Genomic DNA, 54,926 nt, shown 5'->3' with positions numbered 1-54,926 from the left:
GACAAAATAAACCATCGTATAATCCGGCTCGATTGATATGAAGGTGTCACCCATGTGACCGGTCAATGTTGTTACCCATGTGACCGGTTCATACACGGTGAATTCCCTTAGCACGTTCACCGCAGCGGGGATAATAGAGTAGCAGTGGACTCATAGTGAACGGAACGATTCCACTGCTGTTTTATATACATTCGTTTCTGGGGATGACTCAATCCCGAGATAGTAGATCACTCTTTAATATCAACTTCTTCAATTTTACTTTCACGACGCAGGGTGAGCGTAGAGCCCATTGACGCGGCGATGATCGCCAGCAGCGCCAGGGTCTGGGTGCCCGTTAACGTCTCGCCAAGAAAGATCATCCCGGACACGGCGGCAAGCGCAGGTTCGAGGCTCATTAACGTGCCGAAGGTGCGGGTCGGCATGCGGGTCAGGGCAATCATTTCCAGAGAGTAAGGCAGCGCGGTCGAGAGAATCGCAATCCCCAGTCCCAGAGGCAGAATCGACCATTGCCACAGCACGTCACCGGCTTGCAAAGCACCAATCGGCACGAAAACTACCGCCGCAATCAATGAGCCCATCGCCACCGTCGCCGGGCCATGTTCTTCACCTGCGCGTTGCCCGGTGAGGATATAAACCGCCCAACAAGCCCCCGCGCCCAACGCCAGCGCCGCGCCGGTTAAATCGACGTGGGCAATATTTTGCCCCAGCGGCAGCAGGAACCAGAGGCCGAGCACGGCCAGTGCGACCCATAAAAAATCGACAGGGCGGCGGGAACCGAACAGCGCGACGGCCAAAGGCCCGGTGAACTCCAGGGCGACCGCCACACCAAGTGGGATGCGCTGAATAGAGAGATAAAAGAGGTAGTTCATTGCGCCAAGCGACAGGCCGTACAACAGCAACGGCACACGCTGTTCCGCAGTGAACCGTAAACGCCAGGGCTTAAAGACGCAGACCAAAATCAGCGTGCCCAGCGCCAGACGCAGCGCGGTGACACCGGGTGCACCAACTAAAGGAAAAAGGGATTTCGCCAGCGCCGCACCGCTTTGTATCGAACACATGGCAATGAGGATTACAACGATCGGCAGCCAGACCGGCATCTTACGGGATGACCCAGGCATCCTTTCTCCTGTCAATTTTTGTCAAAGGAAGTAAAACAGGCAGTGTAAATGAATTACCCCTTTGCGGTTTAGGTATTGTTGAAAAAAAGCAACAAAAAGGGCCGTACAATAAAGTTCAGTTGATGGCGAAAAATACTGTCAATTTAAGAATAATCTGGATGAATGCGCCATCCAATGAGCGCAATAATGACCAAATCTGCGAGGAAACTGCTGATTTTCAAAAGGGAATATCTACGATGGAAACGTTTAGTTACATGAAGACCCCCTTAGACAACGTGAATCGCAAAGAGTTTCTTAACAAGTTTTGGTATATTTAAAACTTACGGATTTACTTGAAGCACATTTGAGGTGGTTATGAAAAAAATTGCATGTCTTTCAGCACTGGCCCTGGTTCTGGCCGCATCCGCAGGTACTGCAGTCGCTGCAACCTCTACCGTTACTGGCGGTTACGCTCAGAGCGATATGCAGGGCGAAGCGAACAAAGCGGGCGGTTTCAACCTGAAATACCGTTACGAGCAAGATAACAACCCACTGGGTGTTATCGGTTCCTTCACTTACACCGAGAAAAACCGTAGTGAAGACGGCGTGTATAACAAAGGTCAGTACTACGGTATCACCGCAGGTCCTGCTTACCGCATCAACGACTGGGCAAGCATCTACGGTGTCGTCGGTGTTGGCTACGGTAAATTCCAGGCTAACGACCTGCCAGGCAGCAAATCCGACATGAGCGACTACGGTTTCTCTTACGGTGCAGGTATGCAGTTCAACCCAATCGAAAACGTAGCGCTGGACTTCTCCTACGAGCAGTCTCGCATTCGTAACGTTGACGTTGGCACCTGGATCGCCGGTGTTGGTTACCGTTTCTAATCACTTCGGTGATAATAAAAAATCCGCCCCAGGGCGGATTTTTTTTGTCTGTAGATTGGCGTGGGCAACGATTTTGTAGGCCGGGTAAGCGCAGCGTCACCCGGCAAATCTCTTGAATTAATGCGTTCCTGTTGAGAACACATCCGTCCCGAGATGATCGTATTCCACTTTTTGTAACTGGAAGTTAGTAACGTACACCGGGCCCGCTTTCTGATTGGAAACAAAGCGGTACGGCGTAGCAATTTCCTGCGCCTGGATCCCTGTCCACTGCGAGAAGAAGCTGAGGAAATCGTTGGCTGAACGCCGCGCCTTAATAATGCGATGCGCTTTGTCGTCACTCGATAACACTAAGAACGGTACCTGGAAGTTCTGCTGGAACTTATCGTCGTGCGCCAGATACTGCACCGCTTTGCCTCGTTCTTTGAAGGCCAGACCATGGTCGGAGAAATAAACCAGCGAGAAGCTATCTCCGGCATTGCGTAACTGATCGTAGAGCTTGCTCAGCAACTGATCGGTTTGCGTCATGGTATAGAGGTAACAGGACGTCTCTTTTGACTGTACAAAATCCGTGTATTTACCCTGAGTTCTGTCGCAGGCCTGCGGATGCGATCCCATCAGATGCAGTACAATCAACTGCGGCTGAGTACGTTCGGTCGCCAGCACCTGGGCTGTCATTTTTAACAGTTCTTCATCGCGGGTATTTTTATCCGCTTCAAAATCGCCGTTTTTCAGGAAATGCACTTCGTCGGCACGTTTGGCGATACTGGCGATAGCCGTATCGTATTCACCAATTTGCCCCTGATTAGAGAACCACCAGGTCTGGAAGCCCGCGCGGTTCGCCAGCGTCACAAAGTTGTTTTGATATTGTGGCTTGCCATCCACCACGTGGTTGAGGGTCAGGCCGAGTGATTTTTGCGTCGAGCCGCTCGCGGAGACATAGTTGGTGAACAGGTAACCATTGACCTGGCTTTCAAACGGGGTGTTATCCCAATGACCGCCGAAGGCACCCATCGCGTCCCGGCGTGCGCTTTCGCCAATCACCACCACGTAAGTGTGATATTTCGGTTTGACCGCCACCACATTCCAGGTGTCTTTTTGGTTTGAGAATTCGGCCAGCCGCGCTTGTTCTTCCAGTACCTGCTGGTTGCTTATCACCACATCATGCACAAAGCGCGCGACGGGATAGCCCACTTTAGTGATGCGGAACACGCCATCCCAGGCAATCTCCTGAACCGGGCGGACGAAAATCATGCCGACGGCAAACAGCAGACACAGAATATCGATTTTGCCCCAGGCGCGTTTTTCTTCCTTTTTACGGCGAATGGCGATGACGCCGAGCGCGAAAATAAACAGCGAAATAAAGTAGCTGTACCATGGGAAAATGGTCAGGATTTCCGTCGATTCCTCGGCATTGGTGGAGTGCAGCGCCAGCAAGGTATTAAAGTTCGGCGCGCCGTAAGCCTGGCCAAACGGATAATAGAAAGCGGAAATAAGCGAAATAATCCCAAGCAGCACTTTCTGCGTGCGAGGTGCGGCACGCCATACCACATGCAGTACGCAGGTGAAGGCGATGGCATACAGCAGGCTGAAAGGGTATCCCAGCGCCAGATTAATTAGCAGTGATTGTAAAAAGTAAAATCCGGTCCATGGGTTAAGCGCCAGACCACGCGCGGCCAGCGATTCTTTCAGCGTTACATTCATAGGTCACAATCAAAAAGCCGCCATGTGCGTCCCCTGGCGTCAAAGGGTAAAACCTGCTGTGCAGTGCGTGAAGAAAGGGTTCAACGAGGCGCAAGATCCGCAGGGATGCCAGAAGATAAATTTGATGAATGAGTACGTCAACTACTCATAACAAATTGTTTTGCGAAGACGATTACAAATCCGGAAAAAAGAAGGGGGTTTTTAGGCCAATCGGCCAGTCTGACAGGGTTTGATGACAGTAAAATGAAGCGGCGTACCGCGACGCCGCATTCAGTGAGTGGGTTTGTCCTGCTGCGGTTTGCCGTTGAAAATGTCACACAGCATGTTAATCAGCATCAGACGGACTTTAAAAGGAGAATGGGTAAACACGTTTAAACACCTCTTGAGTTCGTTCATCTTGACCTCCTGAACTTTCCGCACCTTCGTTCCGTGAAGGATGTTCGTATTACATACAGATATAGCACAGGCTATATTGTATAGCTATTGCTAAAACGTTAATTTTTTGTGCCGGGCTCACGATCCTATACAATGGACGCATCTTTATCTGATGCTGTGACGCGTCACCTCGAAGAGGAAGCCCCATGAGTCGTCGCCCGGGAAAACCAGGAATAAAAAAAGTGACGCAGTTAGTGAATGTCGAAGAACACGTTGAAGGATTTCGTCAGGTGCGGGAAGCGCATCGCCGGGAGCTTATTGATGATTATGTGGAGCTTATCTCCGATCTGATCCGCGAAGTCGGGGAAGCCCGTCAGGTGGATATGGCTGCGCGGCTGGGCGTATCTCAGCCAACGGTGGCCAAAATGCTCAAACGACTTGTGGGCGTTGGGCTGATCCAGCAGATCCCCTGGCGCGGAGTATTTTTGACACCGGAAGGGGAAAAGCTGGCACAGGAAACCCGCGAGCGGCATCAAATCGTGGAAAACTTCCTGCTGGCTATTGGCGTAAGCCAGGACATTGCCCGCCGTGATGCTGAAGGGATGGAACACCATGTCAGCGAAGAAACGCTGGAACGCTTCCGACAGTTTACTCTTGAGGCGGGATTTCACGCTGAATGAACCTCCCTTTTCTGCGGTCGCTGCTGAGTGACCGCTTCTTACATCTGCTGATTGTTATCGGCGCTATCCTCTGTTTTTTTGTTCCCTTTCAGCCCAGGGCCTGGCCTGCGGCGATTGACTGGCACACAATCATTACCCTGAGTGGCTTAATGCTGCTGACCAAAGGCGTGGAGCAGAGCGGTTATTTTGATGTGCTGGGCCGCAAAATGGCGCGGCGCTTTGTGACTGAACGGCAATTAGCCCTCTTTATGGTATTAGCCGCGGCGCTGCTCTCAACTTTCCTGACCAACGATGTGGCGCTGTTTATCGTCGTGCCGCTGACGCTGACCCTCAAGAAGTGGTGCGCCATTCCGGTGAACCGGCTGATTATTTTTGAGGCGCTGGCGGTCAATGCCGGGTCGTTATTAACCCCGATTGGTAACCCGCAGAATATTTTGCTGTGGGGGCGTTCCGGGCTCTCTTTCCTTGATTTTAGCTGGCAGATGGCGCCGCTGGCTCTGGCGATGATGCTGACGCTTCTGGCGCTGTGCTGGTTCTGTTTCCCTGCGAACACGTTGCATTACCAAAGTGGCGACCGTACACCTGGCTGGAAACCTAAACTGGTCTGGAGCTGCCTGGCGTTTTATCTGGTGTTCCTGCTGAGCCTGGAATTTCATCAGGAGTTATGGGGGCTTGCCATTCTCGCGGCGGGCTTCCTGCTGCTGGAACGGCGGGTGGTGATAAACGTCGACTGGACGCTGCTGCTGGTGTTTATGGCGATGTTTATCGACGTCCATCTGATGACGCAGTTGCCGGTCTTGCATCACGCGTTGAACGGCGTGGCCGGGTTGTCAGACGGTGGGCTGTGGCTGACAGCGATCGGCTTATCGCAGGTGATCAGTAACGTGCCGTCGACTATCTTGCTTATCAACTATGTCCCGCCTTCCATACTGCTCGCCTGGGCGGTTAACGTTGGCGGATTCGGCCTGTTGCCCGGGTCGCTCGCCAACCTGATTGCGCTGCGAATGGCGAATGACAAGCGAATCTGGTGGCGTTTCCATCTCTATTCCCTCCCTATGTTGCTGTGGGCGGCGCTGGTCGGTTACGGGCTGTTGATAGTTGTCAGATAATGCTCATTTGTCAGGATTTCCTGGTAATTTCCTGGCAAATGGTAAGCAACGACCTAAGTTTAGTTAACGGCGAAACTGTTACGCCGTTAACCAACAGGACCGTTGCGACACTATGGCTGACACCCACGACATCCCTGAAAACGAACAAAACACCGACCCCAACGCTTCCCGCAAGCGACCCGGCAAAAAGCCCTTAATCATCCTTGGCGTAGTGGTCGTGGTGATGGTGGTGGTGGCCCTGATCTGGTGGTTCTTAACCCGCAATCAAGAAACCACTGACGATGCTTTCACCGATGGCAATGCGGTCACTGTCGCGCCCAAAGCGGCGGGTTACGTCACGGATTTAAAGGTGACCGATAACCAGCGAGTGAAGAAAGGCGATCTGCTGGTGGTTATCGATCCGCGAGACAACACTGCCCAACGCGATCAGGCGAAAGCCCAGTTAGGCTTGGCGGTTGCTCAGCTTCATCAGGCTCAGGCACAGCTGGATTTGTCGAAAGTGCAATACCCCGCGCAGCGCGATGAAGCCAGAGCTAATGTGTTGAAAGCGCAGGCTGACCTGGCCAATGCGGAAGCTGCCTATCGTCGCCAACGTGGGGTCGATCCTCGCGCCACCACTCAACAAAATATCGATTCGGCGAATGCTCAATTGCGCAGTGCACAGGCGGGATTAGCCAGCGCCAAAGCCCAACTTGAAGTGGCCGATCAGGTTCAGCTGCAAATTCGCCAACAGCAAACCAACGTCGAAGCACGCGAGCGTCAGGTTGATCAGGCCAGAGCTCAGCTTGAAACCGCAGAACTGAATCTTTCTTATACCGAAGTGCGAGCCCCATTTGATGGCTTTGTCACGAAGCGTAATGTGCAAAATGGCACGCTGGTACAGGCAGGCACTGCACTGTTTTCGCTGGTTTCAACGGATGTCTGGGTGACCGCCAACTTTAAAGAGTCTCAACTGGAACGCATGAAGCCCGGCAACAAAGTGACGGTATCGGTCGATGCGTGGCCGGATATGGCGCTGGAAGGGCATGTCGACAGCATCCAGCAGGGCAGTGGGTCGAAGTTCTCGGCGTTCCCGGCGGAAAACGCGACCGGCAACTTTGTGAAAATCGTCCAGCGCGTGCCGGTGAAAATCGTCATCGATAAAGGGCTGGATGCGAATCATCCGCTACCACTCGGCTTGTCCGTTGTCCCGAAGGTCACAGTGGAATGACCGAGTCCAGCCATGAAAACTGGCAGCCTGCCAGTAATCCGTGGGCGGTGGCGATTGTCGTCACCCTGGCGGTGTTTATGGAAATTCTCGACACCACCATCGTCAACGTGGCGCTGCCGCATGTCGCGGGGTCGCTCTCGGCAAGCTATGACGAATCCACCTGGGTGCTGACCAGTTACCTGGTCGCCAACGGCATCGTGCTGCCCATTTCTGCCTTTCTGAGCCGCCTGCTAGGGCGTAAGCAGTTCTTCATCATTTGCATCGTGATGTTCACCATTTGCTCGTTTCTGTGTGGGATAGCCACCGAGCTGTGGCAGATCATTCTGTTTCGCGTCATGCAGGGCTTTTTCGGTGGCGGCTTACAGCCCACTCAGCAGTCAGTTTTACTCGATTATTTTAAGCCGGAAGACCGTGGCAAAGCGTTTGGCCTGTCGTCGATTGCGATCATCGTCGCGCCCGTGATGGGGCCGACGCTTGGCGGCTGGATAACCGACAGTTACTCCTGGCGCTGGGTGTTCTTTATCAACATTCCGGTCGGCATTTTGACGGTGCTGGCGGTGTATCAGCTGCTGGAAGACCCGCCGTGGGAGAAAAAAGCCGAAGGGAAAGCGAGCATCGACTGGACGGGTATCGGGCTTATCGCGCTCGGCCTTGGTTGTTTGCAGGTGATGCTGGACCGCGGTGAAGACGATGACTGGTTCCACTCCAATTTCATCATCACGTTTGCGGTGTTAACGCTCATCGGCATTGTCGGCGCGATTTACTGGCTTCTCTACGCCCGTAAACCGGTGGTGGATTTACGCTGCATGGCGGACAAAAACTTTGCCGTCTCCTGTCTGCTGATGGCGGGGATGGCGATGATTTTGTATGGCAGTTCCGTGGTTATCCCGCAGCTCGCTCAGCAGGATTTGGGCTACACCGCCACCTGGTCGGGGCTGGTGATGTCGCCCGGTGCGGTACTGATTGTCCTGACAATCCCGCTGGTGCTGAAACTGATGCCGATTGTGCAGACTCGCTGGATAATCGCCTTCGGTTTTACGCTGCTGGCGGTCTCTTTTTACTGGTCGCGAAACTTAACGCCCGCCATCGATTTTGAAACGCTGGTGCTGTTCCGCTGCGCGCAGTCGTTGGGGCTGGGGTTCTTGTTTGTGCCGCTCACTACCATTGCGTTCATCTCCATTCCGCGCCGCTTGAACGCGGATGCTGCCGCGTTGTTCACCATGTTCCGCAACGTGGCGGGGTCTGTGGGCATCTCGCTGTCTACCGCGGCGTTGACCGAAAGGGCGCAAACGCACAGCTCGCACCTGGCCTATCACGCCACGCCGTTGAACGAGCCGTTCCAGTTGACGTTGAAACAAATCGCGCAAGCCATTCGCGATTTCACCACTCAGGTTGGCGATCCCCTGAGCCTCGCCAGCGGACAACTGTACAAAGAGATGATCGCCCAGGCGCGATTCCTCGCCTATGTCGACGTTTTCACGATTCTGAGCGTGGTCGCGCTCTGCCTGATCCCGTTCTGTTTACTGCTCTCGCCCGTCAGGAGTGAAGGCAACGCAGGAGCACACTAACAATGCAAAAAACTTCGCCTTATCTCCTGATCCTGTTTCTGACTGGCTGCGCCGTTGGGCCAGATTATCAGCCGCCGCAGCCCAAAACGCCGACGCACTGGAACGATCCGGGGGATAAAACCGCTCAGTCGCAAACGGCAACCCAGGCGGTGAATACTCGCTGGTGGACGACCTTCAATTCGTCGGAGCTCAACAGCCTGATTGAACGGGCGATCATCGGCAATCTTTCCTTGCAGCAGACGGCGCTGCGCATTGCCGGAGCGCGTGAGCAGCTTAATCAGGCCAACGGGGCTTTCTTCCCGTCAGTGAACGGTTCGCTTCAGGCCACACGCCAGCAGTTAGGCATTGAAGGGGAGCTGAAATCACACGGTGTTTACGACCAGATAGACAGCGTGGATCCGGATTTGAAAGGGGCGCTTCAGCCGCTGACGCAGCCGATTAATCTCTATCAGGGCAGTTTTGATGCCCAGTGGGAGCTCGATTTGTGGGGCAAAGTGCGCCGTCAGACAGAGGCCGCTGCGGCGCAACAGCAGGCGGCGATAGAGCAACGCAACGATGCACTGGTGTCACTTGAAGCAGAAGTGGCGCGAGCGTGGCTACAACTGCGAGGCACGCAGAGCATTATGGCGACGATGAATACCCAGATTGCCAGTGCGCAGGAAACGCTGGAGCTGACCGAGAGCCGCCAGAAGGGTGGATTGTCGCCCCAGATGGATGTGGAAAATGCCCGTGCGCAATTAGGCAATCTGGAAGCCCAGCTCCCGCAATACGAAGCGCAAGAGCGCCAGGCGATGAATGCGCTGGCTATCCTGCTCGGCAAACCGCCTGGTGCGCTGGATAACGAACTCAGCACGCCACAGCCGCTGCCCAATCTGCCTGATGTGGTGCAAACCGGTATCCCTTCTACGCTGGCACGCCGCCGTCCTGACGTGCGTGAAGCGGAGGCCAATCTGCATGCAGCAACGGCGCAAATTGGCGTGTCGGTGGCGGAGTTGTTCCCGAGCCTGACGCTCAATGGTCAGTTTGGGCTGCGTAACAGCGAAACTAACTGGCTGACCGACTGGAGCAGCCATTTCTACAGCGTCGGCCCACAGATTTCGATTCCGATTTTCCAGGGCGGTCGGCTGGTGTCGAGCGTCAAACTGGCCCGAGCGCAGCAGGGTGCGCAGGTGTTGCAATATCGCCAGACGGTGCTGACAGCGCTCGGCGATGTGGAGAATGCGCTGGTGAGCTATCGCAGCGACCAGAAGCAGGAACAGGCATTACAGAAGACCATTGATGCGCTGCAAAGTGCATTCAGCCTCGCCAGCAGCAGCTACAAACAAGGGCTGGCAACGTTCATCGATGTGCTCGATGCTCAGCGACAACTGGCGCAGGCGAAGCAGCAACACGCGCAGGCGCAGGTCCAAAGCCGAATAGATTTGGTGGCGCTGTACAAAGCGCTCGGCGGTGGTTGGGAAACTTACCAGAACGTTTATCTACCGGACTACTCCGTCTTTGGTGACGCACCGCGCGGGTGAGTTTCGCAGGATTGGGCAAGAAACAGGCAGGAACGCCCCATTCGCCGTTTCGCGAAGCTGGCTAGTCTTTATACGAGTCAACATTCACGAAATTCATCCCTTGAGGAGGCGGTTATGCGTTACCAGAAATTAGGCAATACCGGATTGTTTGTCTCTGAACTGTGCCTTGGCACCATGACCTTTGGCGGCGAAGGCGGCATGTGGGGCAAAATCGGCCAGCTACAACAGGCCGACGCTGAGCGGCTGGTGGGCAGCGCGCTGGATGCAGGCATCAACTTTATCGATACCGCGAATGTTTATTCCGAAGGGCGTTCGGAAGAGATAACCGGACAAGCGCTAAAGAACCTTAAAGTGCCGCGTGAAAACGTGGTAGTGGCCACCAAAGTATTTGGCGAAACCGGCACTGCTGGCGTGAATTCCCGCGGCAGCTCGCGGTATCACATCATCAACAGCGTGAAGGAAAGCCTGCGCAGGATGCAGCTCGATCATATCGATTTGTATCAACTGCACGGTTTTGATCCGGCCACGCCGATTGAAGAAACGTTATACGCGCTGGACAACCTGGTGCAGCACGGGCATGTGCGTTACATCGGCGTGTCTAACTGGTCAGCCTGGCAAATCATGAAGGCGCTGGGGATCTCTGACAAACTGGGCTTGTCTCGTTTCGCGTCATTGCAGGCGTATTACACCATCGCCGGGCGCGACCTGGAACGTGAACTGGTGCCGATGATGCGCAGCGAAGGTGTTGGGCTAATGGTCTGGAGTCCGCTGGCAGGCGGTTTCCTGAGCGGTAAATACGGTCGCGACGGGCAGAATGAAGCGGGTAGCCGTCGTCTGGAGTTTGATTTCCCACCGGTCGATAAAGAGCGTGGTTTCGACTGCATCGACGTGATGCGCAATATCGCCGAAAGCAAAGGCGTGTCGGTGGCACAAATCGCGCTGGCGTGGCTGTTGCATCAGCCTGTGGTGAGCAGCGTGATTATTGGCGCGAAACGCCCGGATCAACTGGCGGATAACATTGCTGCCACTGAAATTCGCCTCACCGAGGAAGAACTGAAACAGCTGGACGCCGTCAGTGCGTTGCCACGTGAATATCCTGGCTGGATGCTGGAGCGTCAGGGCGAGTATCGCCGTAATCAGTTGAAAGGGTAATTCTGTGTTGCCGGGTTAATTGTCGGGCTAATTGTCGGGTGGCGCTGCGCTGACCCGACCTACAAAACCCTCCGTTTGAACTTAACAAGGCCGGATAAGCGTTAGTGCCATCCGGCTTTTTTACGTCCATTTTTCCGGTTCTGCTCACAAAAACAACACAACCCTTTTGCCTGATTTGTCATTTCGCTCTATATGACTAGTCATGAAATTTAAATGACTAGTCATATAGACGGAGAGCGACAATGAACACACTGGCGAAAGGCTTTTTATGGGGTAACTCGGTGTCCAGCATGCAGACCGAAGGCGCATGGAATGAGGGCGGCAAAGGGAAATCGGTGTATGACATTCGCGAGCCGAGCGAATTTGCCTCTGACTGGAAAGTGGCCACAGACTCCTATCACCGTTTCGAAGAAGACTTTGATTTGATGAAGGATTTGGGGATGAACTGCTATCGCTTCCAGATTTCCTGGAGCCGCGTTTGTCCGATGGGTGATGGCGAATTTAATCAGGAAGGCATCGACTTCTACCACCGTTTTATCGACGGCCTGATTGAGCGCGGCATCGAACCGATGATTTGCCTCTATCACTTCGACATGCCACTGGCACTGGCAGAAGAGTACAACGGTTTTAACGACCGTCGCGTGCTTGACGCGTTTGTCCGCTACGGCAAAAAGATGATCGACTGCTATGGCGACAAGGTGAAGTACTGGCTGACCTTCAACGAGCAGAACATCTTCCACATGCCGATTGCGTTCCGTATTTCTGGCTACATGCGTGGCGAAGAAACCCTGCGCGAGCTGTATGAAATTCAGCATCACACCATGGTGGCGCATGTTCAGTTGACGAAATATCTGCACGACACTAAGCCCGGCAAACTGATGGGCGGCATGTTAGCGCATCAACTGGTTTACCCGGCAACCTGTAAGCCTCGCGACATTTTCTGTGCGCAACAGCATGACGAATTCCTCAATCAAAACCTGCTGCGCGTGTATGCCGGGCAGGGCTACAGCCCGGAAGTGATGGCGGTGGTCAAACGTGAAGGTTTCGAAGATATCTATCGCGAAGACGATCTGGCGCTTATCAACAGCAACAAAAACGACTACATGGCTTTCAGCTACTACGCCAGCCGTACGCTCGACACCGACCCGATCCCGGCAGGCACGCCGGTGAACTACTACATGAAATACGGCGACAAAGATAACCCGTATCTGAAAGCCACCGAATGGAACTGGCAGATTGATCCGCTGGGCTTCCGCACCATTATCACGCAGTACTACAACAACTGGCGTCTGCCGGTGTTCCCGATTGAAAACGGCATTGGCGTGATTGAGCAGTGGGACGGCGAAAACATGATTGCCGATGACTACCGCATTGCCTATCACCGCGACCATATCAACGCCATGAAAGAGGCCATTTTTGAAGATGGCGCAGACGTGATCGGCTATCTCGGTTGGGGGCTTATCGACATTCTCAGCTCGCAGGGCGATATGCGTAAGCGCTACGGCGTGGTGTACGTAAACCGCGAAAATCACGATCTGAAAGATCTGAAGCGTGTGCCGAAGAAAAGCTACGCGTGGTTGAAAAAGGCAATCCATAGCAACGGCGAAGAGATGTAACGCCTGCGCGAAATCGGGTTTTCCTCTCATGCACTCCGGTTGCATGAGAGGAACTGTTGGGGTGAGTCAAAAAAAGGTCTGTGCACATGTCTGATAACGTTTCATCCAATATGCAGTCTTTTACCGATCGCTTCGTGGAGTTTTCGGCGCGCATTGCAAACCAGGTTCACCTGCGTTCGCTGCGCGACGCGTTCGCCGGAGTCATGCCGATTTTCATCCTGGCAGGGCTCGCGGTACTGGTGAACAACGTCGTGTTTCCCTGGGTATTAGACGGAGATACGCTGGTGCGATTTAAGGTGTGGGGCGATGCCATTATCAACGGGACGCTGAACATTGCGGCTTTGTTGATAGCACCGATGATCGCGTGGTCGCTGGCGCGGAATAAAAACTTTACTAACCCGGTTTCGGCCGTCGTTATTGCTCTCAGCAGTTTTATTATCATGATGCCGATGACCGTCGATTTGGTGCCGGTGGGGGGCAAAACCACGGTCAGCCTGACTTCGGTGCTGACGTTTGCCAATATCGGCACCACCGGCATTTTTGCTGGCGTCATTATTGGTCTGCTGGCAACGGAGTTGTTTATCCGTATCGCGCAGTACAAGCGGCTGGAGATCAACCTGGGCGATAACGTTCCGCCTGCGGTCAGCCAGTCTTTCTCTTCGTTGCTGCCAACAATCATCACTTTGTCGATCTTCGCGATACTGGCGGCGCTGCTGAAAAACCTGCTGCATACCGACTTGATACATCTGATCATCACGCTGATTCAGCAGCCACTGCGGTTGATCAATACCAGCCTGCCGGGCACGATTTTTATCTACAGTTTCGGCAATTTCCTGTTCACGCTGGGTATCCATCAGGCGGTGGTGAATAGCGTTATTCTGGAACCGTTCCTGCTAATCAACACCAATGAAAACATGCTGGCGTTTGCTGCCGGGCAGCCAATCCCACATATCATCAACAACATTTTTGTCCCCACGTTTGGCATGGTGGGCGGCACCGGGAGCACCATTTCTCTGCTGATTGCTATTTTCCTGTTTTCACGGCAGAAAGCGTCGAAACAAGTGGCTCGTCTGGCCATCACGCCGGGGCTGTTTAACATCAACGAGCCGGTTATCTTCGGGCTGCCGATTGTGTTTAACATCCCGCTGATGATCCCGTTTGTGCTGCTGCCTGCCATCGGCATCTTCTTCGCGTGGCTTTGCACCACCTTGGGTTTGATGTCGCGCTGCGTGGTGATGATCCCCTGGACAACACCGCCTGTGCTCAGTGCGTGGCTGGCCACCGCCGGGGACTGGAGAGCGGTGGTGGTTCAGTTGATAATCATCATCTTTGGTGTATTCTTCTACCTGCCTTTCCTCAAGATTGCAGAGCGAGTGGCCTTAAAAAACAGTGGGATAGCAGACTAAGTAAGGATGGATGGGCAATGGCGGCGAAGTATCTAAATATCGCGCGGGAAATCAAGAAGCGCATCATCAGCCAGCGGTATCCAGCCAGTTCGCCGTTGCCCGATCAGTTCGCCCTCGCGGCGGAATTTCAGACCAGCAGGATGACCATTCAGCAGGCCATGCGCCAGCTGATTGTCGAAGGGCTCATCTATACGCGTCAGGGGCAGGGGACGTTTGTTCGTAAAAACTTCCTGCAACTTTCGCAATGGGATTTGCCGGGCAGCGACTACTTTGGTGCGACGAAAACCTGGGAACATCTGGGCAAAGTAAGCAGTCAGGTCGTACGCTTTGAGCTCCGTTTCCCGACCGAGAAAGAACAATCGTCACTGCTGATTAACGCGGATGCGCCAGTGTACGATTTCGTCCGTTTGCGGTTGCTCAATGACGAGCCGATGTCGCTCGATGCGACGGTGATGCCGGTAAGCCTGGTGCCGGGTCTCAATAAAACGCATCTGGAAAGTTCAGTGTTTCAGTATGTGGAAACGCTGGGGCTGAAAATTATGGGGTCGTATCGCGTGGTGCGTGCCATCAAACCGGGTGAGCTGGAACAACAGCATCTGGTGTGTGAAGCCAGCGATCCGGTGCTGGAAGTGGAGCAGGTTATCTATCTGGAAGACGGTACGCCGCTGGAATATGCCCACTGCCATTACCGTTACGATCACGGCGGGATTGTGATTGTGAACAACGGCTAATCAAACGCAGAAATAAAAAAAGCGGGTTATCAAAACCCGCTTTTTTTGTGCTCGCAGAAGCTATCAGTTCAGACGAACTGGCATCCCGGAACGATCCTGAACAGCCTGATCGACCACGCTGGTGTCAACGTCAGCCTGGGTTGTTACAGCCTGAACAGATTTGGTCAGTGTGATTGGCACAATCTCGCCACCGTTGAACTGTGCATCGGTTGTGGACAGCGGGTTGTGAACTTCAATGTAACGGCTGCCATCTGGCTCAGTGGTTGCTTTCACTGGTTCATCGATGAACTGGACGCGCGTGCCGACTGGCACGTTCTGGAACAGGAACTTGATGTCTTCGTTACGCAGACGCACACAACCGTGGCTCACGCGCAGGCCGATACCGAAGTTGGCGTTGGTGCCGTGAATGGCATACAGACGACCGATATACAGCGCGTACAGGCCCATCGGGTTGTCCGGGCCAGCTGGAACAACGGCTGGCAGCGGGTTGCCTGCGGCGATGTATTCCGCGTGCATTTTCGCGGTTGGCGTCCATGTTGGACCCGCTTTCTTACGTTCAACTTTAGTGGTCCAGTTGATTGGCGTGTCTTTACCTAACTGGCCGATACCAATGGGCAGCACGATAACGGTATTGGTGCCCGCAGGGTAGTAGTACAGACGCATTTCGGCGCTGTTAATCACGATACCTTCGTGCGGGGTGTCCGGCAGGATCAGCTGCTGCGGGATGTTCAGCACGGTACCGCCTTTCGGCAGATACACGTCAACACCCGGGTTGGCTTCGGTCATGTTGGACAGACCCATCTGATACTGTGCTGCGAAGTACTCCAGCGGCTGCTTATTGTCATCAGGGATGGTGACGACCTGGTTCTGACCAATCAGACGGCTACCGTCGGTTGGCAGCGGGTAAGTCACAGCAGATGCAGTCTTGCAAAAGCCCATAACGGCAAACGCTGCCGCGAAAAGCGTAGTTAATTTCATTTTCATGTTTTGCGAAATATCGTTGCCGCGCAGGCTGTTGTTGGAGAAATGTAACTCGTAATGGGAGCGCATTATATGTGCATTCGGGGCAACAGGGAAATCGGATGTGGACGAAATCACATTTTTTTCACTGTTGCCGCTGAGGCTGACCGTAGAGTCATTCAACGCACAGGGCGATTTTAATTCATAATTGTGGCAAAATAGGCTGTTTGTCACATCTTTCAGGATACGCTCGTGTTAACTACCAGCAACGTCACCATGCAGTTCGGCAGTAAGCCGCTGTTCGAAAACATCTCCGTCAAATTTGGCGGCGGCAACCGTTACGGCCTGATTGGCGCCAACGGAAGCGGTAAATCTACCTTTATGAAAATCCTGGGCGGCGATTTAGAGCCAACCCTGGGTAACGTTTCCCTCGATCCTAACGAGCGCATCGGTAAGCTGCGCCAGGATCAGTTCGCCTTCGAAGCGTTTTCTGTGCTCGACACCGTTATTATGGGTCACGCCGAACTCTGGGAAGTGAAGCAAGAGCGCGATCGCATTTACGCCCTGCCGGAAATGAGCGAAGAAGAGGGCTACAAAGTTGCCGACCTCGAAGTCGCCTATGGCGAAATGGATGGTTACTCTGCGGAATCACGCGCGGGCGAACTGCTGCTCGGCGTAGGCATTCCTGTCGAACAACATTACGGCCCGATGAGCGAAGTGGCTCCAGGCTGGAAACTGCGTGTGCTTCTGGCACAGGCGCTGTTCTCCAATCCAGATATCCTGCTGCTCGATGAACCGACGAACAACCTGGACATCGACACCATCCGCTGGCTGGAAAGCGTGCTCAACGAGCGCAACAGCACCATGATCATCATCTCGCACGACCGTCACTTCCTGAACATGGTCTGCACCCACATGGCCGACCTCGACTACGGCGAGCTGCGCGTCTACCCGGGTAACTATGATGAATACATGACGGCAGCGACCCAGGCGCGTGAACGTCTGCTGGCCGACAACGCCAAGAAGAAAGCGCAAATTGCTGACCTGCAGTCCTTCGTCAGCCGCTTCAGCGCCAACGCCTCTAAATCCCGTCAGGCAACCTCTCGTGCTCGCCAGATTGATAAAATCAAACTGGACGAAGTGAAAGCTTCCAGCCGCCAGAACCCGTTCATCCGCTTCGAGCAGGACAAGAAACTGTTCCGTAACGCGCTGGAAGTGGAAAAACTCACCAAAGGCTTCGACAACGGTCCGCTGTTCAAGGGCGTGAATCTGTTGCTGGAAGTGGGCGAGAAGCTGGCGATCCTGGGGACCAACGGTATCGGTAAATCAACCATGCTGAAAACGCTGGTGGGTGCACTCGAAGCCGACAGCGGTAGCGTGAAATGGTCTGAAAACGCGAAAATTGGTTACTACGCGCAGGATCACGAATACGAATTCGAAAACGATCTCACCGTCTTTGAGTGGATGAGCCAGTGGAAACAGGAAGGGGACGACGAACAAGTGGTTCGCAGCTTCCTCGGCCGTCTGCTGTTCAGCCAGGACGACATCAAAAAGCCAGCCAAAGTGCTTTCCGGTGGTGAAAAAGGGCGCATGCTGTTCGGCAAGCTGATGATGGAAAAACCGAACATTCTGGTGATGGACGAACCGACCAACCACCTGGATATGGAATCCATCGAATCCCTTAACATGGCACTGGAAATGTATCAGGGCACCCTGATTTTCGTTTCCCACGACCGTGAGTTCGTCTCTTCGCTGGCGACCCGTGTGATTGAGATTACGCCAGAGCGCGTGATCGACTTCAGCGGCAACTACGAAGATTATCTGCGCAGTAAAGGCATCGACGGCTAATTCCCGTCGTCTTTCACGCTGCAACTGTGTTGGCTAAAACCCCGGTCACTGACTCAACTCGGTGACCGGGGTTTTCTTTTGATGCTCATTTTTTAAACCTTTCTGCAACAGCGACTCAACCCCATATTTTCCCCATTTTTCCTGCACAATTCTGTGAAGAAATAGCGGCTGAATTTTCGCTTGCAGGAGGGGCTATGAGAGAGTTTTCGTTTTATTCCGGCGCGACTGAATCCGCCCTCTACCGGTATCACGTTCGGGAAACCGGGCAGGTTTACTCTGTGACGATAATACTCATTCAGGGCGACGAGCCAGAGCGGGTGATCGGCAGCAAAGTGCTGCGCAATATTACCCCCAATGAGGTTATCCGTGAGTGTCTGTCGCATTGTCGACGCTGTAGCGGGCAGGACAAATCCCGGCAGCGAACGGCGTGGTTAACCGGTCTGCGCAATTGGGCTATTTGCAGTATGGCGGTGCTGGCTTTTATCCGGCTGATGATCGTCAAAAGCTGAAACTCAACGGAGCAAAGAGGTGCGGCCATGATAATTGTTCTGACCCTGCTGAATCTGGTGCTTTACTGTGTCTTGATTGGCTTTCTGATTGCGGCGGTATAAAGACGGGCGGGGCGGATTTTCATCGTCAGTCGTCCGCAAGCCAGGGTCACTGTTACGTTCTCGCTCAGCCATAAAAAACGCCATGTGTGGTTGCACATGGCGTATTTGGATACCAACTGCCGAAAATAGCGGCTTAGTTCACGGCCCACTCACTGGCGGCAACGCCGTTAATCAGCAACTGGCGTTTTTCACCTGCTGGCAGCGTAACCTTCAGGGTTTTCCACGCTGGACGATAATCGCCACGCGGGTTCACTTTCAGGTTGATGGTGCTACCATCGCAGGTCATTTCCCACTCCAGCCACAGGGCTTTGCCGTCTTTGTAGCCCCAGGTTTCGCCGTCATCTTCAAACAGCAGGCCTTTGTCGCTACCCACGCCTTTCAGCGGGAACAGTTTCAGCTCGCGGTTGACGTCGGCTTCAGGCTTAACGTGCTTGATGCGGTCGCTCAGTGGCAAACCCGCACCCGCGCGAACCAGCAACGGCAGTTTTTCCAGCGGTGCATCGATGACGATGTTCTGGCCGCCAGAGAACCACTCGCCGGTATAGAAATCATACCAGCCGGTTTCGTTAGCAGGCAGCCACACAGGACGCTGGCGCTGGCCTTGCTCCACTACGCTTGCGACCAGTAAATCGCGGCCCAGCAGGAAGTCATCACATTCGGCGAAAGTCTGCTCATCGTGCTCGTGGTCGAGGAAGGTTGGGCGCAGCATCGGCTCATCGTCTGCATGCGCCTGCCACAGCAGGGTGTACAGATACGGCATCAGGCGGTAACGCAGTTCAATGGCGCCCCGGATGCACGGCGTGATAGCCGGGTACATCCACGGTTCGTTGACCGTGTGATCGTCATTCCACGAGTGAATGGTAAAGCGAGGATGCATCACGCCATTCTGTACCCAACGGACGAACAGTTCCGCATCAGGCTTATCGCCAGAGAAACCGCCAACATCGTGGCCCACGTTAAACAGGCCAGACAGGCTCATGCCCACGCCCATACGGGTGTTGTAGCGTAACGTGTCCCAGTTAGTGCGGTTATCACCGCTCCAGGTCTGAACGTAGCGCTGCATCCCGGCACAGCCTGAACGGGAAATCAGGTACGGGCGTTTTTCTGGCGCAAAACGTTGCTGAGCTTCCATGGAAGCACGCATCATCAGCAGCGGCATCACAGGGCGCACGTGCTTAATCGCAATCTCTTTGCCGAAACCATAGCAGCGAGCTTCGCCATCCCACACTTCGTATTCGTTATTGTCGTTCCAGGTGGAATCGATGCCCATTTCCAGCAACTGGGTCGTCACGCCTTCCTGCCACCAGGCCACAGTCGCCGGGTTGGTGAAGTCCAGATGCGAACCTTCGTCATCCCAGAACACGGAACGCTCTGGCGCATTGACCTCAGAATCACGGACAAACAGGCCTTTCTCTGCCACTTCGTTATAACGAGGATGATCCTGCAACAGGCACGGCTTGATGTTCGCCGCCAGTTTCAGACCGGCATCGTGGAAGGCTTGGCTCATCACCTTCGGCTGCGGCACTTTGTCGTAGTTCCAGTTGAACACATAACGCTTGCCGTTGATGGAGGTGTAACCGGAAGAGAGCTGGAACGAATCGCAAGGGATCGCATGCTCATCGGCCAGACGAATAAAGTTCATCAGCTGATTTTGCGCGTCCGGCGCATCGGTGTAGTGCATGGTGGAACCGCTGTAACCCAGGCTCCACTTCGGCCCGAACAGCGTTTTCCCGGTCAGGCGTACGAAGGATTTGGTGATATCCAGCACGCGCTTGCCAGTGAACAGGTAGTAGTCGATATCACCGGCTTCAGCCTGCCAGCGACGGTAAGCGGTGTGGTAGTTATCCAGCTCGTTACCCAGATCCAGCCAGCTGCTGCTCAGGTTGTCGTAGAACAGGCCAACGCTGATGTCATCGCGGCGAGTGATGGTAAACGGAATGTGCTTATAGAGCGGATCGGTGCTGACCGCGTTATAGCCCATTGCATCCAGGTTGCGCATTTCAAAGCGTTTGCCGGTACGTTGCAGGTCGCCCGCTTTTTCACCCAGCCCATAGAAACGCTCATCTTTCTGGCGTTTCAGGTAGTGCGCCACGCCATCACCATGAGCGTTCACCAGATAGGCGCTGGTTGGGCGGTCGCCGGTCAGATACTGCCATTCACCGGCTTCATTCTTGTAATGCCATTCCAGCCACAGCGGCTGGTGAACGGTCACACGCAGCTGTGAAGTGCTGATAGTCAGACGATCGTCTTGCTTATCCAGCGTCCAGGCCGGCAGGCTGAAACCACTCAGGTCTTCACGTGAACGACCTTCCCACGGCACGTCCTGGTCTGGCGCAATGCTCCAGGTTTTGTCGAGAGCCAGTTTCCCCTGGCGTTTGAGCAGCACGCGGAACAGATTTTCTTCCAGCATGTACAGGCACAGGGTGTGTTGCCCGTCGACCTTCAGTTCGACGTGATGGGCGGTTTGCGTTTCAAAAGTCCAGTGTTTAAGCGTCTTCATAACAGTCGTCCACTATCTATCAGGCGCGCTTAGCGCGACGTTCAGCAATAAATGCAACCAGGAATACCGCGCCAATCAGGTCAAAGAAGCCCATGGCGACGAACAGCGGGTTAAAGCCAATTTTGTCGGCCGTTACCCCAATAATCAGAGAAAACAGGAAGCTTGCGATCCACGCCGCAGAGCCGCGCATGCCGTTAACGGTCGCCATCTGGCCTTTGTCGAAGGACTCCACCACCAGGGCGCTCAGCATGCAGGAGATGATTTGGTGACCGAAGCCGCCGATGGAAATCAGGGCAATGGCCACATACGGGTTGTTGGTGAACACCATTGCTGCCAGGGAAAGCATCAGGAATGCGCCGCTGACGGAAGAGGCAATGATTGAGTTCACACGGGTGCAGCCAAAGAGGCGCACATACAGTTTGGTGAGGTAACCACTTGCCACGCTACCCAGGTCAGCGGCCAGGAACGGCAGCCAGGCGAAGAGGGCGATTTGTTTCAGGTCCATGCCGTAGGCTTTGGCGAGATACAGCGGCACCCAGAAGCTCATGACTGCCCAGGCGGGCTCCGCCATAAAGGCCGGGATGGCGATGCCGTAAAAACGCTTATTCTTGCCAATGGTACGCAGCGCGGTGAAGAAAGGCAGTTTGACTGGTGGCGCTTCGTTGTCCTGGTTGATGAAAGCCAGTTCTTCTTTGCTCAGGTTCGGGTGTTTGTCCGGGTTGTGGTAGAAAGTCCACCACAGCGCGACCCACACCAGTGCCAGGAAGCCGGTGAACATGAACGCACCCTGCCAGCCGAAAGAGGCGTGAGCAAAGTAAATGATAGGCGGAGCCAGCATTGCCCCAATCGAGAAACCGACACCGGCCCAGCCAGCAGCAATCGGGCGTTCAGATTTCGGGAACCATTCGCCAATGGTTTTGGCGTTAGCGGGCGTTGCGGCCGCTTCGGAAGCCCCCATCCCAAAACGCAGCAGCGCCATATGCAGCCAGCTCCCTGCGCCAGCATGAGCGATACAGGCGACAGCCCACAAGATGGCACAAATCATAAACCCGAGTTTCAGGCCGATAACGTCAATTAACCAACCACAAATGGGCTGGAAGATCGTATAGGCAAGCTGGAAGGCGCCCACAATCCATGAATACTGTTCTGTGGTAATGCCGAGCTCGGTTTTGAGCTCAGGCGCGAGGATGCCCAGAGAGTTGCGTGTAATGTAGTTGACGGTGACGCCGAGTAAGAACAGCACCAGCACCCACCAGCGCAAATTTTTCACCACGCGGCGCGATTTGCTGGCTGTCATATCGTTATTAATACCTTGGCTCATAGAAATCTCCACAAGACGGTTTGTAGGGGGAAATGTGACCCACTCATTCCGTGAGTTGTTACACCAATTTTTTATTTAACTGAAATTTAACGGTTTTATTGTTGTAGTCTTCCAGATAACTAGTATGGAAGTTGTCAGGCCAATTTAGGGTAGGCCAGAAAAATGGCTGACAATAGTCCGTTTTGTGAAAGTTTTTTCATGGTGTGGCGGGTTTCAAGCGAAAGGTCACATTTACCCCTTTAGGGACAGGGTATATTACTCATGAAAATTCTTTCATTTTCGAAATGGAGGTAGATCACAAAATGGATAAAAAGCTTAAAATCGCGGAAATTGCCACCCGAACAGGCCTTTCCGCCAGTACCGTTTCCCGGGTGTTGGCTGGGAAAGCTAACACCAGTGAAAAGGCGCGCAACCAGGTGCTTTCCTGTGCACGCGAGCTGGGCGTTATGGAAGGCATCGCCGCCGGGCGCATGCTGCTGAACAGCCTGATTGTCTTTGCGCCGCAGCGAGCTTTTGATGAGCGATCGGACATCTTTTATTACCGTGTGATCCAAAGCATCAATAAAGCGCTTTCACCCCATGAAGTGCGGTTGCGCTACTGCGCGCTGGAGGAGAACGACAGCGACGCAAACCTCTTTCTGGCCCGTATGAACGAAAGTGAAACGCAGGCGGCTATTTTGCTCGGTATCGACGATACGCACATTCACGACCTGGCGGCTGACTTCGCCAAACCTTGTGTGCTCATCAACTGTCGCGATGAAAAAATGCGCCTGCCGTCGATTGCACCGGATCACCGGCTGATCGGCCAGTTCGCTGCCCGATACCTGTTTGATATGGGCCACCGCTCCGTGGTGAATGTCATGTGCCTGCGGCGCTACACGATGGAGTTAAGGCTGGTGGGTATTCGAGAGGCATGGAAGAACGGCAATCTGCGTTTTCAGGACAGCCGGGACTTGATAACCGTCCCCAGTTTCAGCGCCAAAGAAACTGAAGAAAACGTCGGTGCGTGGCTGGATGCGCGGGGCGAAAAACCACTGCCAACGGCTTTTTTGGTCGGTGGGGATTTCATGGCTGCCGGTACCATCAATGCCTTGCAGCAGCGCGGTTTACGCGTGCCACAGGATGTGTCGGTGATGAGCATTGACGGTTTTAATCTGGCCGCTATTCAGGATGTGCCGTTGACGGCGGTTCATGTTCCGCGTGACGAGCTGGGCGTTGAGGCGGTGCAAATGCTGCAACAAAGGTTGATTCGCCCTGAAGGACCTTGCGGAAGCTTGCTTTTACATGGTCAGTTGGCGGTGAGGGAATCCGTACGGCGGATACGTCCTGGAACACGACGCACCGCCGTAGAAAGGGAAGGGTTGTACGACGATTAAACCGGCATGCCCAACGCGCGTTTGCCGTGGTCGTTGAGGTCGTCAAGCGTGAAGCGGTCTTGCCAGCTGGCTTCGTAATCTTCACGCGGGAAGTCGCCCGGAGAAGCCCCTTTTTCGAGCGCCACTTTGACTTTCTGCGCGTACGCCAGATTCTTCTCGCACAACGGTGCGGCAGGGATATACATCACGTTGCCCCAGCCTTGCTGCTCAGTCACGGGGGCCACCGAGTGAATAACATCGCAATGCCACCACACCGAATCTCCCGCATTCAGCGCAGGAATGGAAGTCAGCGCTTTCATTAACAGCGGATGCCACTGCTCAGAAATCGGCAGAACGCGCCCCGGCGCAACACCACACAGTTCATCTTCCGGTACGTCGTCCAGCAGAGGACGAAGCAGGATATAGGCCATCGCTTCCGGGATGGGCACTACGTGGAGCAAGCCCTGATGCGGGATCATTTCCGAGAGTGCCGTCCAGCCCTGGAAGGTGCGGAATACGGAACATTTGGTGGTGTTATCGACGGTGTACTCTTCCACTTCTGTGCGATGCGCCGCATCCCACGGATCAAAGCGGGTGAAATCGCCGTTAAAGACACTGGCGAAAACCTGCTGATAGGCAGGCAGCAGCCAGCGTTCCAGTGCGCCGGAATCGGTATGCGCACCCAGCCCTTTTGAAGTGGTTCCCGGTGGGCGACGACGAATACGATCCGGGTAAATGACGCTCACATCGGGATCAAACCACTGCTTTCCGTCACTTTCGAAACGCCACAGACGGTTCAGGAATGACTGTACGCTAGCCATTTCGTGACTCTGACGCGCCTGCATTTGCGCCTGTGACCAGTAGATCGGGTAGATCTCCGGGCGTGAAGCACTCAGCGTGCCGAAGAAGTTATCACCCGGGCCTTTGTACACCTCATCGAAATGGTTACGGTCGAGATAATCCAGCATTGAGCGATCCCAGCCCAGCGCCTGCTCGCTTGAGAAATGACCTTTGATCACCGCACAGCCGCGGCGTTTGATCTCTTCACGCTGAGCCTCAGTGACGCGACCAGCCGACAGTTCAGCATAATCAATCACAGGCCAGACCGGTTTGCCTGCTGCTTTCAAAGCATCAATTTCAGCGACGCGAGATGCAATATGCGCGCTGAGTTTGTCGAACACGGCCTGCACATCGCCAATCTGCGCTCGCAGCGCTTTTTTCATTTCACGGATAGCCGTTTTGTGGTCGGCGGGCAGGGTTTCATGGGTAAAGGTAAGCGTCATGGTGGACCTCTCAATCTTTCATTCGAAAGTAATTAAACTTACAAGTGATACTTTAAGTTAAAAAACGGTTAATGCAAGTTAAAAAAATGAGGTGGTTCACAAGCTGAGGAAAAAGAGAAGGGCAAGGCCGGAGCGAGCGCCCCGGCAGAAGATCAGAGATCGAACGGAGAAGCGTTATCCAGCACGGCCTGAATGACGTTCAGTGCGCCATCATGGTTGTTATCGTCAGTCTGGTAGCGGGCAATCGCTTTGATGCTGTCGGCAGCGTTCGCCATCGCAAACGAGTATTTCACCAGCTTCAGCATTTCAGCGTCGTTCCCACTGTCGCCAATGCCCACGCACTCCTGCGGCGAGACTTGCCAGTTTTTCAGCAGGCGGCTGATGCCGTTGGCTTTGTGCAGGCCAGGGATAATCAAATCAACAAAGCCAAAGCCGCTGGTGACAGGTTTCATGATGCCATCCAGAGAGACATGCAGCGCGTCAATCAACTGAGGGATTTCACTGTCAGGCAGGTTCAGCGAGAACTTGAAGATTTTGTCATCAATTTGCTGATAATCAGAGACCGGCTTCAGGCGGTGATAGTGCTTAGACATCAGTTTTACGAAGGCTTCCGGCGCTTTGTCACTGACATAAGCACTTTCCAGCCCGCAGGCCACGAAGTTGAGTTGCGGGTCTTTGAGCAATTCGCCGATCACGATTTGGGATTCATGACGCGTCAACTCGCCGTGAAACAATTCTTCGCCGTGCTGGTAAACCAAAGCCCCGTTCTCAGCGACGAAGGAGATCTGATCGCGGATGTCCGGGAAGAAGGAGATCAACTGGTAATACTGGTTGCCGCTGGCCACCACAAATTCAATACCACGCTGTTTAAGCTGCTGAAACTGCGCCATAAAGCGGTCTCGCGAGTACTGCTTGGCATCATTAAGGAAAGTTCCGTCCATATCTGTGACGATAACTTTAATGGTCATACATTGAGCTCCTGAATATTCCGGCAAACAGAAGCATTCTAGTGATAATGTGACGGGAACCACAAATTTATTTCATTCGAAACTAAAAACACTGCGGCAGCCCTTTAGGCTGCCGCATTCTGAAATGCCGGGTGGCGGCTGTCGCCTTACCCAGCCTACAAAGCAAGGTAGGCCGGGCAAACGCAGTGCCGCCCGGCAATTGACGTCACAGCGTATGTTCAGTACGAGCGATAATATCGTCCTGAGCATCCGGAGACAGCGCAGTAAAGAACGCCGAATACCCTGCCACGCGCACCACTAAATCACGATACTGATCCGGATGCTTCTTCGCTTCCAGTAGTGTGTCACGCGACACGATGTTGTACTGAATATGCCAACCCTTATGCACCTCAAAGAAGGTGCGCAGCAGCACCATCAGTTTCTGGCGATCCGAATCGTTATCCAGCGTGGCCGGGTTCAGCTTCTGGTTGAGCAGTACGCCACCCAGAATGGCTGCGGTCGGTAATTTACCCACAGAGCCGATCACCGCCGTTGGGCCGAGATGGTCAGTCCCGGAAGCCGGGCTTGCACCTTCAGCCAGCGGTGTCTTCGCTTTGCGTCCATCTGGTGTTGCCATGGTGGCGGCACCAAACGGCACGTTGGCAGAGATAGACGACGTGCCTGCGTAATAGTTGCCGCCAATCGGGCCACGGCCATGGCGTGGGTTGTGATACTGCTTCAGCTCGTCGATATAGGTCTGATAAGCGCGGGTCAGCAGTTCATCAACGCTGTCATCGTCGTTACCGTATTTTGGTGCGCCATTGATCAAACGCTGACGCAGCTGTTCATGAGTCAGGCCTTCAAAGTCTTCAGCCAGCGCTTTTGCCAGCTGTTGCTGACCAATCGCCCCCTGCTCAAACACCAGTTTTTTGACTGCGGCGAGGCTGTTGCCGAGGTTGGCGATCCCGACTTGCAGGCCGGAAACCCAGTCGTATTTTGCGCCGCCTTGCTTAATGCTTTTCGCGCGTTCGATACAGTCATCCACCAGCGCAGAACACAGAATGTCATGCACGTTTTCTTCGAGCATGGTGTCGACGACGTACTCGATCTCAATCGACTTACGGGTGTAATAGCGAATTTGGGTATCCCACGCCGCCATCACTTCGTCGAAGTTGCTGAAGTTACCTTCGGACAGCGCTTTCACCTGCGGCAGGAACACTTCGTTGCTGGTGGCGTCTCGGCCGCCTTCCATCGCCGCCAGCATCACGCGGGCGAAGTTGATAAAGCTCATGCCGGTGCAACGATAACCCCATTTGCCGCCGACCGCCGTTTCGATACAGCCGATGGCGGCATAATCGTAAGCATCTTCTTTTTCCACGCCGAGCTTGATGAATTCAGGGATCACAATTTCGTCGTTGTTAAACGCTGGCATGCCGAAGCCGCAGCGAATCACCTGCACGCAAGCGTCGAGGAAATCACTGCTCATGCCAGCGTGGTAACGCACGCTAAGGTTAGGCTGAGTCGAGCGCAGGCGACCACAGGATTCCAGAATGGCGTAGGAAAGCGGGTTCACCGCATCCATGGCTTCGCCGTCCACCAGCTTTTGACCGCCGATAGTGACGTTCTGATACAGCGGGCTGCCCGCAGAGGCTTTTGAGTGCGAACCGGAACGGATTTTGTTCACTTCCAGCAGCTTCAGCCAGCAGGAGTGCAGCAGCTCGATAGCCTGTTCGCGCTCAAGCGAATTATTGAGTTCAACATCACGACGGTAGAACGGATAGAGATACTGGTCCATACGACCAAACGACACGGAGTGACCGTTGGATTCAACCTGCAAAATCAGCTGGATGAAATAGCACAGCTGCAATGCCTGCCAGAAGGTTTTCGGCGGTTCATGCGCGATGATGTCGCAGTTTGCCGCCATCGCCAGCAACTCATCGCGACGGCTTTCGCGTGTTTCTGTTGCTGCCATGGAGCGTGCCAGGTCGGCAAAACGTTTGATGTGCAGGCTGACGGCTTCCAGAACAATATCAATGCCTTTCAGGAACTGTTCGCCGTGCAAATCTTCCAGTACGGTCAGGTTAATGCGCGAGCGGCGTTCAGCCACTTTTTCACGCAGGCCATCCAGCCCTTTTTCCAGCAGCAGCGGGAAGTTCACCGCCAGATGCGCATCGCCGGAGGTCATGTTGCCTTCGGCTTTGATAATACCGGTTGCCAGCAGGGCTTTTTGTTCGTCGGTAAACATGCCGTAGCAGCGGTCCTGCACCGTCTGGCCATTCCACCACGGGCAAATTTCATGCAGAACGCGTTTGTTTTCTTCGCTGACGGAGAAACCCGCACCCGGACGATCGGCCAGATCGTCAATTTCTTTTTCAATCCAGCTGACGGTGTATTCCGGGAAAATTGGCGCGGCACGGACTTCGCTCGCCTGGTTGCCGATGATCAGCTCATCGTGCTTGATCCAGATGGTGCGCTCAGCCAGGTGATGAGCCAGCGCCAGCGCACGACGCACCGGAATCGGCTTATCCATATTTTGCTGGTAAACGGTGGTGTAATGGCGTGCACGCTCGGTACAGACTGGCGGCTTGACGATATGGATCAGGGCATCTTTATGCGCCTTGATGCGGTCGGTCAATTTGTCGAGAGTCAGGGTAGTCATCGTATTATCCTCGTAGGGTCGCAGTCAGCCCTTTATCCCGGGCAATACGCTGGGCAAAATCCAGCAGTTCCGGGGCATCGAGCGGCTTGTCAGGGGCAGAATAGGGCACGCCAAGCAGGGTATATTTGTTCATGCCCAGCGTGTGATAGGGTAAAAAGTGAATGTCGTTAACGTGCAGCTCATTCGCGGCAAAGTCAGTAATGGCTTCAATGGAGGCCTCATCAGCGTTAAAGCCCTGAATCAGCGGCACGCGAATGGTCATTTTCTTTCCAGCAGCGGCCAGTCGTTTCAGGTTATCGAGCACACGTTTCGCTGAGCCGTCCGTCCATTGCTGGAATTTATCGGCATCCACATGTTTGAGGTCGGCGAGAAAGAGGTCGATATACGGCAGTGCCGGTTCAAGGTATTTCCACGGCACGTGCAGGCAGGTTTCAACCGCGGTGTGAATGCCTTGTTCATGGCTGCTTTTCAGCAACGCCAACGCCATTTCCGGGTTCATAAACGGTTCACCGCCGGAGAGCGTCAGGCCACCGCCGCTACGATCGTAGAAAGGTTTATCGCGAAGCACGGTCGCCATAATATCGTCGACGCTTTTCTCTTCGCCGCAGACGGTCAACGCCTGAGTCGGGCAGACATCGTTGAGCGCTTTAAGATGTGAACCGTCGAGTTGTTCGCGGTGGATAATCAGGCCATTCAGCGCACGTTCAATAACACCGGGAGCCGCCTGCTGACAAAGGTCACAGCCTTCAAGGCACAGACGTGCGTCGAACAGCAAATCCTGTTCACGGGCACGGCTTTCCGGGTTCTGGCACCAGCGACAGCCCAGCGAGCAACCTTTCATAAAGACAACGGTACGGATGCCGGGGCCATCGTGGGTGGAGTAGCGCTGAATATTGAAAATCATCTTTCACCTCTTTGCTTTCGTATAAAGATTAAATAACTTTCGAATGAAAGTAATTTTGACGTGAATCAACTAAGCGAGAGGTTGTGGCGTGGTAATTTTAAAGCATGCAGAATCTCACAATTTAAGGAATGGCTATGGAACTCTATCTCGACACGTCTGACGTTGCAGCGGTCAAAAAACTGGCCCGCGTTTTCCCACTGGCAGGCGTGACCACTAACCCGAGCATTGTTGCCGCAGGCAAGAAACCGCTCGACGTGCTGCTGCCGGAATTACAGGATGCGCTGGGTGGCAAAGGCCGCCTTTTCGCGCAAGTGATGGCGAACACGGCAGAAGGCATGGTGGAAGATGCGCGCAAACTGCGCAGCATTATTTCTGATTTAGTGGTGAAAGTCCCTGTCACTGCGGAAGGCCTGGCGGCAATTAAACTGCTGAAAGCAGAAGGTATTCCAACATTGGGCACCGCGGTTTACGGTGCTGCACAAGGGATGCTGTCTGCTCTGGCGGGCGCAGAATATGTTGCACCTTATGTGAACCGCATCGATGCACAAGGCGGCAGCGGTATTCGTAGCGTGGAAGAGTTGCAACAGTTGCTGGAGCTACATGCGCCACAGTCAAAAGTGTTGGCTGCGAGCTTTAAAACGCCGCGTCAGGCACTGGATTGCCTGCTGGTGGGCTGTCAGTCCATTACGCTGCCGCTGGACGTGGCACAGCAGTTTATTGCGTCACCTGCGGTGGATGCCGCCATTGTTAAGTTCGAGCAGGACTGGCAGAGCGCTTTTGGACGGACTTCGCTCTGATTTTTCCCCTCTCCCTAACCCTCTCCCCAAGGGAGAGGGAACGAAAAAACTCCCCTCGCCCTGTGGGAGAGGGGCTGGGGGAGAGGGCATCAGGCCGCACTTATCCCCCGCAAACCTCACACCCGGCAAAACGCATCAACTTCATCTCGCGGAACTGGCAGGTTATTGCGTCGTACATCACGATTTTTCCCGCAGCAGGTGTACCGTAGGCGGTCAAAAGTTTAATGGCTTCCATTGCCTGCAGCGATCCAATGACTCCCACCAACGGTGCCATTACGCCCGCTTCCACACAGGTGAGGGCATTTTCGCCGAACAAGCGGCTCAGGCAGCGATAACACGGTTCGCCCTCCTGATAAGTGAACACGCTGATTTGCCCTTCCATGCGGATAGCCGCCCCGGACACCAGCGGTGTTTTATGCTGAAAACAGCCTGCGTTGAGCTGATTGCGGATCTGTACGTTGTCGGTACAGTCGAGCACCAGATCGTGTGCCTCGATTTGCTCTGCCAGCCCGGCATCATTCAATTGCGCATTAATGCAGGTGAACTGCACATGCGGGTTGATTTTTTGCAGCGAGGCACGCGCGGATTCCACTTTTGGCTGGCCGAGAGTCGCATCGCTGTGTAGCGTCTGACGTTGCAAGTTCGACAGCGACACAGTATCGAAATCGAGCAGCGTCATCTGCCCGACACCGGCAGCGGCCAGATACTGCGCCGCAGCACACCCCAGGCCGCCTAAGCCAACGACCAGCACGCGTGAGGCTTTGAGCTTCTCTTGCCCGTCAAAGTCGAAACCGCGCAACACGATTTGCCGGTTGTAGCGCAGCATCTCCGCATCGCTCAGTTCCACGCTCATCACAAGCCTCCGAACAACGCGTTAAAGGGTTCGACTTCCACCCATTCACCCACGTCCACATGCCCGCGCTCGCGTTCGAGTACGATAAAGCAGTTGCCCTGGCTGAAAGAACTAAAGATGTGCGAACCCTGATGCCCTGTGGTCGCGACGCTTAAATCGCCGTCCTGATTGCGGGTCAGAACACCGCGCTGGAAATCAAGGCGACCAGGGGATTTCTTCAGGCGCGTCGATGTACGAACGCGCAAACGTGGCGGCAGGCCATTGAGCGGATTTCCGCTCAGTTTCGCCAGCAGCGGTTGGACCAGCTGATAGAACGTCAGCGCGGCAGAAACCGGGTTGCCCGGCAGGCCGCAGAACCAGCTGTTTTGCAGCTTGCCGAACGCAAAAGGTTTGCCCGGTTTGATGGCCAGCTTCCAGAAGCCGATTTCGCCCAGTTCATCAAGGATGGTTTTGGTGTAATCCGCTTCGCCCACGGAAACGCCGCCAGAGCTGATAACCACGTCGGCTTTGCTGTCGGCCTCAATAAAGGCTTCGCGCAGTTTGTCCTGATTGTCCGGAATAATGCCCAGATTGATAACCTCACAGCCCAACTGCTCAAGCATCAGATGCACGGCCAGACGGTTAGTGTCGTAGATTTGCCCGTCGGCCAGCGGTTCGCCCGGCAGCTTCAGCTCATCACCCGTGGAGAAGACGGCCACGCGCAGCTTACGCACAACCTCGACTTCAGGAATGCCGAGTGAAGCCAGTACGGGCAACTCTGCGACTGTCAAACGCGTGCCGCGTGGAAAAATAGTGTGCCCCGCGGTAATGTCTTCCCCACGGCGGCGAATGTTTTGCCCATTTTTAATGTCGGCAGTGAAGCGCACGCCGCTGTCGGTTTGCTCGGTTTCTTCCTGCATCACCACGGCATCGCATCCCGCTGGAACCGGTGCGCCAGTCATGATTCGTACGCAGGTACCCGCAGGCCATTCACCGGTATAAGGTTGTCCGGCGAAGGCTTTTCCTGCCACTGGCAATGCACTGCCTGCGTTCAGATCGCTCAAACGAACGGCATAGCCGTCCATTGCCGAGTTATCAAACCCGGGCACATCCAGAGGGGAAATCACGTCTTGTGCGGTAATGCGGCCAAATGCCTGCAGCAGGGGCAGCTTATCGGTCGCGGTCAGTGGGGTGATGCGCTCAAGCATCTGAGTCAGCGCTGCGTCGAGCGGCATCAGTCCGGCGTTAAAATCCATTACTTCACTCCTGGGACAAGTCGTCTGTTGTGCCCATTATGGCAGAAAAGCCGCCTGGACTGTATGCCAGCGCCGCGAACGGCTTTACAGCACCGACAGCGCTTTCTATATTCAAAAATCATATAAAATAATCGGCACAATAATGATATCTATAGAAAAAGCAGGCCGTCAGCCGAAGGGAAGGGCGCAATGAGTAACGCAGTGATCGCCATTCATGGCGGAGCCGGGGCGATTTCCCGAGCGACGATGTCGCCTGAGCGTGAGCGCGACTACGTGCAGGCGCTGTCCTCCATCGTTGAGGCAGGGCAAAAAATGCTGGAAGCCGGAGCCAGTGCGCTGGACACGGTCACCGAAGCTGTCCGTTTACTGGAAGAGTGCCCTTTATTTAACGCGGGAAAAGGTGCGGTGTTCACCGCCAACGAAACTCACGAACTGGATGCCTGCGTGATGGATGGCTATTCATTACAGGCGGGAGCCGTGGCGGGCGTTAAACACCTGCGCAATCCAGTTTTGGCCGCCCGTTTGGTGCTGGAGCAAAGCCCGCACGTGTTGCTGATTGGCGAAGGGGCGGAAAAGTTTGCCGCTAACCACGGAATGGAGTCTGTTCCGAATGAGTATTTCTCTACGCCTGAGCGTTTGTATCAACTTCGGCAAGCGCAGGAAGCCGGTGAAACGGTGCTCGATCATAGCGGTGCGCCGCTGGATGAGCGCAGCAAAATGGGCACCGTTGGGGCCGTGGCGTTAGATGCTGCTGGCAATCTGGCCGCCGCCACGTCAACAGGCGGTATGACCAACAAATTACCAGGCCGCGTGGGCGATAGCCCAATCATTGGCGCGGGATGTTATGCCAATAATGCCAGCGTGGCGGTCTCCTGCACCGGCACTGGCGAAGTGTTTATGCGCACGCTCGCGGCCTACGATATCTCCGCTTTAATGGAGTACGGCGGCCTGAGCCTGAATGAAGCCTGCGAGCGCGTCGTGCTGGAAAAACTGCCCGCACTCGGCGGCAGCGGTGGGCTAATCGCCATCGATCGCGAAGGTAACGTGGTGTTGCCGTTTAACAGTGAAGGGATGTACCGCGCCTACGCCTATGCGGGCGATACCCCTTCTGTCGGGATTTATCGGTAACGGGAGGTCACGTGCCGCACAGTCAGGAAATCGACGCCAGCGACGTGCTGGTGGTGCGCGATCTGAACATAGGATTTCGCCACGAAAAGCAGTTGATCCCCGCGGTCAGTCACCTGTCGTTCAGCCTGAAACGGGGTGAAACGCTGGCGATTGTCGGCGAGTCTGGCTCCGGGAAGTCGGTCACGGCGTTGGCGTTGATGCAGCTTCTGGCGCAGTCTGGCGGCGAAGTGAGCAGTGAAAACATGTTGCTAAGACGCCGAAACCGCGAAGTCATCGAAGTAACGGAACTGTCTGCCTCGCAAATGCGCCACGTGCGCGGCGCGGATATCGCGATGATTTTTCAGGAGCCGATGACGTCGCTGAACCCGGTGTTTACGGTGGGCGAGCAAATTGCGGAATCCATCCGTCTGCATCAAAAATTAGGCCGGGATGATGCGCTGAAAGCCGCGAAGAAAATGCTCGATCAGGTGCGCATTCCGGAAGCCGAAGCGGTGATGAAACGTTATCCTCACCAGCTTTCTGGTGGCATGCGCCAACGCGTGATGATTGCCATGGCGCTCTCCTGCCGTCCGGCGGTGCTGATTGCCGATGAGCCGACCACGGCGCTCGACGTCACCATTCAGGCGCAAATTCTTCAGCTCATCGACGTGCTGCAAAAAGAAATGGAGATGGGCGTCATTTTTATCACCCACGATATGGGCGTGGTGGCGGACATTGCGGACCGCGTGCTGGTTATGTATCGCGGTGAAGCGGTAGAAACGGGCACCGTGGAGCAGATATTCAGCGCGCCGCAACATCCTTACACTCGCTCGTTGCTGGCGGCCGTGCCAACTTTGGGCGCGATGCAGGGCAGCGATTTTCCGCGCCGCTTCCCGTTGCTCAATACTCAAGACTCCCCGCTGGATGATGAAGCTCAGGATACCGTGGTGGCAGGCGAACCGGTGTTGAAGGTTCGCGATTTGGTCACCCGATTCCCGTTGCGCAGCGGCATTCTTAACCGCGTCACGAGAGAAGTGCACGCGGTAGAAAAAGTGAGTTTTGACCTGTGGCCCGGTGAAACGCTGGCGCTGGTCGGGGAATCCGGTAGTGGAAAATCCACGACGGGCCGGGCGTTGTTGCGGCTGGTGGAATCGCAGAGCGGCAGCATCACGTTTAACGGCTCACGCATCGACACGCTGGCGGAAAGTCAGCTGCAGCCGCTGCGCCGTGATATTCAGTTTATTTTTCAGGACCCGTTTGCCTCGCTTGATCCACGCCAGACCGTGGGTTATTCGATTCTGGAACCTCTGCTGATCCACAAAATCCTGCCGGAAGCCGATGCCATTCGCCGTGTGGCGTGGCTGCTGGAGCGCGTAGGATTGCAGCCAGAACACGCCTGGCGCTATCCGCATGAGTTTTCGGGCGGGCAGCGTCAGCGACTCTGTATTGCTCGCGCGCTGGCTTTGAACCCGAAGGTGGTGATTGCCGACGAAGCGGTGTCCGCGCTGGATGTGTCCATTCGCGCGCAGATAATCAATTTATTACTCGATTTACAACGGGAGATGGGCATGGCGTATCTGTTCATTTCTCACGATATGGCGGTGGTTGAACGCATCAGCCATCGCGTCGCGGTGATGTACCGCGGGCGCATCGTGGAGATGGGGCCACGTCGCGCTGTATTTGAAAACCCGCAACATCCTTATACCCGCAAGCTGATGGCTGCGGTGCCGGTGGCAGACCCGGCGCATCGTCGTCCGCAACGCGTGCTGCTGTCTGACGAAATGCCCGGCAACAGCTATCCGCGCGGAGAAGAGATTGCCAGCGTGCCGTTGGTTCAGGTTAGCCCAGGGCATTTTGTTGCCCGGGATGAAACCCCCAACGCACTGTCTCGCTTATAACAATCAGGAGTTTTGCATGACACAACAAATTACGGGTAAATGGCTGCTGGCGCTGGGTGTCGTTTCCGCCCTCGCAAGCGCCCCTGCTTTTGCGGCAAAAGATGTGGTGGTGGCAGTTGGCTCAAACTTTACGACGCTCGACCCTTATGATGCCAACGACACGCTGTCGCAGGCGGTGGCGAAGTCGTTTTATCAGGGTCTGTTTGGGCTCGATAAAGACATGAAGATGCACAACGTGCTGGCGGACAGCTACACGGTGTCCAAAGACGGGCTGGTGTACACGCTTAAACTGCGCAGCGGTGTGAAATTCCAGGACGGGACAGACTTTAACGCAGAAGCGGTGAAGGCCAACCTCGACAGGGCCAGCAATCCGGATAATCACCTCAAGCGCTACAACCTGTACAAAGACATCGCCAGCACCGAAGTGGTTGACCCGCAAACGGTAAAAATCACGCTGAAGCAGCCGTTCTCGGCGTTTATCAACATTCTCGCTCACCCGGCAACGGCGATGATTTCCCCGGCGGCGCTGAAGAAATACGGCAAAGAGATTGGCTTCCATCCGGTGGGCACCGGGCCTTATCAACTGGAGACCTGGAATCAGACCGATTTCGTGAAGGTGAAGAAGTTTGACGGCTACTGGCAAAAAGGGCTGCCGAATCTCGACACCATCACCTGGCGACCGGTGGTGGACAACAACACCCGAGCGGCGATGCTGCAAACGGGTGAAGCGCAATTCGCTTTCCCCATCCCTTACGAGCAGGCCCCGCTGCTGGAGAAAAACAGCAAGCTGGAGCTGGTGGCCAGCCCGTCCATCATGCAGCGTTATATCAGCATGAACGTCACCCAGAAGCCGTTTGATAACCCAAAAGTGCGTGAAGCCATTAACTATGCCATTAACCGCCAGGCACTGGTGAAAGTGGCCTTCGCAGGGTATGCCACCCCGGCGACTGGCGTGCTGCCGCCTGCGATTGCGTATTCGCAAAGCTACAAGCCATGGCCGTACGACCCGGCGAAAGCACGTGAGTTGCTGAAAGAAGCTGGCTTCCCGAACGGCTTCAGCACCACGTTGTGGTCTTCGCATAACCACAGTACCGCGCAGAAAGTGCTGCAGTTCACGCAGCAGCAACTGGCGCAGGTGGGCATAAAAGCCCAGGTGACGGCGATGGATGCGGGCCAGCGTGCTGCCGAAGTTGAAGGCAAAGGGCAGAAAGAGAGCGGTGTGAGAATGTTCTATACCGGCTGGACGGCCTCTACCGGTGAAGCTGACTGGGCGCTGTCGCCGCTGTTTGCCTCACAAAACTGGCCGCCAACGCTGTTCAACACGGCGTTCTACAGCAATCCACAAGTGGATAAAGATCTCGCAGATGCGCTGAAAACCAACGATCCGAAAGAGAAGGAAAGCCTGTACAAAGACGCGCAGGACACCATCTGGAAAGAGTCACCGTGGGTGCCGCTGGTGGTGGAAAAACTGGTTTCCGCGCACAGCAAAAACCTGACCGGTTTCTACATCATGCCGGATACAGGGTTTAGCTTTGACGAGGCGGACCTGAAGCAGTGATGGCGTGTACTTTGACCGGAAAAGCGCAGTTATCTTTTCACCCTCGCCCCTTTGGGGAGAGGGCCGGGGTGAGGGGACGCGATGCTTAACTACGTCCTGAAAAGGTTGCTGGGTCTGATCCCAACGCTGCTGATTGTGGCGATCCTGGTGTTTCTGTTTGTGCACATGCTGCCCGGCGATCCCGCGCGGTTGATAGCCGGGCCAGAAGCTGATGCCCAGGTCGTGGCGTTAGTTCGCGAACAGTTAGGGCTGGATCAGCCCCTTTACGTGCAGTTCTGGCATTACATCTCTAATGTGCTGCAGGGCGATTTCGGTACCTCGATGGTGTCGCGTCGGCCTGTTTCTGAAGAGATTGCCAGCCGCTTTATGCCGACGCTCTGGTTGACGCTGACCAGCATGGTTTGGGCGGTTATCTTCGGCATGGCAATGGGCGTGGCGGCGGCCGTCTGGCGCAATCGCTGGCCAGACAGACTCGGCATGGCGATTGCCGTTGCGGGAATTTCGTTTCCGGCGTTCGCGCTCGGCATGTTGCTGATGCAGGTTTTCTCCGTCGAACTAGGCTGGTTACCCACGGTGGGCGCAGACAGCTGGCGGCACTATATTTTGCCGTCCATCACACTGGGTGCCGCTGTCGCAGCGGTGATGGCTCGCTTCACCCGGGCTTCGTTTGTTGAAGTGCTGAACGAAGATTACATGCGAACCGCCAGGGCGAAGGGCGTGAGTGAAACGTGGGTCGTGCTGAAACACGGTTTGCGTAATGCGATGATCCCGGTGGTGACCATGATGGGGCTGCAGTTTGGTTTCCTGCTCGGTGGCTCGATTGTGGTCGAGAAAGTGTTCAACTGGCCGGGGCTTGGGCGTCTGCTGGTGGATTCGGTGGAGATGCGCGACTATCCGGTGATTCAGGCCGAAGTCCTGCTCTTTTCGCTGGAGTTTATTCTTATCAATCTGGTGGTGGATGTGCTGTATGCCGCCATCAACCCGGCTATCAGGTACAAGTAAGTGCGACTGTTAAACTGGCGACGTCAGGCCATTATGAATGCCTTGCCGGGCATAGAACCGGGCCAGGTCCGCACGCCACGACATGAGTTCTGGCGTAAATTCCGCAAACAGCCGGTGGCGATGGCCGCAGGTCTTTTCGTGTTGCTGCTGATTGTGGTGGCCATCATCGCGCCGTGGATTGCGCCGTTCGATGCACAAAACTATTTCGACTATGACCGCCTGAATGAGGGGCCATCGGCGATGCACTGGTTTGGTGTGGATTCGTTAGGGCGCGATATCTTCAGCAGGGTGCTGGTCGGGGCGCAAATTTCACTGGCGGCGGGCGTATTCGCCGTCTTGATTGGTGCGCTGATTGGCACAGTGCTCGGCTTGCTGGCGGGGTATTTCGAAGGTTGGTGGGACCGCATCATCATGCGCATCTGCGACGTGCTGTTTGCTTTTCCGGGCATCTTGCTGGCGATTGCGGTTGTGGCAGTGATGGGCAGCGGGATGGCAAACGTGATCATTGCGGTGGCAATCTTCTCGATCCCCGCGTTTGCGCGGCTGGTGCGCGGTAACACGCTGGTACTGAAGCAGCAGACATTTATCGAATCGGCACGCAGTATTGGTGCCAGCAATGCCACCATTCTGTTCCGCCATATTCTGCCCGGCACGGTATCGTCGATTGTGGTCTATTTCACTATGCGCATTGGGGTGTCGATAATCTCTGCCGCAAGCCTCTCGTTCCTTGGTCTGGGCGCACAGCCGCCGACGCCGGAGTGGGGCGCGATGCTCAACGAAGCGCGGGCCGATATGGTGATGTCGCCGCACGTTGCGCTGTTCCCGGCGCTGGCGATATTCCTGACGGTGCTGGCGTTTAATTTGCTGGGCGATGGCCTGCGCGATGCGTTAGATCCGAAGTTGAAGGGCTAGAGAAGTGTGTGTTCACGCCCTGTAATCAGTTTCAGAGTGGGCAGCGACTGCAAGGGCGGTTGCTGCTGCATGGCATTGAGCGTGGCACGTGCTAAATCCTGGCCGAGCACGGCAAAGGGAATATCAAACCCCGTAGGTTTTTCGGGAAGCAAAGAGGACATATCACTGCTGAACACCCCGGCAAAAAAAGCGATAGTCACCTGGTGGTGTTGGGCATAGAGCGTTGCGCCCAGCAGTTGCAAATCACTCAGAAATATCACGTAATCAGGCGGGGTTGCGAGTTGCTGGAAATGTTGCATGGCCTCATATCCGCTGGCCTCGCTAATGTCGCCGTAGTAAATAGCTGACTCGTTGAGAATCAATTCTTTTTCAGCTAAGGCCTTTCTCCAGGCGGCGGCGAAGATTTCCCCTTGTGCACTCTGGTTACCGAGCGTGACCAACCCGAAATTTTTGTGGCCCTTCAACAACCCTTGCTCGACCGCCGTTGCGGCCACAGTGGCAAAGTCGAGATCGACCCAGTTAAAATGGCCTTCCAGGGAATGGCTGCGACCCAGGGTGGCAAAAGGAAACTGGTGATGATGTAAAAATTCGATGCGGGGGTCATGAAGCGTGGTGTTCGTGAGAATGACAGCGTCAGCTTTGTGTTGCTCTATCATTTTTTGCAGCCAAATCTTTTCGTCTTCGGCATCGAGCGCCAGATGTAAAATGGTGTCGATATCATGCTGGCGCAGGGTTCGCTGTAACTCATTGGCGACTCGCATGAAAAAGGAAGCCGTATAGAAGTTGTCACGATCGCCCGGCGGCAGCAGTAACGCCACGGTGTTGGCTTTGCCTTTGCGAAGGTTGCGGCCAGCCGCATTGGGAAAATAACCATATTGCTGGGCGGCCTCAAGGACACGTTGTTGCGTCTTTGCGCTGACTTCAGGGTGGCTGTTCAATGCTCTGGAAACAGTCGCAATGGATAATCCCAGCACGTTCGCCAACTCTTTGATATTCATCCTTTCCCCATTTCCCAATATGGACTTTTGCGCCTTATTTATATCTTACTCTGCTCATTTTAACGAACTGAGATAGTCTGCGCATAAATATATCACGCCTGATGAAAAACACCTTGCAAATTAATTGTTGATCACAGATCTCATTTTTACACTCATCATTTGTGAGTTTGTTTATTGACAGGTCATGTGATCTTAACCAGGATCGGAAACGTTTACGGAATCACGGTTAAATTATCATAAAATAATCAGAGGACAGCATGAATACACTACAGATAAAAGAGAATGCGCTGCACTGGTCGTGGAACGGACAATACCTGAAAGTCATGACATGGGGCGAAAATAGCGTGAGGATTTTATCGGGTTTTGAACCCGACAACGAAACGCCGTCGCCGTGGGCTTTGCTGGATAACCCCTGTGTTATTCCGGAATTTGAACAAGATGAACAAAGCCTTTCATTAATTAATGGCAATATCCGTGCTCGCGTTGATAAGCAGGGAAGGCTGTCATTCTACAACCAGGACAACCGATGTTTGCTTGAAGAGCTTTGGCGTCAGCGTGACAACGGCGAGAATTTTTGGAGCGCAGAAAATGCGCCACAAAAGAAAATAAGCGCTTTAAAAATATCAGGGAGAGAATGCAAACCCCTGGCCGGGAATGCATTCGAAATTAATGTCAGATTTGAATCTGATAAGAATGAAAAAATAGCAGGAATGGGACAGTATCAGCACGCTTTTCTCAATTTGAAAGGCTGCATGCTGGAATTGGCTCAACGTAATTCACAAGCCAGCGTGCCGTTTATGGTCTCTAGTTTAGGTTATGGTTTTTTATGGAATAACCCGGCAGTGGGTGAGGCCGTATTTGCACAAAACGAAACGCGCTGGCACGCAAAGGCGTCTCAGAGGATTGATTACTGGATAACTGCGGGTGATACACCGGCTGACATTGTGCGCCAGTATGCCGCTGTCAGCGGTAAGCCGCCACTGATGCCTGAATTTGCACTCGGGTTATGGCAATCGAAATTGCGTTATCGTAACCAGCATGAGTTGCTCAGCGTGGCCCGACGTTATCGCGATCTTGGTATCCCGCTGGCCGTCATTGTGGCCGATTTTTTCCACTGGCCGATTCAGGGCGACTGGCGGTTTGATGAGCGTGAATGGCCAGATCCGGCCGCCATGACGGCGGAACTCAAAGCGATGGGCACAGAGTTGATGGTTTCAGTCTGGCCGACCGTCGATATCAGAAGCGAAAACTATCCTCAAATGAACGAAAAAGGCCTGTTGGTCAATACCCGTAAAGGGCTGAACATCAATTTTGATTTTCTGGGCAATACCCGCTTTTTCGATTCGACCAATCCACAGGCGCGTAAATTCATCTGGGAGGTCTGCAAGAAAAACTACGTCGATAAAGGGGTGAACCTGTTCTGGCTGGATGAAGCTGAGCCAGAATATGGTGTTTATGATTTTGATAATTACCGCTATCACATTGGTAACACTCTGGAAACCGGCAACATTTACCCTCTCCACTACTGTGAGGCCTTCTACGACGGTTTGCGTGAAGTGGGGCAGAGCAACCCAGTGAACCTGGTGCGTTGCGCCTGGGCTGGCAGCCAACGTTACGGGGCGCTGGTCTGGTCAGGTGATATTCATTCGTCCTTTGAATCGATGCGTAACCAAATCAGCGCGGGTCTGAGCATGGGCATGGCTGGTATTCCATGGTGGACAACGGACATCGGCGGTTTTCACGGTGGAGACATTAACGATCCCGCCTTTCATGAGTTACTCGTTCGCTGGTTCCAGTGGGCGGTCTTCAGCCCTGTACTGCGTATGCATGGTCATCGTGACCCTATCACTGAACCGGAAGTGCCTTATCGTGATGGTATCGCCCAGTGTAATACCGGGGCAGGAAACGAATTGTGGAGTTTCGGTGAGCCGGTATTTGCCATTTTGCAGCGTTATGCCGCTTTACGTGAAGCGCTGCGTCCGCTGCTAAGAAAACTCATGCAGCAAGCCCACGATACCGGTGAGCCGCTGATGCGTCCGTTGTTTTATCACTATCCTGACGACGCTCGCGGTTGGGAAATCACCGATCAATACCTGTTTGGCGAAGACGTGCTGGTTGCGCCGGTAGTCCATGCGGGCACGACTCAGCGCGAAGTCTGGCTTCCGGGCGAGGACGTGTGGGTGGATGTGAACACGGGTGAACACTATCGCGGAGGAGAGACCGTCACTGTCGCTGCGCCACTGGAGTTGCTTCCCCTTTTCGTTCGGGAAGGTGCTAAAGCACAGGCAGAGATTTTCGCTGCAATGGAGAGTCTGAAATGAGTGAAGCCTCTGAAACTGTAGATCTGGGGAATGCACAAAGTACAGCCGCTTCCCTGACAGTCAGTGAAAAAATCAGTTACGGTCTGGGGGATGCTGGTGGCACGATTGTGACCGGCCTTATCTCTAACTTTCTGACGTTTTTCTACACCGACATTTTTGGTCTGACGCCTGCGATAGTCGGCACGCTGTTTTTGGTTTTACGCGTGATTGATGCTGTCTCGGACCCGCTTATCGGCATTGTCGCAGACCGTACCTCAACCCGATTAGGGCAGTTCCGCCCCTTCATTCTCTGGACTGCTGTACCGCTAGGACTGATTGCGTTTCTGACTTTCAGCGTGCCAGATTTAGCGTATCACTGGAAAGTGGCGTATGCGGTGGTGACGTATTTTGCTCTTTCCATTCTCTACTCGCTGAACAATGTGCCCTACTGCGCATTAATCACCAAAATCACCACTAACCCGATAGAGCTGGTTTCCTGCCAGTCCTGGCGATTCGCGTTGTGTGGTGTGGCGGGGTTTGCCGTGTCGGTGGGCCTGCCTGTCATGGTGACCTGGTTTGGTGAAGGGAATCAGATAAAAGGTTATCAGTATGGCGTGGGTGTTCTGGCGCTCTTTGCCGTGGTGATGTTTCTTTGCTGCTTCTATGGCGTGAAGGAGCGGGTGGCGGCGCAAAAACGGCATACTTTTAATTTACGGGAGAGTTTAAAAAGCATTCGCCATAACGACCAGTTGCTGCTGACGTTTGTGATGTCGCTGCTCATCATCAGTATTTTCAACACCAAAGGCGGCGCGGCGATGTACTTCATCACCTACGTGTTGCACGGTGATGCCACCTACACTTCGCTGTTTTTTGGTATGGCAACGCTCGGCGGGATTGTCGGTTCCGTGGCGGTGCAGTACCTGACCCGAGTGTTTGAAATCCGCCGCATTTACTTTTGGGTGAACGTTATATTGGGGCTGGCACACTTTGCCGTCTGGTTCGTGCCTGGCAACGAGCCGATGCTTTGGCTTGGGCTGGTCTTTGTGTGCTGTGTGGTGCTTGGGTTTATCTTGCCGATGCATTTTACGCTGGTGACCTTCGCAGATACTTACGGCGAATGGAAATCAGGCCGCCGTTCATCGGGGATGAATTTTGCCTTTAATCTGTTTTTCGTGAAGCTGGCATGGGCCGTAGCGGGGGTGATTATCAGCCTGACGTTAACGCTGGTGGCTTATCGCTCAGGAACGGAGAATCAAACCACATTGTCCTTAGCGGGCATTACGCTGTTGTCTACCGTCATTCCGGGCGTTCTGCATTTATTGCTGGCACTGACAGTCTGGTTTTTCAGGATTGATAATGAGCTGGTAGGGAAGATGAAGCAGGATTTAGTGCGTTAAAACTGAGAATTGCAGGCCTGATAAGCGAAGCGCCATCAGGCACTGAGGTAGTGCCCGGTGATGCTGAGTGCCCGGTGGCGGCTAACGCCTGACCGGGCCTACAAACCGGGCCCACAAAGGGGAGGTTAAACGCGAGAACCCCACAGGTCGTACTCATCCGCGTGTTCAACTTTCACACGCAGCACGTCGCCCGGTTTCACACGGGTTTCGCCGTTCAGGTACACCGCGCCGTCGATTTCAGGGGCATCGGCCATGCTGCGGCCAATCGCGCCTTCTTCATCCACTTCATCGATGATAACCATGATTTCACGGCCAACTTTTTCCTGCAGACGTTCAGCAGAAATCTGCTGTTGCAGCTGCATGAAGCGGTTCCAGCGCTCTTCTTTCATCTCTTCCGGTACCTGACCTTCCAGTTCGTTGGCGGTCGCGCCTTCAACCGGGCTGTACTTGAAGCAGCCAACGCGATCCAGACGGGCTTCTTTCAGGAAGTCGAGGAGCATCTGGAAATCTTCTTCGGTTTCACCCGGGAAGCCGACGATGAAGGTTGAGCGCAGCGTCAGCTCAGGGCAGATTTCGCGCCACTGTTTGATGCGTGCCAGTTGGCGATCGACAGAACCCGGACGCTTCATCAGCTTAAGAATGCGTGGGCTTGCGTGCTGTAATGGGATGTCCAGGTACGGCAGAATTTTGCCTTCTGCCATCAGCGGGATCACATCGTCCACGTGCGGATATGGGTAAACGTAATGCAGACGCACCCACACGCCGAGTTTTGCCAGCTGCTCGCACAGGCCAACCATGCTGGTTTTCACTGGCTCACCGTCGTGGAAACCGGTGCGGTGTTTGACATCAACGCCGTATGCAGAGGTGTCCTGGGAAATCACCAGCATCTCTTTTACGCCAGCATCGACCAGGCGTTTGGCTTCAGACAGCACTTCGCCAATCGGGCGGCTGACGAGATCGCCACGCATGGAAGGGATGATGCAGAAGGTGCAGCGATGGTTACAGCCTTCGGAAATTTTTAAGTACGCGTAATGACGCGGCGTCAGCTTCACGCCCTGTTCCGGCACCAGGCTCAGGAACGGGTTGTGCTGTGGCTTCGGTACGTAGTGATGAACATGTTGCAGCACCTGCTCGTAGCTGTGCGGCCCGGTGATTTCCAGCACCTTAGGATGCACTTCACGAATCTGGTCTACTTTCGCGCCCAGACAGCCGGTGACAATCACCTTGCCGTTCTCTTTCAGCGCTTCGCCGATGGCTTCCAGGGATTCCTGCACGGCGCTGTCGATAAAGCCGCAGGTGTTGACGATAACCATGTCGGCGTCGTCATAGCTTGGCACGACGTCGTAGCCTTCGGTGCGCAGTTCGGTCAGGATGCGCTCGGAATCCACCAGGTTCTTTGGGCAGCCCAAAGAGACAAAGCCGATTTTCGGCTGCTGCATAACATTGCTCATAGATTAAAAAGTGTTCGATTTTGGGAGTGGTCAGGGCGGAGATTCTACAGAGGTTGGGGGGAAAAGTGTACTGCTAAGTCAGCCCAGGCGTGCGAGTCCAATCGGACATGCCAGGGCTTGCATTGCCTGCTGTCGACAAGGAAAGCGTGTTATCTCCTGCGTTAAGGGAGGGGCGTTTGCATCTGGCCACCTCAACAATAAACACTATCACCAACTCTCGCCATTTTTCACATTACCCAACATGGGTTGTATCCCATTTTCCAGTTGATAAATAATCGATAAAATAAGGTTAAGATTATAGCTGGTCACCTGATTGTGTTTTTCAATGAGTGCTGAATGGCTTTGAATAAAAGAAAAATGACTGTATTTAGAAAACAGTGGGAGGTTGGGTTTTATTTCTGTCTCAAATTGAGGGTCTTTGGGAGAAGTAAAAAGATAAATATGTCTCGAAATATTATTGTCTTTTTTGATCATTGAGGGAAGGTAGTTGTCCAGCATATGTATATTGACGGGTGTGACATTACCCATCATTTGTTGTCCCACTTCCTTCCAATAACCCTCTGCGACATAACGGCCAATATAGAACTGAGGAACCGCACTGATAATATTAGGTAAGTTGTGTTTAACACCATAATACAATGCCATACTGCCGCCTTTGGAACCCCCAACGATAGATGTCATTTTGGGTTTTACAAAATTGATCACCCCATCAATCAATGCACTGACACCTTGCTCAATCTCAAAATTCATATCATTGCAAAGATAGTAAGCAGGAAGCGTATTAAAGTCATCCTTGATCCATAATATTGCTGAGTGGCAATGTTGTATTGCGACGGTGAAATCATAAATTGTCGGGTCCGGGATATTAAATCCAGACATGATGATTAATAAGTGTCGGCAATCACCTTTTGGTGCTCTGAATCTGTAGTTGATCGGTAATTTGCTTTGATAGTTAAAAATTAAGTCTTCCATGATAATCACCCTGATGTTTATGCCTACTCATTAGGCAATCAACTTGCACAATGTCCATATTCGAGAGGGAAAATAGCACGAGGTACAGATTGCCTCAATCGACCCCGAGGCTATAGCAAAATTTTCAGATGATGCTTGATGGTATGGCATTGAGTTGGGAGGATCTATAAAAGTTGCATGAAAAATGGACTGAACAGAGTCAGTTGTTTTGGAACACAAGGCAATCAGTTTGTCTGGCCGTAGGATGGCATTATCATTGGCGAAAAAGCAGGAGGAAAAATGGAAGGAAAGAGACTCAGTACAGCGCTATGTTCCGCGGCGATAGCCTCATTATTTAGCACATCAATTCATGCGGCAGAATCACAAACGCCCCCCGCATCTCTGCAAAAAATCGTCGATGAGACTGTTCAGCCTTTGCTGAAAGAGCAGCAAATCCCCGGTATGGCAGTGGCGGTGATTTATGAAGGCAAGCCGTACTTTTTCCACTACGGTCTGGCGGATATCAAAGCCAAACGTCCTGTCACGGACGACACGCTGTTCGAGCTGGGCTCTGTGAGCAAGACGTTTACCGGCACGGCGGGTGGGTATGCGGTGCAGAGCGGCAAAGCCAATCTGAACGACGCGGCAGCGGATTACAGTAAGCAATTGACCGGTGCGCAATGGCGCAACATCTCGCTGCTGCAACTCGCCACTTATACTGCGGGCGGTCTGCCGTTGCAGCTTCCTGACGACGTAACCGATGAAACGTCGCTGTGGCGCTATTACAACGACTGGCAACCTGAGTGGAAGCCAGGCACAAAACGTAACTACTCCAACGCCAGTATCGGCTTGTTTGGCGCACTGGCAGTCAGCAAAAGCGGGCTCAGCTTTGAGCAATTCATGCAGCAACATGTTTTCCAGCCGCTGAAACTCCATCACACCTGGATTACTGTGCCTGAAAGCGAACAGGGAAATTACGCCTGGGGCTATCGTAACGGCGAACCCGTACGCGTAACGCCGGGGATGCTGGATGCTGAAGCTTATGGGGTGAAAACCACCATCAAAGATATGGCGGCGTTTATGCAGGCCAACATCGCACCGCAACAGTTACCGGCAAGCGACGAGACGCTGAAAAAAGCCATTGGCACGGCGCAGCAGGGCTACTACAAGATTGGCGATATGTATCAGGGCTTAGGGTGGGAAATCTATCCCTGGCCGATCAATCCTCAACAGGTGATTACCGCCAGTGGGAATGAGGTTGCGCTCAAAGCGAGTCCGGCAGAACGGCAAACGCCTGTTCGTCCTGCTACCCCGGCAAGCTGGCTGCACAAAACCGGCAGCACCAATGGCTTCGGGGCTTACATCGCGTTTGTTCCGGAGAAAAAGCTCGGGATTGTGATGCTGGCGAACAAAAATTATCCTAATCCGGTGCGGGTCACTGCCGCCTGGAAAATCCTTCACGCCTTGCAGTAAGGCGTTGTCCTCCCCGAAAGGGGAGGACATTTCAGCGATAAATCACTTCTGGTTTGCGGTCTTTTACGCTGTGATGATCTTCGCGTAATTCATCTGCGGCATCCCGGAAACGAGCGCGAATATCATCGCTGTCGGCACTGTGGCGCATCCAGTGATCGGCATTCGGCACCTTATAAAACTCATGCCCATTGTGATTCGCCATCAATTGCCCGGAGAAAAGGGCGCACAGCAGCAAAACCACAGATAAACCTTTCTTGAACATTTTTGCACCGCCTGGCTGAGAAGACCGGCGCACTATACCAATCGTTTCTATCCGTGACTATTCAGTTTCCCAAACAAAAGCTCAACAAATGTTGATTTTTTGTACGCCGTGGTGACGGCTTGTTTGCCGGGCATCAGCAAAATTTACACGTCGGTTAAAGGTTGATGAAATATTGACCGCGCGCATCATTATGCATAAAAAATGACCATACTATACTTGTGACAATGGACGACACAGGAGGAAAGGTATGAACGTTGACAGACGATTCCGTCACCTGTTGAACAAACTGGTGAATGCCCAAATCGATCTCGCGGCCTATCTGCAACTCAGACGAGCCAAGGGATACATGTCAGTCAGCGACAACGATCATCTGCGTGAAAACTGTTTCGACCTCTGTGGCGAGCTGCGCGAGAACGCGGCAGCACTTTCGCCAATGCTAACGCCTGCGCAAAGTGAGGCGCTGCATGCCGCCGGAGAAGCCTTAGCCTCTGCGGCAGTGTGCCTGATGAGCGGACATCATGACTGTCCCTCATTCATTGTGGTTAACCCAGATGCCCTGCAACGCTGTCTCGACACCTTAGCTGCAAACATTCAGGTGATAAATAAATCCGCGCCCATGGCGCACGCCTGACAACCGGGGGGAGAGGCTCCCCCCCTTCAATTAAGGTTTTGTAAAAATCCCGCCTTATGCCCGACCTGCTGGCTACCCTTAACCCATTCGCTAAAAAGGAGACAGCCATGCCTCGTTTTGCTCTGAGTTTACTTCTGGGTTCATTGATCCTCTCGCCCGTTCTGCAAGCCGCCGAGGTTCAGGTTGAGGTCTTACAGCGCAAGCTCGATCACCCCTGGTCGCTGGCTTTCCTGCCTGATAATCAAGGCATGCTAATCACGCTGCGCGGTGGGCAGCTACGCCTGTGGCAACAAGGGAAAGGGCTGTCTGACCCGATTGTCGGTGTTCCGCGTGTGTGGGCCAATGGGCAGGGGGGGCTGCTGGATGTGGTGCTGGCTCCTGATTTCGCACAATCACGCCGCGTGTGGCTGAGCTATGCCGAAGTGGGCGATGACGGCAAAGCGGGCACTGCCGTGGGTTACGGCCGGTTGAGCGACGATCACAGCCGAATCGAGGCTTTTCAGGTTGTCTTCCGCCAAATGCCAAAGCTTTCGACCGGAAACCATTTCGGGGGGAGGCTGGTGTTTGATGGCAAGGGCTACTTGTTTATCGGATTGGGTGAAAATAACCAGCGGCCCACCGCTCAGGAGCTCGACAAGCTGCAGGGCAAAGTTGTTCGCCTGACGCAAGACGGCAAAGTGCCCCCGGATAACCCCTTTGTCGGGCAGAAGGGGGCCAGACCTGAAATCTGGTCTTATGGCATCCGTAACCCGCAAGGCATGGCGATGAACCCATGGAGCAATGTGCTGTGGCTCAATGAGCACGGGCCGAAAGGTGGGGATGAAATCAACATCCCGGAACGAGGGAAAAATTACGGCTGGCCGTTGGCAACCCATGGCGTGAACTACAGCGGTTTGCCGATCCCGGAAGCGAAGGGCAAAACGGTGGCGGGCACTGAAGCGCCGCTGTTTTTCTGGAAACAGTCACCGGCGGTGAGCGGAATGGCGTTCTATAACAACGCGAAGTTTCCCCAATGGCAGCACAAGCTGTTTGTCGGTGCGTTGAAGGATCAGGACGTGATTGTTCTTAACGTTGACGGCAATAAAGTGACCGAACAGGAGCGCATTCTGGGCGACAGGAAGCAGCGAATACGCGACGTGCGTGTTGGACCCGACGGTTATCTCTATGTCTTAACCGACGAGTCCGATGGCGAATTGCTGAAAGTCAGCCCGGCGTCCTGAGATCAGGTGACCGGGATCATCACCACGTTTTGATAAGCCGGACGGCGTGACAGCTGCTGATACCAGCGCTGTAAGTTCGGATGTGGCTGCCAGGTTTTGACCGTTTCGAACAGGTTGTAGATGAACGGAGCGACGGCGATGTCACCCGGGCCAAACTCGTCGCCGGAAAGCCACTGGCGGTCAGCCAGTTCAGCATCAAGGATCGCCAGCAGTTTTTCACATTGCACAATCCCTGCGTCTATCGCTGCCTGATCGCGTTGTTCAGGTGGCGTTCTGACCAGCCCCATCAAAATGACACGGTGCGCCGGAGAAAGGCTGCCATTGGCCCAGTCCATCCACTTTTCACCCTGCGCACGAATGACAGGATTGTCCTGCCACAGGCGTTTTTGCCCGTACTGTGCAGCCAGATAACGGACGATAGTGTTCGATTCCCAAAGCGTTATTCCGGCTTCGTCATCATGGAGCAGTGGCACCAGTCCATTGGGGTTTTTGGCGAGGTATTCAGGGTCGTGATTGAGGCCAAATTCCAGCCCGGCGAGGATCTGGTCGTAAGGAAGGTCGAGCTCTTCCAGCGTCCAGCGTACTTTTTTGACATTCGTTGAGTTGTTTCTGCCCCACAGCGTAATCATGAGATCTCCACTAAACAGCGCATCAATGAAGTCGCCATGGTGAAATAAAATCAACCCAGGCACAACCACGATCAAAAAAATTGCCCGGATTTCAGCACAACCCGCCGTTCTTGCGTAAACTTTAAAAACTTTACCAACGCATTGTTTCTTTAAGATCATTTCTGCGCTATTACTCACCGCCAGTTGTAGCACGGCTTCGGTGACGTAGCGTGTATTTGGAATGGATACTTGGGTGGCTTTTATGACGCGTACTGTAGTTTCTCCCCGCGGCCTGGCGGCAGGCTCTCTGATTTTACTTCTCCTGGCCCCTGCCGTGCAGGCGGCAGACTCTGTTCAACAACCCGGCGCGCCAACCGTCGATGCCAAAGCGTGGATCCTGATGGATTACGCCAGCGGCAAAGTACTGAGTGAAGGCAACGCTGACGAAAAGCTCGACCCGGCAAGCCTGACCAAAATCATGACCAGCTATGTGGTCGGCCAGGCTATCAAAGCGAACAAAATCAAACTAACCGATATGGTTACCGTCGGTAAAGATGCCTGGGCGACAGGAAACCCGGCGTTGCGTGGCTCTTCAGTGATGTTCCTGAAGCCAGGCGATCAGGTCTCCGTTGAGAACCTCAACAAAGGGGTGATCATTCAGTCCGGTAACGATGCCTGTATCGCGCTGGCCGATTACGTCGCGGGCAGCCAGGACTCCTTCATCAGCCTGATGAACAGCTATTCGCAGAAGCTGGGTCTGACCAACACCACCTTTAAAACCGTCCACGGGCTGGATGCGCCTGGCCAGTTCAGTACCGCACGCGATATGGCGCTGCTGACTAAAGCGATGATCCACGACGTGCCGGATGAGTACGCCATCCACAAAGAGAAAGAATTCACTTTCAATAATATCAAGCAGCCGAACCGTAACCGTCTGCTGTGGAACACCAGCCTCGGTGCGGATGGGGTCAAAACCGGCACCACCGCGGGCGCGGGTTATAACCTGGTGTCTTCTGCGCAACAAGGCGATATGCGTTTGATTGCCGTGGTATTAGGCACCAAAACCGACCGTATTCGTTTTAATGAATCCGAAAAACTGCTGACCTGGGGCTTCCGTTTCTATGAAACCGTCACCCCAATCAAACCCGATGCGACTTTTGTGGAACAGCGCGTGTGGTACGGCGACAGCAGCCAGGCCAAACTCGGGGCAGGCGAAGCAGGTTCCATCACCCTGCCACGTGGTCAGTTGAAAAACCTCAAGGCCAGCTTCACCCTGAACGAACCACAGCTGACGGCTCCGCTGGCGAAAGGGCAGGTTGTCGGGACTATCGATTTTAAACTGAACGATAAGACTATTGAGCAGCGTCCGCTGATTGTCATGGAAGCGGTAAACGAAGGCGGGTTCTTTAACCGAATGATGGATTTCGTGCTGATGAAATTCCACCAGTGGTTCGGGAGCTGGTTCTCTTAATTGAGCGATAATTTTTTGCCCGGCGGCGCTGTGCTTGCCGGGCATACGCGGCGTTTGTAGGCCGGGTCAGCGCAGCGCCACCCGGCAGTTTCACAACTCTCAATCAAACAGCAGCTTAATGCCACGCTGTTTCGCCAGTGCCGTCACCTCGTCATCCGGACGACGGTCGCTGGCAATCACGTCAAAACAACTCAGTTCACCCATTCGCGCCGGGCGCACTTTTCCAAATTTGCTGTGATCAACCACCAGCACGTGCTTCTGCGCGCTTTTCAGCGCCCAGTGTTTCACCGGCAGTTCATCCAGATTAAAACAGGTGGCACCGTGTTGAACATGTACGCCCGCCGCGGAGTAATACGCAATGTCTGGGCACAGATGGCTCAGCGTATCTTCAGGGCTTAACGGTTTGAAGATGGCGTTGCTGGCATGAAATTCGCCGCCGCACAAAATCGCCCGACACTGCGGTTTTTCCTGGAGTGACAGGAAAGTATTCAGGGAATAGCAAACTCCGGTAAAAGGGAGTTCATTATCGATGGCATCAATGATCCACGGGGTAGTGGTACCGCAGTCAAAAAACGCCATTTGATGGGCTTTCAGCAGTTGGGCTGCGTGGCGCGCGGCCTGGCGCTTTTCATCCACCAGACGGGTTTTCTGGTCGCTCAGCAGATAGTGGCTGGCGCTGCGGGGTTCCAGCACCACATAACCGCCCAGTAACACCACCGGGCCGCTATGCTGGGTCAGGTCGCGACGAATGGTCATTTCCGACACGCCCAGCAGCGCGGACGCTTCTTTCAGATGCAGCTTATCGCTACGCTTAAGTGCCTGAATAAGCTGGCTGATACGAACGTCGCGGCGCGTTTCCATAAAACCCCTGTGTCCCGAAATGCCCCCTGCATCAGGCAGAGGGTCAGGTGACGATTTTACCTGCGCGTTACCGCTTAGTCACGTACCCAGCCTTTACGAATCGGCAGTGAAAAGCAAAAACGATAGAGTGCGCGCAAACGCTGATAGAGTGCGTCACCAAATGTGTTCCACATCACTTGTGCAACCAGGCAGCCGCTAAGGCCGGACAGGAAGCCACCCACCATATCCAGCGGCCAGTGCACGCCAAGATAGACGCGGGACCAGGCAATCGCGCAGCCGATTACCAGCATCAGCACGCCAGACCAGAGGCGATGCCAGAACAAAAATGCTAAGGCAAAAGTGAAAATGACGGTGCCATGATCGCTTGGGAAAGAGTCATCTGGGGCGTGATGCAGGAAGTTATAGCCCACTCCGTCAACAAACGGACGATCGTGCGGATAAACCTGCCCAATCACCCAGGAGAGCAGCAGGCTGGTACCGATGGCCATCGCAATCTTAATAACCAGTTTACGCTGCGCGCTCACCTGACCACGAGGGCCCCAAAGCCAGAGAATAGCAGCCAGCAGTGGCACGATGGAGATCAAATCCTTAGCGATAAAAACCGCCAGCGAAATCATCCACTGCGGCGAGGCCGGCGTGGCGTTAATCCAGTAAAACAGCGAGTAGTTCAAATTTTCCAGCATAGCTTGCGGACTCTTACAGTTTGATGACGCTCATTACCTTAGAAATCGAAGCCGGAACGGTAAAGGGAGATTGTCTTAATTGTCCGGCGGTTAGGGTGTCCTGCAGAACGAGTCTGCCTGACGATGTATAAACGCGGACTATATGAGCGAAAACTTAAGTGAAGCTTAATCGCGTAAAATCGTGCTGTAACAGAGTGTTTCGCGCACTTTTCGCTATCGTCGTTTTGCCTCATTCATTACACTTCTCGCGATATTTTCATCGTTAAGAGATTTCATGCACAACCACTCACTTTCTGGCAAACGCCTCGGTCGTCAGGCGTTACTTTTCCCGCTTTGTCTGGTGCTCTACGAATTTTCCACTTACATCGGTAATGACATGATCCAACCGGGCATGTTGACGGTGGTGGAACAATTCCAGGCCGGCACCGAATGGGTGCCAACCTCAATGACCGCCTATCTCGCGGGCGGGATGTTTTTACAGTGGCTGCTGGGGCCGCTGTCGGACCGTATTGGCCGTCGTCCGGTCATGCTGGCAGGAGTGGTGTGGTTCATCATCACCTGCCTGGCGACGCTGCTGGCGCAGAACATCGAACAGTTCACTATCCTGCGCTTTTTGCAGGGCATCAGCCTGTGCTTCATTGGTGCGGTAGGCTATGCCGCCATACAGGAATCGTTTGAGGAAGCAGTGTGTATAAAGATCACCGCGTTGATGGCGAACGTGGCGTTGATTGCACCGCTGCTTGGCCCGCTGGTGGGCGCGGCGTGGGTGCATTTTGCACCCTGGGAAACCATGTTTGTGCTCTTCGCGGCGCTGGCGCTGATTTCCTTCTTTGGCCTGCAACGGGCGATGCCAGAGACGGCAACGCGCCTTGGCGAGAAGCTGTCTATCAAAGCGCTGGGGAAAGATTACGGCCTGGTGTTGAAAAACCTGCGTTTCGTTGCCGGAGCGCTGGCGACGGGCTTTGTCAGCCTGCCGCTGCTGGCGTGGATTGCTCAATCGCCAGTGATCATCATCAGCGGCGAACAGGCCAGCACTTATGAGTACGGTTTGTTGCAGGTGCCGATTTTCGGCGCGTTGATCATTGGTAACGTCACGCTGGCAAAACTGACCTCACGTAAGACGGTGCGTTGGCTGATTATCGCGGGCGGCTGGCCAATTATGTTTGGCCTGATCCTCGCCGCGGCCGCCACGGTTGTCTCTTCCCATGCCTATTTGTGGATGACCGCCGGGCTGAGTTTCTACGCCTTCGGTATCGGTATTGCTAACGCAGGCCTGGTTCGCCTGACGCTGTTCGCCAGCGACATGAGCAAAGGCACCGTTTCTGCGGCAATGGGCATGTTGCAGATGCTGATTTTCACCGTCGGCATTGAAGTGAGCAAACACGCTTATCAACACGGCGGCAACGGCTTGTTCAGCCTGTTTAACCTGGCAAATGGGGTTATCTGGCTGGCGCTGATTATCTACTTCCTGAAGGATAAATCGGTCGGTAGTTCGCAGCAGTGATTTGTACTGTGAATTCACCCTCTCCCTTTGGGAGAGGGCAGGGGAGAGGGGATTACTGGAAAGGCGCTTCCCGATTTAAAATCTGATCGATAACCTGCAACACACCTTCCTCGTTATTGTGCGGCGCACGATGATTCGCCGCTTCCACCGCCGCTTCACAGGCATTCGCCATCGCAAAGCCAAAGCCCGCCTGACGTAACATTTCCAGATCGTTCCCGCTGTCGCCGAATGTCACTACTTCGCTGTCATCAATGCCCCAGCGTGCCTGCAACAGACGCAGGCCGTTGGCTTTGTGCACGCCAGGAATGATCAG

47 protein-coding genes (1 of these 47 cut by a window edge) are annotated in these 54,926 nt (G+C 54.1%); 27 read left to right on the top strand and 20 right to left on the bottom strand.

Features of this window, described 5'->3' with window-relative positions; all coding sequences use genetic code 11:
* Nucleotides 1–227 precede the first annotated feature (227 nt).
* Nucleotides 228–1,118 carry a threonine/homoserine exporter RhtA gene (rhtA, locus tag ACI2I2_RS06225; protein WP_404657104.1) on the bottom strand — a complete coding sequence of 297 codons (891 nt, stop codon included), beginning with the start codon at nt 1,116–1,118 and terminating at the stop codon, nt 228–230.
* On the opposite strand from rhtA, the gene ACI2I2_RS06220 reads away from it, so the two are divergent.
* A complete protein-coding gene (locus tag ACI2I2_RS06220; protein WP_404657103.1) occupies nt 1,106–1,435 on the top strand; it encodes a hypothetical protein in 330 nt (109 codons plus the stop codon). The two genes, rhtA and ACI2I2_RS06220, sit on opposite strands and share 13 nt — an antisense overlap.
* Before the next feature lie 37 nt (nt 1,436–1,472).
* Entirely contained in the window at nt 1,473–1,985 is a 513-nt protein-coding gene (gene ompX / locus ACI2I2_RS06215; RefSeq protein ID WP_404657102.1) for an outer membrane protein OmpX, read from the top strand.
* A 117-nt stretch (nt 1,986–2,102) separates the two neighbouring features.
* On the opposite strand, the gene ACI2I2_RS06210 is transcribed toward ompX, so the two are convergent.
* Both ACI2I2_RS06210 and mntS read right to left on the bottom strand, forming a co-directional pair.
* Nucleotides 2,103–3,686 (bottom strand): sulfatase-like hydrolase/transferase, encoded by a 1,584-nt coding sequence (locus ACI2I2_RS06210; RefSeq protein ID WP_404657101.1) that lies wholly within the window; start codon nt 3,684–3,686, stop codon nt 2,103–2,105.
* 270 nt (nt 3,687–3,956) lie between these two features.
* Nucleotides 3,957–4,082: a manganase accumulation protein MntS gene (mntS, locus tag ACI2I2_RS06205; RefSeq protein WP_330983446.1), complete on the bottom strand. Its 126-nt coding sequence runs from the start codon at nt 4,080–4,082 to the stop codon at nt 3,957–3,959.
* Nucleotides 4,083–4,267: 185 nt separating this feature from the next.
* On the opposite strand from mntS, the gene mntR reads away from it, so the two are divergent.
* The 9 genes from mntR (at nt 4,268) to ACI2I2_RS06160 (ending at nt 15,053) form a co-directional block, all read left to right on the top strand.
* A complete protein-coding gene (mntR, locus tag ACI2I2_RS06200) occupies nt 4,268–4,741 on the top strand; it encodes a manganese-binding transcriptional regulator MntR (RefSeq protein WP_404657100.1) in 474 nt (157 codons plus the stop codon).
* Nucleotides 4,738–5,850 (top strand): anion transporter, encoded by a 1,113-nt coding sequence (locus tag ACI2I2_RS06195; protein ID WP_404657099.1) that lies wholly within the window; start codon nt 4,738–4,740, stop codon nt 5,848–5,850. Before mntR ends, ACI2I2_RS06195 begins: the two co-directional genes overlap by 4 nt.
* Nucleotides 5,851–5,962: 112 nt before the next feature.
* Complete coding sequence (locus ACI2I2_RS06190; RefSeq protein WP_404657098.1) at nt 5,963–7,060, top strand: HlyD family secretion protein; 1,098 nt, start codon at nt 5,963–5,965, stop codon at nt 7,058–7,060.
* Nucleotides 7,057–8,628 carry a DHA2 family efflux MFS transporter permease subunit gene (locus ACI2I2_RS06185; protein ID WP_404657097.1) on the top strand — a complete coding sequence of 524 codons (1,572 nt, stop codon included), beginning with the start codon at nt 7,057–7,059 and terminating at the stop codon, nt 8,626–8,628. The genes ACI2I2_RS06190 and ACI2I2_RS06185 overlap by 4 nt, the downstream gene beginning before the upstream one ends.
* Nucleotides 8,629–8,630: 2 nt before the next feature.
* The gene (locus ACI2I2_RS06180; protein WP_404657096.1) at nt 8,631–10,148 is read left to right on the top strand and encodes an efflux transporter outer membrane subunit; all 1,518 of its coding nucleotides are present in this window, start codon (nt 8,631–8,633) and stop codon (nt 10,146–10,148) included.
* Nucleotides 10,149–10,262: 114 nt separating this feature from the next.
* Nucleotides 10,263–11,300 carry an aldo/keto reductase gene (locus ACI2I2_RS06175; RefSeq protein ID WP_404657095.1) on the top strand — a complete coding sequence of 346 codons (1,038 nt, stop codon included), beginning with the start codon at nt 10,263–10,265 and terminating at the stop codon, nt 11,298–11,300.
* Nucleotides 11,301–11,542: 242 nt separating this feature from the next.
* The gene (locus ACI2I2_RS06170; protein ID WP_330983450.1) at nt 11,543–12,916 is read left to right on the top strand and encodes a glycoside hydrolase family 1 protein; all 1,374 of its coding nucleotides are present in this window, start codon (nt 11,543–11,545) and stop codon (nt 12,914–12,916) included.
* A gap of 86 nt (nt 12,917–13,002) precedes the next feature.
* The gene (locus ACI2I2_RS06165; protein WP_330983451.1) at nt 13,003–14,322 is read left to right on the top strand and encodes a PTS transporter subunit EIIC; all 1,320 of its coding nucleotides are present in this window, start codon (nt 13,003–13,005) and stop codon (nt 14,320–14,322) included.
* A gap of 17 nt (nt 14,323–14,339) precedes the next feature.
* Nucleotides 14,340–15,053 carry a GntR family transcriptional regulator gene (locus ACI2I2_RS06160; protein ID WP_404657094.1) on the top strand — a complete coding sequence of 238 codons (714 nt, stop codon included), beginning with the start codon at nt 14,340–14,342 and terminating at the stop codon, nt 15,051–15,053.
* Between the two features lie 63 nt (nt 15,054–15,116).
* Here ACI2I2_RS06160 and ldtB read toward each other — a convergent pair whose 3' ends face one another.
* Entirely contained in the window at nt 15,117–16,037 is a 921-nt protein-coding gene (ldtB, locus tag ACI2I2_RS06155) for a L,D-transpeptidase (protein WP_404657093.1), read from the bottom strand.
* Nucleotides 16,038–16,265: 228 nt separating this feature from the next.
* Between ldtB and ACI2I2_RS06150 the strand changes: the two genes are divergently transcribed.
* Both ACI2I2_RS06150 and ACI2I2_RS06145 read left to right on the top strand, forming a co-directional pair.
* Nucleotides 16,266–17,861: an ABC-F family ATPase gene (locus tag ACI2I2_RS06150; RefSeq protein ID WP_330983454.1), complete on the top strand. Its 1,596-nt coding sequence runs from the start codon at nt 16,266–16,268 to the stop codon at nt 17,859–17,861.
* Nucleotides 17,862–18,055: 194 nt separating this feature from the next.
* Complete coding sequence (locus tag ACI2I2_RS06145; protein WP_404657092.1) at nt 18,056–18,370, top strand: hypothetical protein; 315 nt, start codon at nt 18,056–18,058, stop codon at nt 18,368–18,370.
* A 235-nt stretch (nt 18,371–18,605) separates the two neighbouring features.
* Here ACI2I2_RS06145 and ACI2I2_RS06140 read toward each other — a convergent pair whose 3' ends face one another.
* Together ACI2I2_RS06140 and ACI2I2_RS06135 are read right to left on the bottom strand one after the other, a co-directional pair.
* Complete coding sequence (locus tag ACI2I2_RS06140) at nt 18,606–20,972, bottom strand: TIM-barrel domain-containing protein (RefSeq protein ID WP_404657091.1); 2,367 nt, start codon at nt 20,970–20,972, stop codon at nt 18,606–18,608.
* Nucleotides 20,973–20,991: 19 nt separating this feature from the next.
* Complete coding sequence (locus ACI2I2_RS06135) at nt 20,992–22,293, bottom strand: MFS transporter (RefSeq protein WP_330983456.1); 1,302 nt, start codon at nt 22,291–22,293, stop codon at nt 20,992–20,994.
* Nucleotides 22,294–22,577: 284 nt separating this feature from the next.
* Here ACI2I2_RS06135 and ACI2I2_RS06130 point away from each other — a divergent pair, with 284 nt between their 5' ends.
* Nucleotides 22,578–23,669, top strand: a complete 1,092-nt coding sequence (locus tag ACI2I2_RS06130) for a LacI family DNA-binding transcriptional regulator (protein ID WP_404657090.1) — start codon at nt 22,578–22,580, stop codon at nt 23,667–23,669.
* Here ACI2I2_RS06130 and ACI2I2_RS06125 read toward each other — a convergent pair.
* The 4 genes from ACI2I2_RS06125 to ACI2I2_RS06110 all read right to left on the bottom strand — a co-directional run bounded on the left by ACI2I2_RS06125 (nt 23,666) and on the right by ACI2I2_RS06110 (nt 29,441).
* Complete coding sequence (locus ACI2I2_RS06125) at nt 23,666–24,931, bottom strand: DUF1479 domain-containing protein (RefSeq protein WP_404657089.1); 1,266 nt, start codon at nt 24,929–24,931, stop codon at nt 23,666–23,668. The two genes, ACI2I2_RS06130 and ACI2I2_RS06125, sit on opposite strands and share 4 nt — an antisense overlap.
* A gap of 152 nt (nt 24,932–25,083) precedes the next feature.
* Complete coding sequence (locus ACI2I2_RS06120; RefSeq protein WP_404657088.1) at nt 25,084–25,899, bottom strand: Cof-type HAD-IIB family hydrolase; 816 nt, start codon at nt 25,897–25,899, stop codon at nt 25,084–25,086.
* Between the two features lie 205 nt (nt 25,900–26,104).
* Entirely contained in the window at nt 26,105–28,537 is a 2,433-nt protein-coding gene (locus ACI2I2_RS06115; RefSeq protein WP_404657087.1) for a formate C-acetyltransferase/glycerol dehydratase family glycyl radical enzyme, read from the bottom strand.
* Nucleotides 28,538–28,541: 4 nt separating this feature from the next.
* A complete protein-coding gene (locus tag ACI2I2_RS06110; protein WP_404657086.1) occupies nt 28,542–29,441 on the bottom strand; it encodes a glycyl-radical enzyme activating protein in 900 nt (299 codons plus the stop codon).
* A gap of 134 nt (nt 29,442–29,575) precedes the next feature.
* On the opposite strand from ACI2I2_RS06110, the gene fsa reads away from it, so the two are divergent.
* Nucleotides 29,576–30,238: a fructose-6-phosphate aldolase gene (gene fsa / locus ACI2I2_RS06105; protein WP_404657085.1), complete on the top strand. Its 663-nt coding sequence runs from the start codon at nt 29,576–29,578 to the stop codon at nt 30,236–30,238.
* Nucleotides 30,239–30,338: 100 nt separating this feature from the next.
* On the opposite strand, the gene moeB is transcribed toward fsa, so the two are convergent.
* Entirely contained in the window at nt 30,339–31,091 is a 753-nt protein-coding gene (gene moeB / locus ACI2I2_RS06100; protein ID WP_404657084.1) for a molybdopterin-synthase adenylyltransferase MoeB, read from the bottom strand.
* Nucleotides 31,091–32,326, bottom strand: a complete 1,236-nt coding sequence (gene moeA, locus ACI2I2_RS06095) for a molybdopterin molybdotransferase MoeA (RefSeq protein WP_404657083.1) — start codon at nt 32,324–32,326, stop codon at nt 31,091–31,093. The genes moeB and moeA overlap by 1 nt, the downstream gene beginning before the upstream one ends.
* A gap of 189 nt (nt 32,327–32,515) precedes the next feature.
* On the opposite strand from moeA, the gene iaaA reads away from it, so the two are divergent.
* The 5 genes from iaaA (at nt 32,516) to gsiD (ending at nt 38,803) form a co-directional block, all read left to right on the top strand.
* Entirely contained in the window at nt 32,516–33,454 is a 939-nt protein-coding gene (gene iaaA, locus ACI2I2_RS06090; protein WP_404657082.1) for a beta-aspartyl-peptidase, read from the top strand.
* A gap of 11 nt (nt 33,455–33,465) precedes the next feature.
* Nucleotides 33,466–35,331 (top strand): glutathione ABC transporter ATP-binding protein GsiA, encoded by a 1,866-nt coding sequence (gene gsiA / locus ACI2I2_RS06085; RefSeq protein WP_404657081.1) that lies wholly within the window; start codon nt 33,466–33,468, stop codon nt 35,329–35,331.
* Between the two features lie 16 nt (nt 35,332–35,347).
* On the top strand, nt 35,348–36,889 hold the full coding sequence (gsiB, locus tag ACI2I2_RS06080; RefSeq protein ID WP_404657080.1) for a glutathione ABC transporter substrate-binding protein GsiB: 1,542 nt from the start codon (nt 35,348–35,350) through the stop codon (nt 36,887–36,889).
* A gap of 81 nt (nt 36,890–36,970) precedes the next feature.
* On the top strand, nt 36,971–37,891 hold the full coding sequence (gsiC, locus tag ACI2I2_RS06075) for a glutathione ABC transporter permease GsiC (RefSeq protein ID WP_404657079.1): 921 nt from the start codon (nt 36,971–36,973) through the stop codon (nt 37,889–37,891).
* A complete protein-coding gene (gene gsiD, locus ACI2I2_RS06070) occupies nt 37,892–38,803 on the top strand; it encodes a glutathione ABC transporter permease GsiD (RefSeq protein WP_404657078.1) in 912 nt (303 codons plus the stop codon).
* Here the strand turns inward: gsiD and ACI2I2_RS06065 are convergent.
* Nucleotides 38,800–39,801 (bottom strand): LacI family DNA-binding transcriptional regulator, encoded by a 1,002-nt coding sequence (locus ACI2I2_RS06065; protein ID WP_404657077.1) that lies wholly within the window; start codon nt 39,799–39,801, stop codon nt 38,800–38,802. The genes gsiD and ACI2I2_RS06065 overlap by 4 nt on opposite strands.
* Before the next feature lie 257 nt (nt 39,802–40,058).
* Here ACI2I2_RS06065 and ACI2I2_RS06060 point away from each other — a divergent pair, with 257 nt between their 5' ends.
* Nucleotides 40,059–42,122 (top strand): TIM-barrel domain-containing protein, encoded by a 2,064-nt coding sequence (locus ACI2I2_RS06060; RefSeq protein ID WP_404657076.1) that lies wholly within the window; start codon nt 40,059–40,061, stop codon nt 42,120–42,122.
* Nucleotides 42,119–43,498 (top strand): MFS transporter, encoded by a 1,380-nt coding sequence (locus ACI2I2_RS06055; protein WP_404657075.1) that lies wholly within the window; start codon nt 42,119–42,121, stop codon nt 43,496–43,498. The genes ACI2I2_RS06060 and ACI2I2_RS06055 overlap by 4 nt, the downstream gene beginning before the upstream one ends.
* A 125-nt stretch (nt 43,499–43,623) precedes the next feature.
* Here the strand turns inward: ACI2I2_RS06055 and rimO are convergent, their stop codons facing one another.
* Both rimO and ACI2I2_RS06045 read right to left on the bottom strand, forming a co-directional pair.
* Nucleotides 43,624–44,949 (bottom strand): 30S ribosomal protein S12 methylthiotransferase RimO, encoded by a 1,326-nt coding sequence (gene rimO / locus ACI2I2_RS06050; protein ID WP_404657074.1) that lies wholly within the window; start codon nt 44,947–44,949, stop codon nt 43,624–43,626.
* 207 nt (nt 44,950–45,156) lie between these two features.
* Nucleotides 45,157–45,921 (bottom strand): hypothetical protein, encoded by a 765-nt coding sequence (locus ACI2I2_RS06045; protein WP_404657073.1) that lies wholly within the window; start codon nt 45,919–45,921, stop codon nt 45,157–45,159.
* A 279-nt stretch (nt 45,922–46,200) separates the two neighbouring features.
* Here ACI2I2_RS06045 and ampC point away from each other — a divergent pair, with 279 nt between their 5' ends.
* Nucleotides 46,201–47,373: a class C beta-lactamase gene (gene ampC / locus ACI2I2_RS06040; RefSeq protein ID WP_404657072.1), complete on the top strand. Its 1,173-nt coding sequence runs from the start codon at nt 46,201–46,203 to the stop codon at nt 47,371–47,373.
* Nucleotides 47,374–47,404: 31 nt separating this feature from the next.
* Here the strand turns inward: ampC and ACI2I2_RS06035 are convergent, their stop codons facing one another.
* Nucleotides 47,405–47,635 carry a DUF2554 family protein gene (locus tag ACI2I2_RS06035; protein ID WP_404657071.1) on the bottom strand — a complete coding sequence of 77 codons (231 nt, stop codon included), beginning with the start codon at nt 47,633–47,635 and terminating at the stop codon, nt 47,405–47,407.
* A 247-nt stretch (nt 47,636–47,882) separates the two neighbouring features.
* Between ACI2I2_RS06035 and ACI2I2_RS06030 the strand changes: the two genes are divergently transcribed.
* On the top strand, nt 47,883–48,266 hold the full coding sequence (locus ACI2I2_RS06030) for a biofilm formation regulator BssR (RefSeq protein ID WP_404657070.1): 384 nt from the start codon (nt 47,883–47,885) through the stop codon (nt 48,264–48,266).
* A gap of 107 nt (nt 48,267–48,373) precedes the next feature.
* Nucleotides 48,374–49,486, top strand: a complete 1,113-nt coding sequence (locus ACI2I2_RS06025) for a PQQ-dependent sugar dehydrogenase (RefSeq protein WP_404657069.1) — start codon at nt 48,374–48,376, stop codon at nt 49,484–49,486.
* A 2-nt stretch (nt 49,487–49,488) separates the two neighbouring features.
* On the opposite strand, the gene ACI2I2_RS06020 is transcribed toward ACI2I2_RS06025, so the two are convergent.
* Nucleotides 49,489–50,115 (bottom strand): glutathione S-transferase family protein, encoded by a 627-nt coding sequence (locus ACI2I2_RS06020; protein WP_330983486.1) that lies wholly within the window; start codon nt 50,113–50,115, stop codon nt 49,489–49,491.
* Nucleotides 50,116–50,356: 241 nt separating this feature from the next.
* Here ACI2I2_RS06020 and dacC point away from each other — a divergent pair, with 241 nt between their 5' ends.
* Nucleotides 50,357–51,565: a serine-type D-Ala-D-Ala carboxypeptidase gene (gene dacC, locus ACI2I2_RS06015; RefSeq protein ID WP_404657068.1), complete on the top strand. Its 1,209-nt coding sequence runs from the start codon at nt 50,357–50,359 to the stop codon at nt 51,563–51,565.
* 99 nt (nt 51,566–51,664) lie between these two features.
* Here the strand turns inward: dacC and deoR are convergent, their stop codons facing one another.
* Nucleotides 51,665–52,426: a DNA-binding transcriptional repressor DeoR gene (gene deoR / locus ACI2I2_RS06010; protein ID WP_404657067.1), complete on the bottom strand. Its 762-nt coding sequence runs from the start codon at nt 52,424–52,426 to the stop codon at nt 51,665–51,667.
* A 74-nt stretch (nt 52,427–52,500) separates the two neighbouring features.
* Nucleotides 52,501–53,109, bottom strand: coding sequence for an undecaprenyl-diphosphate phosphatase (gene ybjG / locus ACI2I2_RS06005; protein WP_404657066.1), 609 nt, complete (start codon nt 53,107–53,109; stop codon nt 52,501–52,503).
* A gap of 274 nt (nt 53,110–53,383) precedes the next feature.
* Here ybjG and ACI2I2_RS06000 point away from each other — a divergent pair, with 274 nt between their 5' ends.
* The gene (locus tag ACI2I2_RS06000) at nt 53,384–54,613 is read left to right on the top strand and encodes an MFS transporter (protein WP_404657065.1); all 1,230 of its coding nucleotides are present in this window, start codon (nt 53,384–53,386) and stop codon (nt 54,611–54,613) included.
* 52 nt (nt 54,614–54,665) lie between these two features.
* Here ACI2I2_RS06000 and ACI2I2_RS05995 read toward each other — a convergent pair whose 3' ends face one another.
* Nucleotides 54,666–54,926 carry the 3' portion of a Cof-type HAD-IIB family hydrolase gene (locus ACI2I2_RS05995; RefSeq protein WP_404657064.1) on the bottom strand. Its footprint extends 552 nt past the window's final position, so 261 of the gene's 813 nt are visible here — the last part of the coding sequence; its start codon lies off the right edge, out of view; its stop codon occupies nt 54,666–54,668.

Source organism: Scandinavium sp. NPDC088450 (assembly GCF_044900545.1).
GTDB lineage: Bacteria > Pseudomonadota > Gammaproteobacteria > Enterobacterales > Enterobacteriaceae > Scandinavium.
This window is presented reverse-complemented; position numbering and strand designations above follow the sequence as displayed.

Bases quoted from the DNA above. Each gene is read 5' to 3' on its own strand.
- ACI2I2_RS06220 (WP_404657103.1), top strand. From the start codon at position 1,106: ATGACCCAGGCATCCTTTCTCCTGTCAATTTTTGTCAAAGGAAGTAAA.
- rhtA (WP_404657104.1), bottom strand. From the start codon at position 1,118: ATGCCTGGGTCATCCCGTAAGATGCCGGTCTGGCTGCCGATCGTTGTA.
- ompX (WP_404657102.1), top strand. From the start codon at position 1,473: ATGAAAAAAATTGCATGTCTTTCAGCACTGGCCCTGGTTCTGGCCGCA.
- ACI2I2_RS06210 (WP_404657101.1), bottom strand. From the start codon at position 3,686: ATGAATGTAACGCTGAAAGAATCGCTGGCCGCGCGTGGTCTGGCGCTT.
- mntS (WP_330983446.1), bottom strand. From the start codon at position 4,082: ATGAACGAACTCAAGAGGTGTTTAAACGTGTTTACCCATTCTCCTTTT.
- mntR (WP_404657100.1), top strand. From the start codon at position 4,268: ATGAGTCGTCGCCCGGGAAAACCAGGAATAAAAAAAGTGACGCAGTTA.
- ACI2I2_RS06195 (WP_404657099.1), top strand. From the start codon at position 4,738: ATGAACCTCCCTTTTCTGCGGTCGCTGCTGAGTGACCGCTTCTTACAT.
- ACI2I2_RS06190 (WP_404657098.1), top strand. From the start codon at position 5,963: ATGGCTGACACCCACGACATCCCTGAAAACGAACAAAACACCGACCCC.
- ACI2I2_RS06185 (WP_404657097.1), top strand. From the start codon at position 7,057: ATGACCGAGTCCAGCCATGAAAACTGGCAGCCTGCCAGTAATCCGTGG.
- ACI2I2_RS06180 (WP_404657096.1), top strand. From the start codon at position 8,631: ATGCAAAAAACTTCGCCTTATCTCCTGATCCTGTTTCTGACTGGCTGC.
- ACI2I2_RS06175 (WP_404657095.1), top strand. From the start codon at position 10,263: ATGCGTTACCAGAAATTAGGCAATACCGGATTGTTTGTCTCTGAACTG.
- ACI2I2_RS06170 (WP_330983450.1), top strand. From the start codon at position 11,543: ATGAACACACTGGCGAAAGGCTTTTTATGGGGTAACTCGGTGTCCAGC.
- ACI2I2_RS06165 (WP_330983451.1), top strand. From the start codon at position 13,003: ATGTCTGATAACGTTTCATCCAATATGCAGTCTTTTACCGATCGCTTC.
- ACI2I2_RS06160 (WP_404657094.1), top strand. From the start codon at position 14,340: ATGGCGGCGAAGTATCTAAATATCGCGCGGGAAATCAAGAAGCGCATC.
- ldtB (WP_404657093.1), bottom strand. From the start codon at position 16,037: ATGAAAATGAAATTAACTACGCTTTTCGCGGCAGCGTTTGCCGTTATG.
- ACI2I2_RS06145 (WP_404657092.1), top strand. From the start codon at position 18,056: ATGAGAGAGTTTTCGTTTTATTCCGGCGCGACTGAATCCGCCCTCTAC.
- ACI2I2_RS06140 (WP_404657091.1), bottom strand. From the start codon at position 20,972: ATGAAGACGCTTAAACACTGGACTTTTGAAACGCAAACCGCCCATCAC.
- ACI2I2_RS06135 (WP_330983456.1), bottom strand. From the start codon at position 22,293: ATGAGCCAAGGTATTAATAACGATATGACAGCCAGCAAATCGCGCCGC.
- ACI2I2_RS06130 (WP_404657090.1), top strand. From the start codon at position 22,578: ATGGAGGTAGATCACAAAATGGATAAAAAGCTTAAAATCGCGGAAATT.
- ACI2I2_RS06125 (WP_404657089.1), bottom strand. From the start codon at position 24,931: ATGACGCTTACCTTTACCCATGAAACCCTGCCCGCCGACCACAAAACG.
- ACI2I2_RS06120 (WP_404657088.1), bottom strand. From the start codon at position 25,899: ATGACCATTAAAGTTATCGTCACAGATATGGACGGAACTTTCCTTAAT.
- ACI2I2_RS06115 (WP_404657087.1), bottom strand. From the start codon at position 28,537: ATGACTACCCTGACTCTCGACAAATTGACCGACCGCATCAAGGCGCAT.
- ACI2I2_RS06110 (WP_404657086.1), bottom strand. From the start codon at position 29,441: ATGATTTTCAATATTCAGCGCTACTCCACCCACGATGGCCCCGGCATC.
- fsa (WP_404657085.1), top strand. From the start codon at position 29,576: ATGGAACTCTATCTCGACACGTCTGACGTTGCAGCGGTCAAAAAACTG.
- moeB (WP_404657084.1), bottom strand. From the start codon at position 31,091: ATGAGCGTGGAACTGAGCGATGCGGAGATGCTGCGCTACAACCGGCAA.
- moeA (WP_404657083.1), bottom strand. From the start codon at position 32,326: ATGGATTTTAACGCCGGACTGATGCCGCTCGACGCAGCGCTGACTCAG.
- iaaA (WP_404657082.1), top strand. From the start codon at position 32,516: ATGAGTAACGCAGTGATCGCCATTCATGGCGGAGCCGGGGCGATTTCC.
- gsiB (WP_404657080.1), top strand. From the start codon at position 35,348: ATGACACAACAAATTACGGGTAAATGGCTGCTGGCGCTGGGTGTCGTT.
- gsiC (WP_404657079.1), top strand. From the start codon at position 36,971: ATGCTTAACTACGTCCTGAAAAGGTTGCTGGGTCTGATCCCAACGCTG.
- ACI2I2_RS06065 (WP_404657077.1), bottom strand. From the start codon at position 39,801: ATGAATATCAAAGAGTTGGCGAACGTGCTGGGATTATCCATTGCGACT.
- ACI2I2_RS06060 (WP_404657076.1), top strand. From the start codon at position 40,059: ATGAATACACTACAGATAAAAGAGAATGCGCTGCACTGGTCGTGGAAC.
- ACI2I2_RS06055 (WP_404657075.1), top strand. From the start codon at position 42,119: ATGAGTGAAGCCTCTGAAACTGTAGATCTGGGGAATGCACAAAGTACA.
- rimO (WP_404657074.1), bottom strand. From the start codon at position 44,949: ATGAGCAATGTTATGCAGCAGCCGAAAATCGGCTTTGTCTCTTTGGGC.
- ACI2I2_RS06045 (WP_404657073.1), bottom strand. From the start codon at position 45,921: ATGGAAGACTTAATTTTTAACTATCAAAGCAAATTACCGATCAACTAC.
- ampC (WP_404657072.1), top strand. From the start codon at position 46,201: ATGGAAGGAAAGAGACTCAGTACAGCGCTATGTTCCGCGGCGATAGCC.
- ACI2I2_RS06035 (WP_404657071.1), bottom strand. From the start codon at position 47,635: ATGTTCAAGAAAGGTTTATCTGTGGTTTTGCTGCTGTGCGCCCTTTTC.
- ACI2I2_RS06030 (WP_404657070.1), top strand. From the start codon at position 47,883: ATGAACGTTGACAGACGATTCCGTCACCTGTTGAACAAACTGGTGAAT.
- ACI2I2_RS06025 (WP_404657069.1), top strand. From the start codon at position 48,374: ATGCCTCGTTTTGCTCTGAGTTTACTTCTGGGTTCATTGATCCTCTCG.
- ACI2I2_RS06020 (WP_330983486.1), bottom strand. From the start codon at position 50,115: ATGATTACGCTGTGGGGCAGAAACAACTCAACGAATGTCAAAAAAGTA.
- dacC (WP_404657068.1), top strand. From the start codon at position 50,357: ATGACGCGTACTGTAGTTTCTCCCCGCGGCCTGGCGGCAGGCTCTCTG.
- deoR (WP_404657067.1), bottom strand. From the start codon at position 52,426: ATGGAAACGCGCCGCGACGTTCGTATCAGCCAGCTTATTCAGGCACTT.
- ybjG (WP_404657066.1), bottom strand. From the start codon at position 53,109: ATGCTGGAAAATTTGAACTACTCGCTGTTTTACTGGATTAACGCCACG.
- ACI2I2_RS06000 (WP_404657065.1), top strand. From the start codon at position 53,384: ATGCACAACCACTCACTTTCTGGCAAACGCCTCGGTCGTCAGGCGTTA.